45 protein-coding genes (2 of these 45 cut by a window edge) are annotated in these 57,671 nt (G+C 59.1%); 26 read left to right on the forward strand and 19 right to left on the reverse strand.

The features are described from left to right. Nucleotides 1-572: the 5' portion of a GNAT family N-acetyltransferase gene (locus L1A08_RS16770; protein WP_238757636.1), read on the reverse strand. Its footprint begins 493 nt before the window's first position; the window shows 572 of its 1,065 coding nt (coding positions 1-572); its start codon is at nucleotides 570-572; its stop codon lies beyond the left edge, outside the window. A 182-nt stretch (nucleotides 573-754) separates the two neighbouring features. Beyond that, a complete protein-coding gene (locus L1A08_RS16775; RefSeq protein WP_238757637.1) occupies nucleotides 755-2,944 on the reverse strand; it encodes a hypothetical protein in 2,190 nt (729 codons plus the stop codon). 576 nt (nucleotides 2,945-3,520) lie between these two features. Here L1A08_RS16775 and L1A08_RS16780 point away from each other — a divergent pair. Further along, entirely contained in the window at nucleotides 3,521-4,780 is a 1,260-nt protein-coding gene (locus tag L1A08_RS16780; RefSeq protein WP_238757638.1) for a DUF2254 domain-containing protein, read from the forward strand. Here the strand turns inward: L1A08_RS16780 and L1A08_RS16785 are convergent. Then, nucleotides 4,777-5,196, reverse strand: coding sequence for a hypothetical protein (locus tag L1A08_RS16785; protein WP_238757639.1), 420 nt, complete (start codon nucleotides 5,194-5,196; stop codon nucleotides 4,777-4,779). The two genes, L1A08_RS16780 and L1A08_RS16785, sit on opposite strands and share 4 nt — an antisense overlap. A gap of 1,432 nt (nucleotides 5,197-6,628) precedes the next feature. Between L1A08_RS16785 and L1A08_RS16790 the strand changes: the two genes are divergently transcribed. Further along, the gene (locus L1A08_RS16790; RefSeq protein ID WP_238757640.1) at nucleotides 6,629-6,910 is read left to right on the forward strand and encodes a hypothetical protein; all 282 of its coding nucleotides are present in this window, start codon (nucleotides 6,629-6,631) and stop codon (nucleotides 6,908-6,910) included. 284 nt (nucleotides 6,911-7,194) lie between these two features. On the opposite strand, the gene leuS is transcribed toward L1A08_RS16790, so the two are convergent. After that, on the reverse strand, nucleotides 7,195-10,119 hold the full coding sequence (leuS, locus tag L1A08_RS16795; RefSeq protein WP_238757641.1) for a leucine--tRNA ligase: 2,925 nt from the start codon (nucleotides 10,117-10,119) through the stop codon (nucleotides 7,195-7,197). A 541-nt stretch (nucleotides 10,120-10,660) separates the two neighbouring features. On the opposite strand from leuS, the gene L1A08_RS16800 reads away from it, so the two are divergent. The 4 genes from L1A08_RS16800 (at nucleotide 10,661) to L1A08_RS16815 (ending at nucleotide 14,892) form a co-directional block, all read left to right on the forward strand. After that, nucleotides 10,661-11,608, forward strand: a complete 948-nt coding sequence (locus L1A08_RS16800; protein WP_238757642.1) for a hypothetical protein — start codon at nucleotides 10,661-10,663, stop codon at nucleotides 11,606-11,608. Further along, entirely contained in the window at nucleotides 11,608-12,369 is a 762-nt protein-coding gene (locus tag L1A08_RS16805) for a tetratricopeptide repeat protein (protein ID WP_238757643.1), read from the forward strand. The genes L1A08_RS16800 and L1A08_RS16805 overlap by 1 nt, the downstream gene beginning before the upstream one ends. A 190-nt stretch (nucleotides 12,370-12,559) precedes the next feature. Further along, nucleotides 12,560-14,110 carry an ATP-binding response regulator gene (locus L1A08_RS16810; RefSeq protein ID WP_238757644.1) on the forward strand — a complete coding sequence of 517 codons (1,551 nt, stop codon included), beginning with the start codon at nucleotides 12,560-12,562 and terminating at the stop codon, nucleotides 14,108-14,110. A 77-nt stretch (nucleotides 14,111-14,187) separates the two neighbouring features. Then, nucleotides 14,188-14,892, forward strand: coding sequence for an SGNH/GDSL hydrolase family protein (locus L1A08_RS16815; protein WP_238757645.1), 705 nt, complete (start codon nucleotides 14,188-14,190; stop codon nucleotides 14,890-14,892). Nucleotides 14,893-14,965: 73 nt separating this feature from the next. Here L1A08_RS16815 and L1A08_RS16820 read toward each other — a convergent pair whose 3' ends face one another. Beyond that, nucleotides 14,966-16,411, reverse strand: a complete 1,446-nt coding sequence (locus L1A08_RS16820; RefSeq protein WP_238757646.1) for a sulfatase — start codon at nucleotides 16,409-16,411, stop codon at nucleotides 14,966-14,968. Nucleotides 16,412-16,697: 286 nt separating this feature from the next. On the opposite strand from L1A08_RS16820, the gene L1A08_RS16825 reads away from it, so the two are divergent. After that, complete coding sequence (locus L1A08_RS16825; RefSeq protein ID WP_238757648.1) at nucleotides 16,698-17,804, forward strand: GTP-binding protein; 1,107 nt, start codon at nucleotides 16,698-16,700, stop codon at nucleotides 17,802-17,804. A gap of 200 nt (nucleotides 17,805-18,004) precedes the next feature. Here the strand turns inward: L1A08_RS16825 and L1A08_RS16830 are convergent, their stop codons facing one another. Continuing rightward, nucleotides 18,005-19,399 (reverse strand): MFS transporter, encoded by a 1,395-nt coding sequence (locus L1A08_RS16830; RefSeq protein ID WP_238757650.1) that lies wholly within the window; start codon nucleotides 19,397-19,399, stop codon nucleotides 18,005-18,007. Between the two features lie 388 nt (nucleotides 19,400-19,787). On the opposite strand from L1A08_RS16830, the gene L1A08_RS16835 reads away from it, so the two are divergent. From L1A08_RS16835 to L1A08_RS16865, 7 genes are all read left to right on the forward strand, one after another. Next, complete coding sequence (locus L1A08_RS16835) at nucleotides 19,788-20,501, forward strand: Crp/Fnr family transcriptional regulator (RefSeq protein ID WP_238757653.1); 714 nt, start codon at nucleotides 19,788-19,790, stop codon at nucleotides 20,499-20,501. Between the two features lie 113 nt (nucleotides 20,502-20,614). Beyond that, nucleotides 20,615-21,025 carry a zf-HC2 domain-containing protein gene (locus L1A08_RS16840; RefSeq protein WP_238757655.1) on the forward strand — a complete coding sequence of 137 codons (411 nt, stop codon included), beginning with the start codon at nucleotides 20,615-20,617 and terminating at the stop codon, nucleotides 21,023-21,025. Between the two features lie 442 nt (nucleotides 21,026-21,467). After that, complete coding sequence (locus L1A08_RS16845; RefSeq protein WP_238757657.1) at nucleotides 21,468-23,483, forward strand: hypothetical protein; 2,016 nt, start codon at nucleotides 21,468-21,470, stop codon at nucleotides 23,481-23,483. A gap of 258 nt (nucleotides 23,484-23,741) precedes the next feature. Then, the gene (locus L1A08_RS16850; RefSeq protein ID WP_238757659.1) at nucleotides 23,742-25,214 is read left to right on the forward strand and encodes a sulfatase-like hydrolase/transferase; all 1,473 of its coding nucleotides are present in this window, start codon (nucleotides 23,742-23,744) and stop codon (nucleotides 25,212-25,214) included. Nucleotides 25,215-25,256: 42 nt separating this feature from the next. After that, a complete protein-coding gene (locus tag L1A08_RS16855) occupies nucleotides 25,257-26,756 on the forward strand; it encodes a DUF1559 domain-containing protein (protein ID WP_238757660.1) in 1,500 nt (499 codons plus the stop codon). Between the two features lie 4 nt (nucleotides 26,757-26,760). Beyond that, on the forward strand, nucleotides 26,761-27,819 hold the full coding sequence (locus L1A08_RS16860; protein ID WP_238757662.1) for a peptidase M42: 1,059 nt from the start codon (nucleotides 26,761-26,763) through the stop codon (nucleotides 27,817-27,819). A 19-nt stretch (nucleotides 27,820-27,838) separates the two neighbouring features. Then, a complete protein-coding gene (locus L1A08_RS16865; RefSeq protein WP_238757664.1) occupies nucleotides 27,839-28,330 on the forward strand; it encodes a hypothetical protein in 492 nt (163 codons plus the stop codon). A gap of 134 nt (nucleotides 28,331-28,464) precedes the next feature. Here the strand turns inward: L1A08_RS16865 and L1A08_RS16870 are convergent, their stop codons facing one another. The 3 genes from L1A08_RS16870 to L1A08_RS16880 are packed head-to-tail and all read right to left on the reverse strand — an operon-like array spanning nucleotide 28,465 to nucleotide 31,520. Further along, nucleotides 28,465-29,544, reverse strand: a complete 1,080-nt coding sequence (locus tag L1A08_RS16870) for an endonuclease/exonuclease/phosphatase family protein (protein ID WP_238757665.1) — start codon at nucleotides 29,542-29,544, stop codon at nucleotides 28,465-28,467. An 8-nt stretch (nucleotides 29,545-29,552) separates the two neighbouring features. After that, nucleotides 29,553-31,058, reverse strand: coding sequence for a pilus assembly protein TadG-related protein (locus L1A08_RS16875; protein ID WP_238757666.1), 1,506 nt, complete (start codon nucleotides 31,056-31,058; stop codon nucleotides 29,553-29,555). Nucleotides 31,059-31,103: 45 nt separating this feature from the next. Further along, on the reverse strand, nucleotides 31,104-31,520 hold the full coding sequence (locus L1A08_RS16880; protein WP_238757667.1) for a TadE family protein: 417 nt from the start codon (nucleotides 31,518-31,520) through the stop codon (nucleotides 31,104-31,106). A 268-nt stretch (nucleotides 31,521-31,788) separates the two neighbouring features. Between L1A08_RS16880 and L1A08_RS16885 the strand changes: the two genes are divergently transcribed. The 5 genes from L1A08_RS16885 (at nucleotide 31,789) to L1A08_RS16905 (ending at nucleotide 36,609) form a co-directional block, all read left to right on the forward strand. Continuing rightward, nucleotides 31,789-32,010, forward strand: coding sequence for a DUF1653 domain-containing protein (locus L1A08_RS16885; protein WP_238757668.1), 222 nt, complete (start codon nucleotides 31,789-31,791; stop codon nucleotides 32,008-32,010). A 33-nt stretch (nucleotides 32,011-32,043) separates the two neighbouring features. Next, nucleotides 32,044-33,552, forward strand: a complete 1,509-nt coding sequence (locus L1A08_RS16890) for a serpin family protein (RefSeq protein WP_238757669.1) — start codon at nucleotides 32,044-32,046, stop codon at nucleotides 33,550-33,552. A 200-nt stretch (nucleotides 33,553-33,752) separates the two neighbouring features. Beyond that, complete coding sequence (locus tag L1A08_RS16895) at nucleotides 33,753-35,204, forward strand: serine/threonine protein kinase (protein ID WP_238757670.1); 1,452 nt, start codon at nucleotides 33,753-33,755, stop codon at nucleotides 35,202-35,204. 81 nt (nucleotides 35,205-35,285) lie between these two features. Further along, nucleotides 35,286-36,029 (forward strand): 2-phosphosulfolactate phosphatase, encoded by a 744-nt coding sequence (locus L1A08_RS16900; protein WP_238757672.1) that lies wholly within the window; start codon nucleotides 35,286-35,288, stop codon nucleotides 36,027-36,029. Nucleotides 36,030-36,198: 169 nt separating this feature from the next. Next, complete coding sequence (locus tag L1A08_RS16905; RefSeq protein WP_238757673.1) at nucleotides 36,199-36,609, forward strand: hypothetical protein; 411 nt, start codon at nucleotides 36,199-36,201, stop codon at nucleotides 36,607-36,609. A gap of 227 nt (nucleotides 36,610-36,836) precedes the next feature. Here L1A08_RS16905 and L1A08_RS16910 read toward each other — a convergent pair whose 3' ends face one another. After that, nucleotides 36,837-37,856: a ThuA domain-containing protein gene (locus tag L1A08_RS16910; protein WP_238757675.1), complete on the reverse strand. Its 1,020-nt coding sequence runs from the start codon at nucleotides 37,854-37,856 to the stop codon at nucleotides 36,837-36,839. Nucleotides 37,857-38,108: 252 nt separating this feature from the next. Here L1A08_RS16910 and L1A08_RS16915 point away from each other — a divergent pair, with 252 nt between their 5' ends. From L1A08_RS16915 to msrB, 3 genes are all read left to right on the forward strand, one after another. Next, the gene (locus L1A08_RS16915) at nucleotides 38,109-40,790 is read left to right on the forward strand and encodes a PVC-type heme-binding CxxCH protein (RefSeq protein WP_238757676.1); all 2,682 of its coding nucleotides are present in this window, start codon (nucleotides 38,109-38,111) and stop codon (nucleotides 40,788-40,790) included. Nucleotides 40,791-41,098: 308 nt separating this feature from the next. Next, nucleotides 41,099-41,236 carry a hypothetical protein gene (locus tag L1A08_RS16920; RefSeq protein ID WP_238757678.1) on the forward strand — a complete coding sequence of 46 codons (138 nt, stop codon included), beginning with the start codon at nucleotides 41,099-41,101 and terminating at the stop codon, nucleotides 41,234-41,236. Nucleotides 41,237-41,369: 133 nt separating this feature from the next. After that, complete coding sequence (msrB, locus tag L1A08_RS16925) at nucleotides 41,370-42,533, forward strand: peptide-methionine (R)-S-oxide reductase MsrB (RefSeq protein ID WP_238757679.1); 1,164 nt, start codon at nucleotides 41,370-41,372, stop codon at nucleotides 42,531-42,533. Between the two features lie 7 nt (nucleotides 42,534-42,540). Here msrB and L1A08_RS16930 read toward each other — a convergent pair whose 3' ends face one another. The 3 genes from L1A08_RS16930 to L1A08_RS16940 form a co-directional block, all read right to left on the reverse strand. Beyond that, the gene (locus tag L1A08_RS16930) at nucleotides 42,541-43,185 is read right to left on the reverse strand and encodes a lysophospholipid acyltransferase family protein (protein WP_238757681.1); all 645 of its coding nucleotides are present in this window, start codon (nucleotides 43,183-43,185) and stop codon (nucleotides 42,541-42,543) included. Nucleotides 43,186-43,494: 309 nt separating this feature from the next. Next, a complete protein-coding gene (locus L1A08_RS16935) occupies nucleotides 43,495-44,040 on the reverse strand; it encodes a class I SAM-dependent methyltransferase (protein ID WP_238757682.1) in 546 nt (181 codons plus the stop codon). 144 nt (nucleotides 44,041-44,184) lie between these two features. Continuing rightward, nucleotides 44,185-45,159, reverse strand: a complete 975-nt coding sequence (locus L1A08_RS16940; RefSeq protein ID WP_238757684.1) for a ferredoxin--NADP reductase — start codon at nucleotides 45,157-45,159, stop codon at nucleotides 44,185-44,187. A gap of 236 nt (nucleotides 45,160-45,395) precedes the next feature. On the opposite strand from L1A08_RS16940, the gene L1A08_RS16945 reads away from it, so the two are divergent. Continuing rightward, nucleotides 45,396-46,472, forward strand: a complete 1,077-nt coding sequence (locus tag L1A08_RS16945) for a DUF502 domain-containing protein (RefSeq protein WP_238757686.1) — start codon at nucleotides 45,396-45,398, stop codon at nucleotides 46,470-46,472. Here L1A08_RS16945 and L1A08_RS16950 read toward each other — a convergent pair whose 3' ends face one another. After that, nucleotides 46,473-46,754 carry a DUF427 domain-containing protein gene (locus L1A08_RS16950; protein ID WP_238757687.1) on the reverse strand — a complete coding sequence of 94 codons (282 nt, stop codon included), beginning with the start codon at nucleotides 46,752-46,754 and terminating at the stop codon, nucleotides 46,473-46,475. It lies immediately after the preceding gene. A 284-nt stretch (nucleotides 46,755-47,038) separates the two neighbouring features. On the opposite strand from L1A08_RS16950, the gene L1A08_RS16955 reads away from it, so the two are divergent. Further along, nucleotides 47,039-49,867, forward strand: coding sequence for a PSD1 and planctomycete cytochrome C domain-containing protein (locus tag L1A08_RS16955; RefSeq protein ID WP_238757689.1), 2,829 nt, complete (start codon nucleotides 47,039-47,041; stop codon nucleotides 49,865-49,867). Between the two features lie 15 nt (nucleotides 49,868-49,882). Continuing rightward, nucleotides 49,883-51,304, forward strand: coding sequence for a DUF1501 domain-containing protein (locus L1A08_RS16960; protein ID WP_238757691.1), 1,422 nt, complete (start codon nucleotides 49,883-49,885; stop codon nucleotides 51,302-51,304). On the opposite strand, the gene L1A08_RS16965 is transcribed toward L1A08_RS16960, so the two are convergent. Both L1A08_RS16965 and L1A08_RS16970 read right to left on the reverse strand, forming a co-directional pair. Then, nucleotides 51,265-51,903, reverse strand: coding sequence for a hypothetical protein (locus L1A08_RS16965; protein ID WP_238757692.1), 639 nt, complete (start codon nucleotides 51,901-51,903; stop codon nucleotides 51,265-51,267). The genes L1A08_RS16960 and L1A08_RS16965 overlap by 40 nt on opposite strands. Before the next feature lie 44 nt (nucleotides 51,904-51,947). Continuing rightward, nucleotides 51,948-52,310 (reverse strand): Rieske (2Fe-2S) protein, encoded by a 363-nt coding sequence (locus L1A08_RS16970; protein WP_238757694.1) that lies wholly within the window; start codon nucleotides 52,308-52,310, stop codon nucleotides 51,948-51,950. Nucleotides 52,311-52,486: 176 nt separating this feature from the next. On the opposite strand from L1A08_RS16970, the gene L1A08_RS16975 reads away from it, so the two are divergent. After that, complete coding sequence (locus L1A08_RS16975; RefSeq protein ID WP_238757695.1) at nucleotides 52,487-54,523, forward strand: alpha/beta hydrolase family protein; 2,037 nt, start codon at nucleotides 52,487-52,489, stop codon at nucleotides 54,521-54,523. 102 nt (nucleotides 54,524-54,625) lie between these two features. On the opposite strand, the gene L1A08_RS16980 is transcribed toward L1A08_RS16975, so the two are convergent. The 3 genes from L1A08_RS16980 to L1A08_RS16990 form a co-directional block, all read right to left on the reverse strand. Then, on the reverse strand, nucleotides 54,626-55,984 hold the full coding sequence (locus tag L1A08_RS16980) for an ABC transporter permease (protein ID WP_238757697.1): 1,359 nt from the start codon (nucleotides 55,982-55,984) through the stop codon (nucleotides 54,626-54,628). Between the two features lie 200 nt (nucleotides 55,985-56,184). Beyond that, nucleotides 56,185-56,946, reverse strand: coding sequence for an ion transporter (locus L1A08_RS16985; protein WP_390896911.1), 762 nt, complete (start codon nucleotides 56,944-56,946; stop codon nucleotides 56,185-56,187). Between the two features lie 52 nt (nucleotides 56,947-56,998). Next, nucleotides 56,999-57,671 carry the final stretch of an ABC transporter transmembrane domain-containing protein gene (locus tag L1A08_RS16990; RefSeq protein WP_238757701.1) on the reverse strand. It continues 1,322 nt past the right edge of the window, so the window shows 673 of its 1,995 coding nt (coding positions 1,323-1,995); the start codon falls outside the window, past its right edge; it ends in the stop codon at nucleotides 56,999-57,001.

The following is a 57,671-nucleotide window of genomic DNA, read 5'->3' on the forward strand; positions in this document are numbered from 1 at the left end:
GCATCGACCTTGCCGATGTTACAGACGGAATCGGGGAGGACCTTTAGCAGTGTCCGGTCGAGACCGCTGTTCGTCCATTCCCGCACCGATCGTGATTCCAGCAGGCGTGCCCACAGAAAGACCGGCCGAAGAAAGTTCGTTCGTTTGCCGGCCTTCTTCCAGAACCGGGGGCCCATCGAAATCCGCGAACCTCGAAATGCATAGCCGACGCGACCCGTGCAGCCGTGATTGGCTTCTCGTCGGGCGACTTCCATAGCCATCGCTTTGGCGACGCCATCACGCCGGTGTTCAGGCAGCACGGTCAGCCAGCTTCCCTGGTCGCCCTGTGTTTCCTCGCCGAGACACCAGAGCCGAAACGGCATGGCCAGCAGCGTGCCGACGATCTTCTCGTCTTTCCACGCCGAAATCAGAAACTCCCGGCAAATCCCCGGACCAGTCATTTGCCATTCGAAGTATTCGGCTGACCAGTCGGGGACGGCCATTTTACCGCCGTAGGACTGCAGCCAGGCTCCGACGATAAATCGGCTCAGATCTTCCGCGGTTCCCTCGTAAGTTCTGATTTCGATCGACACGTTGGCTCCGACTCAGGCGAGGCACGGCGGGGACGGGCTGCATTTTCCAGACTGGACAGGACATACGGTCGCCAGGGCGGGCAGGCAAAAGGCGACGAAACTACCTTAGAGCAGCCGTGCACGAAATACCAGTGGCGATCGTTCGGAACCGCCAACTTGTCTCGTGCAGCCCGGCGGAGTGCCTACTGTTCTGGAGGCAGCAACGCCCCGACACGATCCAGATGCCGTTCCCACGAGGTGACCGCCTGTTCGCGCGTCGCCAGCACGGCCAGGGGACGATAGCCGAGCCGCTGTCCGGTCAGGTTCGAAATCCAGTAAATCGACAGCTCACGCACGGCGACATGCTCGTGACGGAGTCCGTTCACCAGACGACGGGAGATGTCCGGCTTCCGGGCGTCCTGAGTATCGAAGCCCCAGAGCAGCGAGTAAACCAGATCCGCCGTTCCGGGAGTAAACGTCTTTTCCAGCGATGCCATGACCAGCGTCCGGTTTTCCGGATCCTGAGGCAGCCAGACCCGGAGGCCGGCAATGGCTTCGGTTCTCGATTCCTCGTGCTGGGATCGGGCGAGAATCGTCACCAGCGATTCATACCGCCGCCCGAGAGAGAGCACGCGCGTGGCCAGTTCGGCGATACGCGGATTAGGATCGTTCGCGACCCCCTGCATATCGAGCCACAGGTTGGTCGAGCGCTCCAGATACTTCATGAACTCCTGCTGATCCCGTCGCTGCGCGAGCGTCATCTGCAGTGGACCACCGTCAGTCCACGCTGGTTGAGGAGGCGGCAGCGGCTGATCGACCGGGGCGACTGCGGGTGGTTCGGCAGCGGCGTTGGCCGGAGGCGGGTTTCCGTTCGCCGCGTTAATAGCGGGCGCAGCGGAATCGACGGGCAACACCGAATGATATTCCTTCACGTCCACCGGGGCGCCGTTCGGCGGCTGGATCTGAACCGGAGCGCCTTCGACCCACAGTTCGGTGATCGTCAGCCCCTCGGCGGGCAACTGTTCGAAATGATTGGCCATTTGCGGCCGAACGTCGATCATCAGTCGGGTTGCTTCCTCGGGCAGCAGAATCGTCCAGGTCAAACCATCGATGACCAGTTGAGCCTTTTCGAGCGGCCGTTCGGCGGGCTGAGGGAGCGACTCGATGATGAATTGTCCCTGAATCAGTTCCAGCGCCAGGCAATCCATCTCCTCGCAGCCAATCAAACGAGCCGCAGCGTTCTCCCGTAGATGCAGGCGGCCACTGTTGCCGTTCACCGTAAAATCGGCGGTCGAATACGGCGGCGTGTAAAGCGCGTTCCCGATTCGCGGTTCCACTCCCTGAGGAGCGAGCACCGAAATGGACCCTGTCGGGCCTGAATCGTCGAGAATCAGACCGCGATCAGCGGAGACGAATTGAACCTGCGGGGCAAACAGAATCGGATTCGGAGCTACCGGCGGAACGTCCGGTTGAACCTCAGCCGGTTTCATATTGGCAGCGATCGCCTCTCCGTTCTCTTCGCCAGGCGCGGGAGCGGCTGGCTGCATTTCGGGTGGAGTCGTCGGCGGCTGTGTCGTAGACGTTGGTCTCGGACTTCCCGGCGGACGGGGTGCCGTGGTATCCGCAGCAGCGACCGGCATCGATGTCGACGCGGGGCGGGGCGGGGCGGTCGCAGGCTTCTCGACGGTGGACGTCCCTTCCGGCAGCGCGGCAATTTGCTCGTTCTTCCCCCGATTCTCCACGCGATCGAAGCGACGTTCGGTGTAACTGTCCGCCGCTCCCCGGAAGGAACGATCGGTCGCGATACTGTAGACCCAGGCCCCGACCAGTACGAGGATTCCGAGAATCGCCACGAACTGTCGCCAGTCTCCCTGTTGTCGGCGAATCTCGAATGGAATATCGACTTCCGGCGTCGCCGTCGCGGCAATCGTCGGAGCCTCCATTGCCGGGATCGCAACCGACGAACCGGGATTCTGGTCATCGTCGAACTCCGAATCATCCGGCAGAAACGACATCGCAATCTTCTGCAGATTTGGCTTCGTGGTCGACGGGATCGTCGGGCGGCCTCCCAGAACCTGCGAAAGAATCTGATGCGTCGCTGCGACCTCAGCCAGTCGCTCATCGGACTTCATGCACTCCGACTCAAACTCAGCCACCTTGTCCGGGGGCGTCAGATTATCAAGGTACTCGGCGACATCATTCGCGCTCACCATGGCCCGCTTCTCATGCGGATCAGGAGCCGCCAGCCGCCGCATGCGAATGATCTTCCGCAGCCGTTCCGCCAGATCGCGGACCGACTTGTTCTCCTTAATAATCCGCCCGACCGTCGCCGCGTCGGTCGGTTTCAGAACGTCGTCGAGATAAGCCAGCAGGTATCGTAAGGTGAGTCGCATGGTAGGTACCGGTCTTCGCGTAAAATCCAGTCATGGCAGTGCGAGGGGAGTTCCCCCACCCTGTTAGTGGCGCCGTGAACGAGAATCCGTACAGAATTCTGACAATTCGCCCCAATTTTTTTCGGAAAACCGTGATTCCGACCAAGCAGCTCGTACCGGCGGCATCCTGCCGCCCAATGGACATCGCTCGCAGCAATCGGTCACGGAATGGCGACGTCTAAACGGCGGCAGGATGCCGCCGGTACGATGTGACTGCGCGAATTCCGAGGGTGTGCGCAGGACGAATTCCCCCTCCTCGACGCCGACACCGGCCTCGTCTTCACCGGAACTACCGAGGAACAGCGAACGCTTCTCCAACACCACGAAGAAACGCCTTTCCCGCCCGGAAAAGACGACCTGATCTTCACCCCGGCCGAGTCATCACCCAATCTTGGTGCCAGGCCACGCTCGCCGTGGGTATGCTGATGGGATCTGTAAAGCTGTCGCCCGCGTTTTCCTCACCCCCTCTTCTGGCGAGGATGAGAGACCTTTTCGGGTCAACCGGAGCGACTGAGATTTAGAAAGCGGGGAACTGCAATGCGCGACTGGTTCAACTTCCTCTACCATCGCTTTCGGGAGCAGCTCTGGGCGAAGCCTGCGGTGATCTGCGGCCTGTCGGTGATCGTCGTGTTTCTCGCCAAAGCGGCGGATGATACGGGCCTCGGCTCCGTGGCCCCGAATGTATCTGTCGATTCTCTGGAGACGCTGCTGAAAGTGATTGCCGCGAGCATGCTCGTGATGGCCATCTTCGCGGTCGGCTCCATGGTTTCCGCGTTTGCATCCGCGAGCAGCAGCGCTACGCCCCGGGCGTTCCCGCTGATTATCGCCGACGATGTGTCCCAGAACGCCCTCACGGCCTTTATCGGAGCATTCATCTTCAGCATCGTCGCGCTGTTTGCGCTTCAGAATGAATACTATGGTCCAGCAGGCCGGTTCGCCCTTTTGCTGATGACGTTCTTCGTGTTCTCCGTTGTCATTCTCACCTTCGTCTGGTGGGTTGATCGAATCGCTCGCCTCGGTCGGCTCGGTGCCACGATGGATAAAGTCGAGGCGGCCGCAGCAGCCGCGATCCGGCGGCGTCGTCACGCTCCAAGGCTTGGCGGCTCGAAGGTGGTCCCGCGCGATGCGGATGCGATTGTGGTTTACGGCGAGGCGGTGGGCTATGTCCGACATGTGAAGGTGGCCTCGCTGCAGTCCATTGCCGAGGAGCACGAGACCGTTATCGAGGTGGCGGCCCTGCCGGGAACGTTCGCGTCTCCAGCCCGGCCGCTGGCTTATGTCCCGAACCAGGCGGGCATTTCTTCCGAAGTGATGGTCGAGATCTCCGCGGCGTTTGTCATCGGCCGGGATCGGACCTTTGAAGACGACCCCCGCTATGGACTCGTTGTTCTCTCGGAGATCGGCAGCCGTGCGCTGTCGCCCGGCATCAACGATTCCGGATCCGCAATCGGCGTTCTGGGATCGCTCGTGCGACTTCTTGTGCTCTGGGCCGAGCCGGCTGAAAACGACACACCGGACGAACCGCAGTTCACTCGTGTCGCCGTGCCCGAGTTGGATCTCAAAGACATGTTTGATGACGCGTTCACGATGATCGCACGAGACGGAGCCGGTGCGGTGGAGGTGGTTGTCCGGCTGCAGAAAAGCTTCGAGGCACTGGCGTCGGTCGGCAACATGGACGCCCGCCGGGTTTCGCTCATTCACGCCCGACTGTCCGTCGCCCGAGCCGAGAAAGCGCTGGAACTTCCGGAGGATCTGGAAGCCGTGAGAAACGCAGGGCGATTCGCGACGGTCGATTAACGGCGGACCCCTTTGGCTGCGAGCTGCCGGTATCTCTCACGCACTTTCCGACGCACGCGGGAACTCATCAGATCGCGATACTCGTCAATCTCGTGATAGAGTTCCCGGGCCAGTACGGCTCGGGAACGGATCGTCTCCGGGTTCCTGCTGCGGAGTGCGATCGCGACGGAGTCTCCGAAGATCTGAAGCTTTCTGATCAACGTCGCGTGTCGGGAACTGGTTTGAAGGTGCCGGGCATTCATCGCTCTCGCGACCTCAATATCCAGATCGCCCTGCAGAGCAAGGATCGCATCGGCTTCGAACCCGCCGTCCACTTTCCGGGTCTTTCGTCGCCAGAAATAGACCGCGACGCCTGCGATGCTCATCAGGAGCACGAGGATACCAAACGGTTCAAAGAACGGGAGAAAGGGAGACATATCGACTGCGTACCCTGCTGGAAGCGAATATACTACTCGATTGCCGGATGGCCCGGAGGTTTACCTCCGGGTTGCGCAGCAACAAGCGGTTTCCCATAGACGGACTTCGGTCTTGAACGCGTCCCATCCCATGGTAGGCAAGTTGTGTTTTCTAAGGCTTCGCGTCTGCGGTTTACCAACACCGACGGGCGACTGCTTGTGACTTCGTCACCCGGAGGCGAACCTCCGGGCCATCCCGCCATTGAGTACAGGTTCACCAAGTGATTGGACGGATCCTGGAGAGGGATTTGTTGATATCGTAGACTTCCCCTTGGTAGGGGGGGGGTCGAGGAATACATTGAATAGTCAGGCAATGGGATGTACGTGACATTCGTCGTTCAGCCTGTAGGAACTGTGTCGTTGTTGCATGGTCATTGGGTCAGCGCAATGATGGAATCCTTCCAGGTTAAAGATAATCGTTTTTCCGATGCGGCCATCTCGCAGTGCGACACATATTTGCGGATGCAAGAAGGCTTCGTGAATTCTTATGATTGGGTGAAGTTGCAGAGATCACGTTTGTTAATGCTAACTCTTGTTAAATCGCTCCTACGGCGAGCCCCCTGCCTGAATTGCCAGATTGAAATAAATGGCTATCAGGTATTGGTGCTCATCTCGCAGAAAACTATTCAGTTTACATTTGATGAAGATGATTATACGGACAGGGAGGTAGAGGTCATATGCAAGTTCATTTCGAAGTACGACACAAGTCGGGTGCTCGTACGTCGGTGAGGTAGGATGCTCGTACTTCACGTGAGCTGCTCTCATTTTCTTGCCGCGTGATCAGAAGAGCTTTGGGGTGGGTAAATTTCGTCGGATCTTCCAACATGGTTCGCTGAGTACTATCCAGCATTTTTTTGGCCATACTCTTCACATCCAATGCCGAGAGAGTAGAACCACTCTCACAACCCATTCTCACTGAACATTGATCGGGCACGGCGGGATGGCCCGGAGGTTTCGCATTGACGGAATTTTCTCCTGGCGGGGTCCCATCTCATGAGGAAGCAAGTTGTGTTTACCGGTCTCCGCGTCTGCTGTTTGCCAACGGCTACGGGCGACTGCTTGTGACGCAGCAACAAGCGGTTTCCCATTGACGGACTTGGGTCTTGAACGCGTCCCATCCCACGGTAGGCAAGTCGTGTTTTCTACGGCTTCGCGTCTGCGGTTTACCAACACCGACGGGCGACTGCTTGTGACTTCGTCACCCGGAGGTGAACCTCCGGGCCATCCTGCCGATACATCGACACTTACATTCGGGTGTTTGGTCAGCGGCCACCCTTCAATCCGGTGAACCATTGACAAGGCTTTTACTATGCAACTTAGATTTAGTGTGTTAGCTCGCAACAGAGCATTCTCGAAGGCAATGCGACGTGTTCGCACAAAGCTGCAACCATTGATGGATGCGTTTGAAAGCGTTGAATTGGAACACCCAATTCATGAAGCAATACTCGTTGGAATCACTGACGACCAACCCCCAGAGTTCTTTGAAGAAGTCGAAAACAACGACGGCTTCTTTCAAGTGTTGGCTGGTTGTTCACATCGTGGTGGTGACGATGAACTGGCCGAAGATGTATTTGAGGTTCTGCAAAAGGCAATGCGACTCTGCCCCTTCGCCACGCCAGACCACGAGACATTTGAAGCATTGTTTGAGCGATTGCGGCCAACAGTTCTAAGCTAAAAAGCTCACACTGCCTTCGGCGGGATGGCCCGGAGGTTTACCTCCGGGTTGCGCAGCAACAAGCGGTTTCCCATTGACGGACTTCGGTATTGAACGCGTCCCATCCCACGGTAGGCAAGTCGTGTTTTCTAAGGCTTCGCGTCTGCGGTTTACCAACACCGACGGGCCGGGTGCCATGCCCACGCTTGCGTGGGCATGCTTTAAGAGGCCGCCGATGCTCATTGGGACTTGGAGTGATGGTTCGCACTGGCGAGACGCCAGTGGCACCCGACGGATGCCGCCCACTACCCCTTCACCACGAAGTTCACCAGTCGTCCCGGGATGCAGACTGTTTTCACGATCTGCTTGCCTTCGAGTTGAGCCGCGACCGATTCATCGGCTTTTGCGGCCTCTTCCATTGCCTTTGCATCTGAGTCGGCCGGGACTTTGATTTTGGCTCGGAGTTTGCCGTTCACCTGGACCGGGATTTCGATTTCGGATTCGACGAGTTTGGCTTCGTCGAACTTGGGCCAGGCGGCGTAGGCGAGGGAATCGCTGTGGCCGAGGACCTGCCAGAGTTCTTCGGCGAGGTGCGGGGCGAACGGGCTGAGGAGCAGGAGGAACTGGCTCATGGCCGATTTGGGGCGGGGGTTCTGGCCGCTGAATTCGTTCGTGAATTCCATCATGCGGCTGATCGCCGTGTTGAACGACAGCTTCTCGATGTCTTCGGTCACCGCTTTGATCGTCTTGTGGAGCACGCGGTCCTGAGCTTCGGTCGGCTCGACGTCCTTGATGGCCGGGTTGAGCACGACCGACTCGGCGGCGTCGTCGACGATCATGCGCCACACGCGGCCGAGGAAGCGGTAGACTCCTTCCACGCCCGACATGCTCCAGGGCTTCGTCTGTTCGAGCGGACCCATGAACATCTCGTAGAGCCGGAGGGCGTCGGCTCCGTAGTGCTTTACGATGTCGTCCGGGTTGATGACGTTGCCGCGAGACTTTGACATCTTGTGCGCCCGCGAATCGACAACGATGCTGGCGTCGTCTTTGAGAACGAAGTCGTTCCCCTTCTTGGCAACCTGATCATTCTCGATCATCACCGCTTCGAGGACGGCTCCGGTTTCCTTTTCGACGTACTGGCCGTCCTTCTCTTCGACATTGCGAGCCGAAACCCACGGGCGTTGCAGATCGGTGGCGAACTTCTCATCGCGCTGATCGCTGTAGGCCGATTCATCGGCAATGCGATACGCGGTAAGCTCCGCTTCGCCAAGGATCATCCCCTGGTTGACGAGCTTCTGGAACGGTTCGGGCTTACTGAGATGTCCGAGGTCGAACAGCGCCTTGTGCCAGAATCGCGAGTAGAGGAGATGCAGCACGGCGTGCTCGGCTCCGCCGATGTAGCAGTCGACCGGGAGCCAGTACTTTTCCTTCTCGGGATCGATGAAGGCGTCGGTGTTCTTCGGATCGCAGAACCGCAAGTAATACCAGCAGCTGCCGGCCCATTGCGGCATGCTGTTGGTTTCACGGCGGAGACGGGTGCCGTCCGCGGCGGTTTTGTAGAGCCAGCTTTCGGGAGCAGCCGAGAGGGGCGGATCGGGCGTTCCCTTGGGGGCGAAATCGTCCATGTCGGGAAGTGTAACGGGGAGTTCGCTTTCGTCGACGCCGCGAATCATGCCGGTCGGGTTGCCCTGGTCATCGAGTTCATGCCAGATCGGGAACGGCTCGCCCCAGTACCGCTGACGGGAGAAGAGCCAGTCGCGAAGACGATAGTTGACCGCTTCGCGTCCGAGGCCGCGTTCCGCGAGATCGGCGGTAATCTTCTTCTTGAAGTCAGCGGTCGGCGTGCCGTCGTAGTCACCCGAGTTGATGGCGGTGCCGGGATCGGTGAAGCCGATCGGATTGGTCTTCTCATCGGGCGGCTGCACGACAGGAATGACGGGCAGGTCGAATGTCTGTGCGAATTCAAGGTCGCGTTCATCGTGAGCCGGCACGGCCATGATTGCTCCGGTGCCGTAACTCATGAGGACGTAATCGGCGACCCAGATCGGCGTCTCGGCTCCGTTGACCGGATTGAGAGCATAGGCTCCGGTGAAGACACCCGACTTTTCCTTGGCCAGATCGGTCCGGTCAAGATCGGTCTTGCTGGCCGACTTCCGACGGTACTCTTCGACGGCCTCTTTCTGCTCAGCCGTGACGATGCGATCGACAATCGGATGCTCCGGCGCAACGACCATGTAGGTGGCCCCGAAGAGCGTATCGGGCCGTGTGGTGTAAACGCGGAGGACATCGTCGCCCGGTTTGGCCGGGAAGCCGGACGAGGCTCGCTGGCTGAGATATTGATCGGAGGAATCGGCTTTCTTGCCCGGTTCGAGGACGAAGAAATCGACTTCGGCTCCGATGCTCTTGCCAATCCAGTTCCGCTGGAGCGACTTCACCGATTCCGGCCAGTCGAGCGGTTCGAGTTCATTGAGAAGCCGCTCGGCGAAGGCGGTGATCCGCAACATCCACTGACGGAGCTTACGGCGTTCGACCGGGTGGTTGCCCCGTTCGCTCTTGCCTTCTGAAGTGACTTCTTCATTGGCAAGCACGGTGCCGAGAGCCGGGCACCAGTTAACGGGTGCTTCGCTCTGATAGGCGAGGCGGCGTTCGTCCTGATAACTGCGAACGGCGGTTTCGCCCTGCGATTTGACGTCGTCGGGAATCGGAAGATCGGCAATCGGCCGGGCCTTGCCGGTCCGCTTCACGCCATCGGGGCCGGTCCATTCAAAGGTCGGATCGAACCAGGAGTTGAAGAGCTGAAGGAAGATCCACTGCGTCCAGCGGACGTATTCCTCGTCGGTGGTGGAGATCTCGCGGGTCCAGTCGTAACTGAAGCCGAGCATCTGCAGCTGACGACGGAAGTTGTCGATGTTCTTGTAAGTCGTGTCGCGGGGATGCGTTCCGGTTTTGATCGCGTGCTGTTCCGCGGGAAGGCCGAAGGCGTCCCAGCCCATCGGGTGCAGGACGTGCTTGCCCTGATGCCGGGCGTAGCGGCAGATGATATCGGTCGCGGTATAGCCTTCCGGATGGCCGACGTGGAGACCGTCGCCGGAGGGATACGGGAACATGTCGAGGACGTACAGCTTCCCGGCGGAGCCCTCTTTCGGCTGGTCCGGCGTTTCGAAAGTGCGATTCTGGGCCCAGAAGGCCTGCCATTTCGGTTCGATCGAGCTGTGGTCGTAACGGGGCATGAGTCTGAATTCGGCTGTAGGAAGGTGACGAGTCGTCGGGTGGCACGGGCTCCGCCCGTGACGTTCTGCATCGCTCCAGACGGTGTCATCACACGGGCAGAGCCAGTGGCACACATGCGGAGCGGACGGTAACAGTCGCTAGTTTAAGGCGACAACCGCGGCTTGTATACGGTTCGGGAATCCGGCTCGATTCTCCACGAAAGCGTCGCCCGGAAGACTCGTTCGAGGCCACGGCGTACTGAGTTCCCTCGCCCCCGTGGGGGAGAGGGTTAGGGTGAGGGGGAAATGCGGGTGACCTGCTCCACAGGCCGTTGATTCTTCCCGATTGAACCAACCGGGGCTGCCCTCAACGTCATCGCGGCACCGGGCGGCTCTCTTTGAGAGCAGCGACTTCTTCCAGAACGGATTCGTTGTGGTTTTCCGTATCGACATGGTCGACGGAAATCGGACAATAGTGTTAAGGTCTGCGAAAACGGCTTCTCTGCGGTTTCATGCTGAGTCCGCCTTCTTGTGAGTCGCCTTCTGCAAAGCGAACGATGCCATGTCCTGCACCATTCTGACGTTGTCCGACGATCTTCCCGATCTCTCTGAATACAAACCCCTCCAGGTCCGTACGGTGAGGTCTCTGCGAGATGCCGAGGGGCTCATCGAGGCGATTTCCGACTGCGATTCGGTTCTGATCGCCCTGTGTGAGGAGCTGCCCGATCGGGAAACGCTGGCGAACCTGTCGAAGCTCGATGATCACGCCAACGAGCGGGCGGCGATCTGGTGGCCGCATCATGCGAATTCGTTTGCGGACTTCGCGTACCGTCAGCTGGGCGGGCAGATTGCATCGCTGTGGTTGCCGCTCGCGCGGGTCGGCATGGTCATCGCCCCGCACGATTTGATTCTGGAGAAGCTCAAAGAAACCAGATCGGTCCACGCGGCTCTCACCGCGATGCCCTGGCGGAAGACGCTGCCGTTTCCGTGTGCTTCGATCTGCTGGGAGATGAGCGATCCGGAACTGCCGGTGCTGGAGCCCCGATCGAGTCGCTTTCCAGGCGATGATGTGCCCGAACTGCTGCACAATGCCCGGAACTGGCTTCCTGCTCAACTGAAGCGGGACAGCCCCGATTTTCAGGCGGTTATATCAGGACTATTTCAGTGGTTCGACGATCTCGACACCTCGCACAATTATTCGCAGTCGGTTCAGTTCAGCGGGCGGCACAAAGCGGGCGACTACTGGCATGCGATCATGCATCGTCGGGAAGGGGATTACTCGAACTCGAAGTACTGGTTCCGCAACGTGGGACAGCATCCTTTGTATCCGACGCTGGAACGTTACGCGAAGACGCGAAACGACAACCTGTCGCCGTGGTCGCCGCATCGCTTTGTCGATGTCTGTGAGGGCGTGCGGGCTGGTACGCGGGAAGATCTGGCGGCCCGGCAGCTGCAGGGTGTCGAAATGGTTCTGCTTCTCTCACAGACAATTCAGGATGCCGAACACTGATGGGATTTTTCTGGATTCCCGGTGGCGCCTTTGTCGGGCTCCTTGGATTAGCGTATTCCGCATTCCTGATCTGGATGATCTTCGACTGCGCTCTGCGTGATCCCGACCGGGGCATCTGGATCATCGTGATGCTGTTTCTGCAGCCGCTCGGGGCCCTTGTCTACTTCTTCGCCCGGTATGTGCCCCGCAACGACTTCCGCTGGCTGAAGCAGTTTGTCGGTCAGTTTCAGACCCGCGAACTGCGACAGCGGGAAATCGCGGCTCGACAGATCGGGAATCCGTACCACTGGATTCAGCTGGCCGACAAACAGCGGGAGATGCGTCGCTTCGAAGACGCGGCTCAGTCGTATCGCGAGGCGCTCGATCGAGAACCGGAGAACCTGCAGGCGAAGTGGGGACTGGCGATCTGCCTGGAACATCTGAAGCAGCCGGCCGAGGCCCTGCGACAGATCGACGAGATTCTCGCCGAACAGCCGGATTACAAGTTTGGCGATGTCTCTCTGGCTCGCGGGCGACTGCTGATGGAACTCGAACGCTGGCAGGAGGCTCAGCAGCATCTCGCGGCTCATGTCGATCGCTGGCGGCAGCCGGAAGGACTGTATCGACTGGCGCAATGCCTGCATCGATCGGGGAACGACGAGGCGGCTCGGGACCAGGTTCGATCGCTTATCATGGACATCGATGGCAGCCCGGCCGCGATCGCTCGACAGCAGAGACAGTGGAAACGTAAGGGGAAGCAGCTCGAAAAGCGCCTCTCTTAGCAGCATCTCCCCGGAAGTTGCCGTCCGGCCCGGAGAGATCCTTGAATGGCAATTCGCACATGGTATGATTGCAGCCGCCCGGAACCCGCCTCGGATCAATGTGGAAGATCAAGCAGGAACGTTTCGGGGCTCTTGCTCGGATATCACGCCGATCAGGATGACAACCAGCGACTTCACCGCAGGATGCTTAATGGACGCAATGACGAAGGATCGAGTCCTCAGGTACAGTGTCGCCGTTTTCAGCACGGTCATCGCGACGTTGCTGAGAATTGAGTTGGACCCCTGGATTGGCGACCGGGTTCCGTTTGGAACCTATCTGCTTTCCGTACTCCTCACGGCGTGGATGGCCGGCACCGGCCCGGCGGTCTTCTCTCTGTTTCTCGGAATCGTTGCGGCTGCGACGTACATCATGCCTCCCCGGCAGGGGATCGAAGTGACCGATCCGGGAGACATGCTCGCCCTCGGGATTTATGCGACGGTTGGAGCGGCGACAATTTCGCTCTTCTACAGCGTGACGCGACAGAATCGTCTGCGCTGCCGCCACGTGGAACAGATCGAGATTCTCTCGGCGGAACTCCAGATCGCCGATCGACGCAAAGACGAATTTCTCGCTCTGCTCGCCCACGAACTCCGCAATCCGCTGGCGCCGATCCGCAACGGACTGGTGATGCTGCAGCAGGGAGAGATGGCGGAAAAGGAACGGAAGACAGTCCTCAAGACGATCTCGCGGCAGCTGAGCCAGCTGGTCCACATTGTCGACGATCTGCTCGACGTGTCCCGGTTCGTGCACGGCAAGATCCGGCTGGAACTCAAGCACATCGACCTGAGAGAGCTTGTCGAATTCGCGCTGGCCCAGGCGAAGCCGTCGATGGAGGAACGTCATCACAGTGTGCAGGTACTCCTGCCCACCGCCAAAGTGATTGTTGAAGGCGACAGCAACCGGCTCGTTCAGATTATCACCAATCTGTTGACCAACGCCGCCAAGTACACGCCTCGCGAAGGCCGCATTCAGGTCATCCTTGAGAAGGGCAAAGACGAAGCGGTCCTCAAAGTCGTCGATAACGGCATCGGGATTTCGACGGAAATGCAGGAGCACGTTTTTCAGCTCTTCACCCGATCCGATGTCGCTGCGCAGCGGGATCAGGGGGGGCTCGGACTCGGACTCCCGATCGCCCGGCAGTTCGCGCTCATGCACGGCGGACGTCTCAACGTCTTCAGCAAAGGAACCGATCAGGGCAGTCGCTTCGAGTTCGGTATCCCGCTGGTTCACATCCCTGAAGGCAACTGCAATCGGATCGAGCCCGATTCGGCGATCAGTTCGCTGTTCCCGAAGCTGCCCAAACAGGATCCCTCAGAATCCGAGATGGATCAGCACAAGGTGTTGATTGTCGATGACAACGTCGACGCCGCCGAAACGATGGCGAGTCTGCTTTCGTTCTACAACTTCACCGCCGAAACCTGTCACGATGGATTCGAGGCGTTACGGATCGCCAAGTCGTTGCGGCCCGATGTCATTCTCCTTGACATCGGCATGCCTGGCATGGATGGCTACGAACTGGCGCGACGCCTTCGACTCGAGTACGTCGATCAACCGCTGACGCTGATCGCGGTGACTGGTTGGGGCGACGCCCAGGACTTGAGGAAGTCGGAAGAAGCGGGCATTGATCATCATCTCGTCAAGCCGGTCGATCCAGATCGGCTGACCGAGCTGATGCGGCTCGCTCCCGTCGGGCAGGCCTGATCACAATCGCTTGACGTGGATGGCAGCCTCGGGCAAGGTGATACAAACTCTTCACCCGCCCTTTTGAGGAAACGACCATGCGTTACATGCTGCTGTCTGCGATGATTCTGGGACTCGTGACGACCTCTGTGCAGGCTCAAACGTACAAGACGAAGCCGAAGCAGAATCCAGCTTTCGCCGAAGTCGTCGAAGACCCGAGCCTGCCTCGTGTGCTCATCATTGGCGATTCGATTTCCATCGGTTACACGCCGGCTCTCCGCGAGCTGATGAAGGGCGAAGCCAACGTGCATCGCATCCCGACCAACGGCGGTCCGACGACTCGCGGCGTTGACAACATCGAGTCGTGGCTCGGCGACGGCAACTGGGATGTGATTCACTTCAACTGGGGCCTGCACGATCTGGTTTACATGACCAAAGACGGGCAACGGACTGAAGCCGGTGTGGGACAGCATCAGGTGCCCATCGAGCAGTACGAGCAGAATCTCCGCAAGCTCGTCAAACGCCTCAAAGAGACGGACGCCGCTCTGATCTGGCGGAACACAACGCCAGTGCCGAAGGACTCCCGGGGTCGCCTCGAAGGAGAAGAAAAGGCGTACAATGAAGTCGCCGCGAAGATCATGGCCGAGAACGGCATCCCGGTCGATGACCATCACACATTCGTGATGCAGCACATGTCTGAAGTTCAGAAGCCGAAGGATGTGCACTTCACCAGTAACGGGTCCGCACGCCTCGCCGAACTGGCCGCGAAATCCATCCGCAAGGAACTCAAGAAGCAGGACTGAGCGGAAGGCATCTCGGCTTGAAGGGTCCGGCCGTGGTGACGGTCGGACTACCCTTCAGATTCTTATTGCTCGATTACAATCGCGAGGGTTCGAATGGCGTAGCGGGCACGGTGCCTTCGATATGCTGATCGAGCAGTCTCCGCAGTCGCCGCATCAAGGGCACGAATTGGTCGTCGTCGGCCAGATTGTTGAACTCGTGAGGGTCGGTCTGGTGGTCATAGAGCTCGCGACCCTCTTCGCCGCGATTCCATTCTGTGTACCGCCAGCGATCGGTGCGAATGCTGCGGCCCATGACCGGTTCACCATCCCCTGGACGCAGCACCTGTGTGTATGCGGGGCGACTCCACTCTCGTTGAGGATTCTCCAGCAGCAGCTTGAGCGACGTGCCGGGGAGATCGTCAGGGACTTCGAGTCCACACAGATCGACGACCGTCGGATAGATGTCGATGAACTCGACGATCTTCTCACAGGCCGTGCCGTTTCCGCTGGCCCCTGGCTCGCGAATCAACAGCGGTGCCCCCGCCGACTCTTCGAACAGACACCGCTTCTGCCAGATGCCGTTATGTTCGCCCAGGTGATAACCGTGATCGGACCAGAGAACCACGGTGGTTGAGTCGGCAAGTCCTTCTTCGTCGAGAGCCTTCAGCAGGCGGCCGACCTGCGCATCGACGAACGACACGCAGGCATAGTACGCCTGCAGCGACTTGCGACAGGTGAGTTCATCGAGTCCGTAGTTCGGAATCGGGCAGTTGTGAGCAAACGCAGCCGGCGGGATGTCGTCACGATCGCCCTCCGGAGCGTACGGCAGCTGAATCGATTCCAGCGGATACATGTCGAAGTATTTCTTCGGAGCAACATACGGCGTGTGCGGGCGGAAGAAGCCGACGCCGAGAAAGAACGGCTGCTCGCGATTGCGTTTCCGCAGCAGCTCGATCGCTTCGGTCGTGATCATGCCATCGGTCTGCTCTTCGTCGGTGCCGTCCGCTGCCAGCCAGCACATGGCCGCACTGATTTTCTTCTGCGGCGTCGGATTGAAGATCAGCTCTTCTTCCCGGGTGTCTCGCCCTTTGGGATTGATGACCTGCTCCCAGGAGGGAGGGTCATCGAGTCCGTCGGTGCCAATGCCGGCTGGCACGTTGTAGTGATAAAGCTTCCCGACGCGAGCCGAGAACCAGCCGTTCTGTTTGAGCAGTTGGGGCAACGTCACGAGGTCGGGCAGTTCCTCCCGGAAGTGACGGTCGAGATCGTAAACGCGGATCTGATCGGGACGGCGGCCGGTCAGCAACGAGGCTCGACTCGGATTGCAGAGCGGCAGCTGACAGTAAGCGTTCCGAAAGACGACCCCTTCGGAAGCCAGTTGATCGATGTGAGGCGTCTTAACGACCGTGTTGCCATAGCATCCAAGCGCACCGGCGAGATCGTCGACGGCGATCATCAGCACATTGCGTCGGGCCTCGGCCTGAACGAAGCCAGGAGAGAGCATGAATCCGAGAGAGACGATCAGAAGCAGGCGCGTCATGAAGCTGGGCTCGCCGAAAAAAGAACGCCTCGAACGAGGCAGGGGCGGGCGCATGAAAAAACCCGATCAATCGCGAGTTGATCGGGCCGTTGTGTGCTGTCGGGGTCTATGACCTTGAGCCCGCGGAACAATAACCGAGTAGACACACTAAAAATGAATCGTTTCCTGATTATCGGTGGAAACCCGCAGACTGTCAACCCCAGCTTGCACGCCAATCTCCCCTTCCGCATACTGACATTCTAACGGATGTCCCAATAAGGTCTCTGCGCGAAGGTTACGATCTCTGATGAGTGATCCGATTCGATACGTAATGGTGGGCGGCTTCCTCGGAGCCGGCAAAACGACGACGCTGGCCCGACTGGCCGGCATGTATCGCGAACGGGGCCTCAATGTCGGCATCGTCACCAACGATCAGGCCGAAGATCTGGTCGACACCGGACTGCTCCGCAGCATGGGCTACAACGTGGAAGAAGTCGCCGGCGCCTGTTTCTGCTGCAACTTCGATGAACTGATGGACCGCATGCAGACGCTCGGCGTCGATGAACGCCCCGACATCATTCTCGCCGAGCCGGTCGGCAGCTGCACCGATCTGGTCGCGACCGTCATCCAGCCGCTCAAGCATCTGTTCGGCCGCGAGTTCGAAGTCGCTCCGTATATGGTTATTCTCAAGCCGAGTCACGGAAAGAAGATCCTCTCCGCCGGCTCGCGAACCGGTTTCTCGCCGAAAGCCGAATACATTCTCAAAAAGCAGCTCGAAGAAGCCGACGCGATTCTCATCAACCGCTGCGACGAACTCTCGGCTGCCGAAGCTGATGAACTCGAGCAGCTGCTCAACCAGTTCGCGCCGGGGACACCGGTGCTGCGGGGCTCGGCTGTGGAAGGGACCGGGTTCGACGGCATCGCCGAGTTCCTGGAACAGAAGGGAGACTTCGGCCAGAAGATCCTCGACATCGATTACGACGTCTACGCGGAAGGCGAAGCCGAACTCGGCTGGCTGAACTGCAGCGTGCGGATGCGAAGCGAAGCCACGTTCGAACTTGATGCCGTACTCGTCGAAATCGTCGAGCAGATTCGAGCCGAGTTGTTGCGGAATGACGCCGAGCCGGCTCACCTGAAGACGATCGGCTTATGGGAAGGCTTCTTCGGCGTCGCCAATCTGATTAGCAGCGACTCCGATGTCCGACTCTCGCTCCCCTCCGGCCAGAGCTGTGGCGTCGCCGATGTCATCGTGAACGCCCGCGTCGCCTGCAGTCCGGAACTGCTGGAGCAGATCGTGACCGATGTCCTCAAGCAAATCGGCGAGCAGCGAAAGGCCGAACTCGAATTCCGCCAGCTCCGCAGCTTCCGCCCCGGCCGCCCGGAACCGACTCACCGCTACTCAGGCACGAAGTAAGACAATCCTCCCTGAAAGGAGGGCACAGAGATTCAGCGCTGTGTTGCCAGGCAAAAGGAGGCTTGTCTTCAGCGCTCCTCGGCGCCTCCGCAGATCGGTCCGTCAGGGAGACACAGACATTCTCGACGTGAATTCTTGAGCGAACGTGACAGGCCACTACTCGGTGCTGAGCCACCCTTGCGGGCCGAAACCGCCCAGCCTCAAGAGGCCTGCGCGGTAACGGAGTCGGGGATCTGGTCCGGCATACTTGGCAGGACGGGAGCGTCGAGGTTGGCCCCGTTCGGGCGGACGGCGATCGTTCGCATGCCGATTTCCTGAGACTCGACCTCAATCTTGGGAACGCGGGCGAGAAGTCCGAGAGCCAGCACACGGCCGAGAGCCGAGAGACCAAAGATCAGCAGGTAGCTCGTGAAACTGGTCTGCATGGTGTACAGGATCAGTCCTCCGAAGAGCGAACCCGAAACCCAGGCGCCGACGTTGATCAGGTTGTAAACCGTGAGCATGCCGGTCCGCTTTTCTTCGGGAATCGATTCGAAGAACAGCAGGAAGAAGGCGAGTTCATAGGCTGCCCATGCCGCTCCCGAATACGCCTGAATGGCTAGCAGCCAGTAGAAGTTTTGTGAGATCACCCAGCCGAAACTGACCGGCACGATGCCGACTGCACCGATCCACAACAGCCGATGAGCGCCAACTCGAGAGGCCAGCTGTCCCCAGGCCGGGAGCGAGAAGATCCGGAACAGGAACGCGGCCGCAATCAGAATCATGAACTCCATGTAAGAGAGTTTCAGATTGTTGAACATGAACGGCGTGAAATACGGACCGGACAACTGCACGGCAGCCTGTACCGCGACCAGAAACATCAGCAGTTGACCGCCCGGCCCTTTGCAGACATCGGCGAAGATTCGACGGAGCGGCTGACGCGTCATCAGGGGCGGAATGGGAATCGGCTCGCTCTGCCCGGCGAGCATCAGCGCGGAGATCAGACGGCAAAAGGCGGCGACACCGAACAGGACGGCGTACGCCGTCAGCAGCACATCGTTGTCCGAAGCCCATTGCAGAAGTAAACCCGCCGACATGAAACCGGCGAAAACGCAGGCCTGCGAGATGCGAGTTCGAGCCGCGAAGAAACGGGGACGTATCGTGGCCGGTACCAGGGTTCCGATCCACGTATTCCACGCCGGACCGGCTGCCAGTCCCGATGCCCAATACAGCGAGGCAATCGTCAGCACGGCTGCCGTCGACAGTGTTCCGGTCATGGCGGCCATGATCAGCGGCAGAAACATGAGTGCCTGCATGATCGAGCAGAGCACGACCCAGGCCTTATGCGAGCCGAGTTTGCGGATCGCCCAGGGAGAAACAATCTGCAGGACGCCGCCGATGAAGAGTGGCACGCTGCCGATCAGACCAGCCGTCAGTTCGCCAAGCCCCACCGCCAGAACAAACGCCGGCAGATAGGTCTCGCCCATTCCGACCATCGCGCCGAAAGCGGCTCCATCCCCAACACTGCAGCGAAGGTCGCGACGAAGTCGGCGTTTCGCAGGCAGAAGGCTGGTCGGAAACGGAAGTGAGACGGAATGATTCGCGGAGGAAGACAACGGGATTCTCTTTGGACCCCGGCGTCGGGGATCGGAGGGCAAGCAGATTGAGGTGCCGCCGGTGACAGCCGAGTCCCGGGCAACCTTCGGCACATCCTATGGAGTGATGTCACTTCGAATCAAGATCGTTCGGGAAACAGTCTGCAAAAGCGTCAACTTTGCAAACACGACACTGCTTTTGTGTCGTATGGAGGACAATGACACCGGTTTCGCAACCGCGTTCGGACTGCGCGCTTCGTATTTGAAGGCGTCATCAGACAGTTGTCACTCGCTGGGAATCTGTCGGCAGATTGGCGGAGCGATGGCGGTCTGTTAGAGTGTTTTTCCGGTGATCACCGCCCGACTCCCGCCGTGTGATGCGTTGTGCCCCCTGCCGTAGATCGACCGAATGGACAATCAATTCTGGTACTTCAAGCGGTGCGAGCTGTTTGAACAACTCAGCGATGAGCAGATCCGCCGGCTGGAAGAACAAAGCCAGGTCAAGACGTTCGATCGTAAGTCGCTGATTTATCTGCCCGATGACACGAGCGATGCCGTGCTGCTCGTCGCCAGTGGACGGGTGCGGCTTTTCCACATCACCTCGGAAGGCAAGGAAGCTCTGCTGACGTTCATCGATCCGGGCGAACTGTTTGGCGAGCTCTCCATCGTCGGACAGCAGGAGCGCGAAGAGTTCGCCGAAGCCCTGGAGAAGTCCCAGATCGTCAAAATCCCTGGCGAGGCGATTCGCGAACTCATGGCCGAACAGCCCAGTGTGATGCTCGGACTGACCCGAATGATCGGTCTTCGGCGACAGACGTTCGAACGCCGTCTGAAGTCGCTGATGTTCAAACCGAACCGCGAGCGGCTCGTGCACCTTCTGCTTGAGCTGGCCGAACGGTACGGCGTTCCTCACACTGAAGGAGTCGCATTGCGAATCAAACTGTCTCATCAGGAGATGGCCAACCTCATCGGCAGCACGCGCGAGACCGTCACGATCGTGCTGGGTGAGCTCCAGTTCGAGAAACTGATTGCAGTTCGTCGTCGGCAGATTATTCTGAAGAACGTACGCGGGCTGGCTGAATCGATCCATACCCGTCCTCCCAATCTGGGATTTGCCACGTAGCCGGCCTCGAATTCCGGAATTTCTTCAGGTTTGTGTGCCATTTCACAAAACAGAGCAAGGGTTTGTGACAATATAAGAGAGCAACGCACTCTCAGTTCTCAGGACGATTTCCCATGACCAACTCCCATTCCAATCCGGATACCGCTGGCTGGAAGAAATGCCGGGGAGACGAAATTGGCGGGTGCGTCCGTAAGCTGAAAGCCGCTCGAAGTGCGCAGGTGACCCGCCGTCGAATGATGCTCACCTCGTCCATGACTGCAGCCGTCGCCCTGCTGCTGGCCGTGGGCTGGGGACTGCGCGATCGACCTTTGAAAGGCAACATCGGCTGCAAGAAGGTCATTGCATCGACCGACGCTTATTTCCATCACGCTTTGGATGACCAGACCGCCGCCCGCATCCGCAAGCACCTCGAACTCTGCCCCTATTGTCTGGATCACTACGAGGCAGTCGGGGACCCGTTCGCCGAGCAGCTGACCGGCTTCTGGAAACGCACCTTCGTTCCGGTTCTCGCTTCGACCCGCTGAAACTCCCCGCCGCCGAGGAGCCACTGTCGGCTACTGGATCGGCTGGGAAATTTCTCGCGTCACGCCACGAACCCGCCCCCGTCTCATTTCCGCGACTGACGCAGAGGCTCCGCGCGCTCTTGTCCGCTTACCGACTGCCTCCGTTCCGCGTTTCTGCACGCTGATTCCCGGCTCCTTCCCTGAGTTCTCTCCAATCACGGCTGGACCGACGCGGCCGGAATTCCTGCTGTTCTGATGACTCGTTCCGGCCTCTCGCTCGGCAAAATCGGGATAACCGGAAAATTCTTCCCATCTTGCTGGAGATGCAGAATCATCAGGACCGATACCTAGGGACAGCATCTCATGCGCTTGCGTTTCGATGAAATTAAATGAGGCCGCCTTTTCAAAAGGGAGAGCCTCGGTCCTGTCAGGATGTCCAGGGTCATTCGTTAAGGAGAAGATCATGCGGAGCGGTTTGCTATCGCGTTTTGCCGGTTTTGCGTGCCGCACGCAATCATCGCGCTGGGTTATTGCGGCAGCTGTCGGCGGTAGCATTTTCTCTCCCGTCATCGCCCAGGAAGTCCGGCCGGTTGATCCTCACACGATCCAGCTGTACTCCAGGTCTCCTGCGGGAACGACGGCGACGCCGGAACGCTACCAGCGGACCGGGGTAACGCCTGCTCCCGTGAAAAACTACTACACCGAGCTGTTCGGCGATCAGTCTCAGGAATATACGCTGACCCCGGTGAAGTCCGCTTCGCTGGTCCAGCCAATTCCGACCGAAGCCGCGACCGCTCAGAAGCCGCAGTCGAACATTCTTCATGCTCAGTATGAATATGAGCCGACCGCGACCCAGGAGTTTCGCGTAACGCCTGTCTCGGGAACTGTTTCTCAACAGTCCAGCACTCCGGAACTGCCGGAATGGGCCCGTAACGCGAAAGCTCGTACGGTTTCCCTGCAGAAGCCTGTTCAGCCGGAACCCGAAGCTGCTCCTGCCGCTCCGGAAATGCCGACTGTGGCTCCGACCGCTGTTCTGCGAATTGATCAGCCGGTTGAAGAGCCAGCTGTTTCCACGAACGCTCCCGTGACCCGAATCAGCGATGCAGCCGAAGGGCCGCAGACTCCGTCGGTCAAGGTGCAGTGGCAGTCGCCGGAAGGCATCAACGTCGGTCAGCAGAGTACCTGTGAACTGGTTGTTGAGAATGTCGGCCAGAGCACAGCGTACAACGTTTCGGTCAACACGCAGTTCCCGGAAAGTGTGGAACTGGTGGATACGACGGCCGAAGTGACTCCCGGCAGCGGTCAGCTGCAGTGGACACTCGGCAACATGGCTCCCGGCCAGACAGAAACGATTCGGATTGAAGTCGTCCCGACTCAGCGGGGGGCTCTCAACGCGACCGCTGAAGTTCACTTCGCAGCCGCCACTCAGTCCGCCTTTGTGGTTCGCGAACCGCTGCTCGGCCTGAAGATGGACGGACCGACCGAAGTTCTGCTGGGCGATCCGGCTTCTCAGAGCGTGACGATCACCAACCCGGGCAACGGGATTGCCAAGAACGTGAAACTGGAAGCGTTGATTCCGGACGGCCTTGAGCATCCTCGCGGCAAGCGACTCCTCATGGATGTCGGCTCGCTGAACCCGGGGGAAGCCCGTTCCATCCGCCTCGCACTGGCCGCCACCACCGGCGGTACGAAACTGATTCAGGTTTCCGCGACGGCTGAAAGCGGCCTGCTGGCGACCAGCGAATCGACAATCAACATTATTGCTCCAAGCCTGGCGGCCGAGATTTCCGGTCCTGGTCTGCGATATAAGAACCGTTCGGCGACGTACACACTCAAGGTCGCCAATGACGGCACCGTGAGCACGAGCAACGTTCGTCTGATGCACAAGATTCCGGAAGGCTTCGAGTTCCTCTCCGCCAGCCGCGGGGCGACTTACGACGCTCCGACCCGTATTCTCAGCTGGTTCGTCGGCAATCTTCAACCGGGCAAGGTTGCTGAAATGGAAGTCGAACTGAACGCCGTGCGGATTGGTGAGTTCACTCACTTCATCCGGGCGACCTCGGAGCACGGCTCCACGACGGACACGCAGATTGTCACACGCGTCGAAGGAGCCTCGGCTCTGGTCCTGAAGATCTTCGATATGGACGACCCGATTGAGATCGGCAATCAGACCTCCTACGAAGTTCGTGTGATGAACGAAGGCTCGGCTGCGGCTGAAGATGTCGGCGTCACCTGCGAACTGCCGGAAGGCGTGGAGTTTGTTTCAGCCAGCGGACCTTCGGAGTTCGTGGTCGACGGCAACCTGATTCTGTTCAAGCCGCTTGAGGGCGTGCCGGCAGGTCAGTCCGCCAGCTTCAAGATCCATGTGGTCGGCAAGACCGAAGGCAACCACAAGTTCCGGGCCCGGATGACCTCCGCGACTTCGCCGGAACCGCTCACCTTCGAAGAACTGACTCGCTTCTACGGCGACACGAATTAATCGAGCACAACGTTCGATGGGGATGGAGAAGCCGGGTTGCTTAACCCGGCTTCTCTTTTTTCGTTCCCTGAAGGGGCCGAAGGAACAGGTCTGATCGATCCTGCCGATGGACCACCTTATGATGGCAATAGGCGTGCCGAACAGTATTGGCAAGATGCCGCCGCTACGAAGTGTTCTGCGGGCTTGCCTGCAATGGCGCGTGCTCTGTAGTGTGAGAGCGTGTTGAAGCTCTCTTGGCCCTGAAACAGGAACCGTCTCATGATCCGCGCTCTGCAGATGATTGTCCTTCTCGCGTTTGTGCTGAGTCCACTACAGTGGACGGAAGCGGCGCGGCCGAACTTTCTGGTGATACTTTGCGACGATCTCGGCTATGGCGATCTCGAATGTTACGGGCATCCGCATATCAAGACGCCGCATTTGAATCAGCTGGCTGATCAGGGGATTCGCTTCACCGATTTCTACAGCACCGCTCCGGTCTGTTCCTCATCGCGGGCGGGCCTGTTGACCGGGCAGACGCCAAATCGGGTTGGCATTTACGACTGGATCCCGGAAGGGCATCCGATGTATCTCAAGAAGGAAATCCCCACGGTCGCCACATTGCTTCGCGACACCGGGTATGCCACCGCGATTTGCGGCAAGTGGCACTGCAACGGTGAGTTCAACGAGCCGACTCAGGACCAGCCGAATCACAACGGGTTCGAACACTGGTTCGCGACGCAGAACAACGCGGCTCCGCGGCACGAGAATCCGGTCAACTTCGTGCGGAATGGCGAGCAGGTCGGCCCGCTGGAAGGGTTTTCGTGTCAGCTGGTGACGGACGAGGCGATCCGCTGGTTGAAGCATCAGCAGAAGCAGGACTCCGAAGAGCCGTTCTTTCTGCATGTCTGTTTCCACGAGCCCCACGAACCGGTCGAGAGCCCGGATGATCTGGTCGCAGAGTATCGCGATGTCGCCGAGAACGAAGACGAAGCCCAGTACTTCGCCAACGTCGCCAACATCGACAAGGCGGTCGGGCGGCTGATGAAGACGCTGGATGAGATGAAGCTGGCCGAGAACACGCTGGTGGTGTTCACCTCGGATAACGGCCCGGAAACGCTGAACCGGTATCGGACGGCGAACCGCTCTTACGGAACACCGGGGCCGCTGCGGGGGATGAAGCTGCACATTTACGATGGCGGCATCCGCGTGGCCGGAATCGCCCGCTGGACGGGAACGATTGAAGCCGGTCAAACGCCGAGCGTGCCGGTGTGTGCTCTCGATCTGCTGCCGACCTTCTGCAGTCTGGCCGATGTCGATGTGCCTGACGAGATTCCGCTCGACGGGACCGATATCACGGCGGCTCTCAAAGGGGGCACGATTGAACGGGAGCAGCCGCTCTTCTGGCACTATTACCGGGCTTACAGCGACCCGCTCGTGGCGATGCGGGATGGTGACTGGAAGATCGTCGCTCACTGGGATGCCCCGCACATCGTGACGTCGAGGGGCAAGTTCGGCAGCAATGTGAACGCCGAGACGCAGCACCTGATCAAGACGGCTCAGCTGGTGAAGTTCGAGCTCTACAACATTGCAGAGGATATCGGCGAGAAGAATGACCTCGCGAAACAGGAGCCGGAGCGTCTCGAGCGGATGAAAACGCAATTGGTGGAGAAATATCAGCGGGTTCAGTCAGCCGGACCCGTCTGGGACACCGATGAATACTGGAAAGCGCGGCAGCGACCGCGGAAGAAATAACGATTCAACGCTGAAAAACGGTGCCGGTGGAAAGGGATGCCCATGGCCGTTGTGACAGGAGAATTTGTCTGCCCGGAATGTGCGGCTCGTCTGCGCATCCACGAGCGGGGCACGTCGGAGCACGATCTGGAATGCCCCGAATGCCAGGCTCCACTCACGGTGCAGGTGAACGAGCTCGGCCAGCTGGTCGTGAACAAGCGGAATCCGGTCGATGACGACCCGTTTGCCGCCCATGCTCCGCAGCGATCGGTGATGTCGCTCGTTGTCCCGGTGGTTCTGCTGGCGGGTGTCGCCGTCTTTCTCTTCACTCGGAACAGCGATGACGATTCCGCTCCGCTGCCGGAAGTGGCCCCGCTGCAGCAGAATGCAGAAGACGATCAGTCCGAAGTTCCCGAACCAGAGTCGACCTCGACGGAACCGGTTGAGCCGGAAGTTGTAGAGACTCCCGATACCTTTGAGGCTCGGCTGAAAGCGCTCGGCCAGCGCATTTCGGATCTGGTTGCGACACAGGGAGCCTTTCCGCAGCCGACCTGGCGAGCGGATGTCGCTCCTGAAGAGGGGCTGAGCTGGCTGGCCGGACTTGATCCCGCTCTCAATGAAGGGAAATTCCAGCCGCAGTGGAACCAGCCGTGGAACAGTTCAGCCAACGATCGCTTTGTGCGTCGCAGCCGGGAGGACCTGTTGAATCCCAAAGTCGACCAGCTGGCAGGAGCCGATCGCTACCCGGCTTCGCACATCGTTGGCATTGCCGGACTCGGTCCGGATGGCCCGACGTTGCCGGCGGATGATCCGCGAGCGGGGATCTTCGGGTTCGGTCGTTCAACGCGCGTGGAGGATGTCAAAGACGGTTTGTCGAACACCTGGATGGCGAACGGCGTGGTCGATCGACTCTCCTCCTGGGCGAATGCGTCGGAATCGATTCGCGCCGTCACCCGGGAGCCAGTTATCAATGGCCCGGATGGCTTTGGTTCCGGCAATCCCGACCGCATGCCGATTCTGATGGCGGACGGGTCGGTGCGAACAATGAACAGCAAAACGAACCCGGTCATCTTCCGCCGAATGGCGGCTATGGCCGATGGACTCTCGCTCGATCCAGCAGAACTTGGGGAGCCGGGGCCGGCTGAGCCGATCGGTCCGCCCGCGATGACCTCCGAAATTCCACAGCCGGAGCCGACCGCAACCCCTGCCTTGCCAGAGCCGGTGATGACGACAACCCGGGAGCCGAAGCCACCCACGGAAGAAGTGTTACGGCGGCTGAATCAGAAAATTGCTTCGTTCGAGTTGAACACGCCGACCCAATTGCAGCAGGTGTTGATTGAACTCGAAGCTCTGGCGGGTCTGCCGATTGAATTCGATTCCGAGACGATTCCCCCGAACGATCCTCGGCGGCTGGAGCGTGTCACGCTCGCCGGGAAGCGTCGATCGGTCTCCCAGCTGTTGGAAGACTTATTGACACCGCTGGGGCTGGAATCTATATCGACCGCTGACCGAATCATCGTGCGCCCGCGATCCTCAGCCGATGATGCTTCCGAATCGGACTGATGCTGTGTTCTATAGTGATTTCGTTGATGTTCTCAAGGAACTGATTCGGCAGCCGTGTGTCGTCGGAGCCGAGCATTCCTTCTTCCGTGTGCTGCAGCGACTGCTTGAAGAGCGGGGAGCGGTGGTGACCTGGTACGACGGCGTGCTCGTCGCCCGGGGATCCGATCCGTTCTCGACCATGTTCTCGGCTCACATCGACCGGCACGGGTTGATCTGCACCGGGCCGAACGAGTTTCAGTACGCCGCGTTTGTTGCCGGGAACCGGTCCGACCTGCTCGGGAACTCGGTCTCAGAACAGCTGATGAACAAGATCGTCGACCGGTTCGGCTCCCAGCCGGTCATGGCGTATGAGCCGTGGTCCGGCGCGTATCGCGGCTCGGGCGTAGTCGATCGGGCTTACATCTGCGAGTTTCGGAACAACCTGATTTTTGAGCTGAAAGACCTCGATCATCTCGTCGCCGGAACGCCGGTGGCGTTCGCCGATCGTCTCACCGTGCAGGACGGGCGACTCATCGGGCAGCTCGATAATGTGCTCACCGCAGCCGTGCTCGTGCATCTCTTCTCGATGAACTTCGAGGGGACCTGCTTCTTCACCGCTCAGGAAGAATCGGGCCGCAGCTGGCGGTATCTGCTCGAATGGTTCCGCCGGTTCGGCTCCTCGGACAACCAGCTGATCGTGGTCGATACGAGCCCGTATCCCGATCTGGAATCGGTCTCCCGACAGGACGTGGTGCTGCGAACCCGCGATGCGAACGCCGCCTTCGACGAAGAAACGACCGACTGTGTCCGGGCCTACTGCGAAGAACTCGGCATCAGCTATTCGTTCAAAGACCGGTACATCGAACAGGCCAACGAAATCACCAACGCGGAAGGCAAACAACCGGCCTCGCTGGGAAGCACCGAGATGGGCCGCATCACGGCCGCCAGCAACGGCCTCGTCCGCGGCACCACCTTGCAGATCCCAACCATCGGCTACCACACGATGCAGGAATCGGCTTCGATCGATTCGGTGAAGGCGTTCATTCGGCTGCTGATGGCGATTTCGGATCTTGAGCCGATGTGATTGTAGGAAAGTGAATTTCGTGCACGCTCATCCTTCAGACGTATTGCAGATCGTTAAGCTGTGCCGCGAGATTATCCAAAACGGAGAGCATTGCGGGAACGTCAAGCAGATTCTGGTCTGTGTCGATCTGATTCCGCGAAGCCTGAACTCGTCGCGAGCAATGCCGGACCTGAAGGATGCGATCTCGATTCTCACGGAATCAGAGTTGCTCGATCTTTTCGACACATTGGATGCAGAACTCGAGATGGAGAAACTGAACTTCAGTCGGGTGCTGGTTATGGCATGCGCACTGGCCTGCATACTCGAAAAGAGAAGCGATCGGGACCGTCACCCCTTCGAATACCCACCGGGTCGTGCGAGTGAAGATCCGATGGTCGAACACACGCTCATCATGAATAACGTGGATGCCTGGGATGAGACCGTGGTGCAACGGCTCGGTTTCGATGGACTGCGCAGCGGTGACCCGTTCTGGATTCGGGCAGGCGTATTCGTCGTCGGTTGCTGGCTGTAGTGTCACAAGCATGTGTCCGACTGGATCCCGAACTGGTTAGATTTGTTATCCAGAACGAGCATGTCCGAATATGTCGCGCTGATCACCCACGGACAGATTCGGAGAGTCCTCAAAGAGGCGAATCTTGACTTGCTTTAGTGAGTTTCGTGAAGCAGTCGATAGTCGACAATCACCGCCCGGTGGTCGCTCCCGTTGCTTTTCACGGCTTTGCAGCGGATTGGGTGCATCTTTGGAGTTGACCAGAGTTGATCGATGCGGATGAGTGGGAAGTCATTGGCGATCGTGCAGCCCCAGCCCACGCCGACTTCGTGAAAAGCGTCCCGCATAAAGTGCGGCATCTGTTTAAAGATCGCATCGCCCGGAGGAGCGTTGAAGTCTCCGCCGATAACAACGGCATCGGTCTGATCGAACTGCGGAATCGATTTGAAGATAACTTCCATCTGCGAGCGCTGCGTCCGACGGTTCGCGGTATAGGCTCGCCAGCACGCGGCGTTCCACAAGTCGAATCGGAATGGCGACGCATTCAGATGCAGAGGCACGAGGAGAATAGAATGGCCATCGACGTGAATCCGTCCTGCAAGGCAATAGCCAGCTAGTTCGCGGGAGACTGGAACGTTTGACAGCTCAAAGCGGCTGATGATGGCCAGGTCGCGATCCTTCATGAGGTGACCACTCTCTCCAAAGATCTTGAGCCGCGTTTTCTCAAGCTCCGACGGGCCCACACTTTCCTCGACGAAGATCACATCCGGCCTATACCGTGCGAGATCAAGGAGAGCAGAAGGAGTATCGAGACAGTTGAGAGTAATGAACCTCAAAGTGCCATCCTCCTCGGATCGCACCTCTGGAGGAGCCTGCCGATAGAGACCGCGAACCAACGCAGGCGGAGTGTCGGAGAGGAAAAGTGTTACACCGATCATGAGGACGATCAGCATGCAATACCGGCGGCTCAACAACAGGCCGAACAGCATCGCAATACCGCTGAGTGAAATCGTCCAGACCCAGACGGGAAAAACGGTGATCACCGCCAAATGATCCGGCCGTCGCAGATAGACAACTTCAAGTCCGACAGCGACAAGGATGAACAGCATTGCGATCCAACGGAAATAGGGCGACTGCGTGCGTGAAGTCGCTTCTGGTTCAGCGGATTCAACGGGATGATCGGGAGCGTCTTCCATGTCAGACAGCGTACCCTGTTTGAGAGTGCTGGTGAACACTACCGGGCTCAATGCACCAGCAGGGGGCAGGTGTAGACGCAGTCGCTGTAGCTGTCGGGTTGGTCGGGGCAGGCTTTGAGGACGAACTGGCTCATCATCGGTGCGGGTTGGAACTTCACGTAGTGGGCGATGCCCAGGTCGCGGACTTCGGTGATGACCACGCCGCCGAAGCCGACGATGCGGTACGGCTCGTCCATCTGCAGCAGGCCCTTCACTTTGTTGCCGACTGTCCCGGACAACGTTTCGAACAACGGCATGATTCGAGGCTCGCCGACGATCGACCTCAAGTCGTCGAAAACATCGAGCGGAATGGATTCATCGCCGTAGCGGGTGAAGGGGAGATACAACCGCTCTCCGATGTCGTCCTTATTGACGCCCTCGAGCAGTTGACGCCGGATGTCTGGCACGTCCGGTTGGCCGGACCCGCCGGACAGGTTGAGCGTGACCACAGTTGCCGGGGTTTTCAGCAGACTGTCCAGGGCATCGGAGAGAGGATCGCTTTGTCCGGTCAGACCGCCGAGCAGTTTCTTCAGAGGATTGATCTTTTCCACCACGGGTTCAAGTCGTTCGGCGGGTTTGTTGAGAACGATCACTTCCCAGATGTTATCGGATCCGCGAGAGATCTGATTGTTGTCCTCATTCCAGACCTGTTCATCGATCAGGATGACGGGGCGGCCGTCGGGACCGAGAATCTGCTGAGCGAGCGGGACGCCGTTGACAACGCCATTGCCGAGACGCAGGGCCCGCCACACGGTGATATCCATCGCGAAGGGCAGAACACGGGCACCGGGCCGGACGCCGTATCCTTTGAACCGAACGGCGGTTGCTGTCGCTTTTACGGAGGCAAACTTGTGTCCCAGGGCCGGTCCAAAGAAGAGCGTCATCGGCTCGTTGATCGTGGTATCACGACGGGCAGTGACCCGCACGGCGTTCAGATCGCTGTAATCGGGCGGGACGAGCAGCAGGTTTTCCACAATGCCTGTCACGCTGCCGAGGATGCCGGGAAGCGGTAACAGTGGAGGCGCGTCGATATGCGATTTCTGGTAGAAGACGGAAATGTCATCCCGTCGCTGCTGGAACTGCGAAACGCCCATCACGGGATTCAGTCCCGCATACAGCTGGGCCATTTCGTAAGCGCCTTCGAGCGGTTCTTTCTGCTGAGGCTTGATGACCGACAATTCGGTATCGGACAGCCGGGCCGAAGTTTCCAGGTCGTGACCAAGCTTCACGGCAAGGACATCGGGCACGCCCAGATTCAACGCCAGTGGAGACTTGAGCGGGAAGTGCGGTTTGGCTGAGGGACGCAACGCGGAAACCCCGGCCAACGCAGCGGCGTCGGCGTTGCGCTGCAACTCTGTGCGGACCAGATAGACGGCTCCGAGATCGATGGCGAACGCGACCATCGCCAGCAGCACGGGCAGGAGCAGGGCAATTAGCAGCAATACGGCACCACGGCGATGATTGACCGAGTGGCGATTCTCAATGGTTGTAGATTCAACGGAAGTGGATCTCATGGGGTCACCTCTTAAGGATGCTCTTTCGCAGTCGGATCAGTATTTTCAATACGAAGCATCGGATCGCATCACGGTATTGGCACGCAGCGAGCGGCCCTTCAGAAAGAAGGGCGAGGGCAACCAGGAAACCTTGTCGAATGGAACGTGAATCGCCACCGTTAATGGTTTCCCAAAGCTGACCTTTCCGGTCCCGGGAGTCACCTGGATCGCGGCTCCGGAGATGCCACAGGCTTTCAGGTGATCGGTCACGGTCTGCCGGACATGAGTGGCGGAGGAGCCATCGAGAATGGCTTGCCGGGCACCTTCACGAGATGCGTTCGTGATCATCTGCTGGACCATCAACAGACGGCCGAATTCAATGATGCCGAAGATGAGAGTAAACAGCAGTGGAGCTACGAGCGCGAACTCCACCAGGGCGGCTCCGCGACGGCGTGAGTCACGCGGCTTTCGATAGCGATTCATGAAAAACTCCGGAGATAGACTGCGAACGGGACTGCAATCAATGCTAGAACGCGTCTTGAAAGGCGGGCTGTTGCTGGCTCACCGAAAGCGGCCAGTGAGGTTTCCGCCTCGCAGACCGCAATCAATGTGCGACGTTGACCGACCGCGCCAGCTGGTCGGGTTGTGCATGTTCAGATATGACGGCCGCCTGTACAATGAGAAATGAGGGAGTCACCCGACCGCTGCTAAGGTGATCCTCTGTTGTCGAAACTGAGGGATTCACCGCAACATGACCGAACGCATTCGCACCGGCCGATATCGGCACTACAAAGGCCCCGAGTACATCGTGCTCGGCGTGGCCCGTCACAGTGAGACCGAAGAAGAACTGGTCGTGTATCGAACCGACTACGGAGATCGCGGGCTGTGGGTTCGGCCGCTGACGATGTTCACGGAGAACGTCGAGTTCAAGGGAAAGCAGATTCCCCGCTTCGAATTTCTGGCGGACGAATAAACAACGGGCCTCGCGCAAGAGCAGGAGTCAACGATGGAACGGATTCAGATCCCCTGTCTGGTGGTGCTGTTGGCACTCGGATGCTCCAAGAACCCGGAAGTGGATGAGGCAACCGTGAAGCAGAACCTCAAGCAGATCGGCCTGGCTCTCCAGAACTATCGCGAGACCTATCGGGAGCAGCCGTCCGGCGAACAGACGGCAAGGCGACATGTCCTGATTGCGGATGCCGAGTACTACAAAGACGGACCCCAGCAGAGCCGCCCGGCAGACGGAACGATTCCGGCTGGTGAACGGGTCGAGATTCTGGAAAACGCGGGCAGCTATGTGCTTGTCCTGTCTGATTCCGGAATCGAGGGCTACGTCAGTGCCGAAGCGCTTTCGGAACAGACTGGGTTGATCGATGATACCGTGCACGTGGTCGAGGGGAGCAATCAGTTTGCACTCGATCTTTACTCGCAGCTCGCTTCTGAAGACGGGAACCTGTTCTATTCGCCCGGCAGTATTTCGCTCGCTCTGGCGATGACTTATGCCGGTGCGGCTGGAGAAACGCAGACCGAGATGGCGGAGACGCTGCACTTTCCGAAGGACGCCGAACAGCTGCATCAGGGGATGCAGGTGCTGCAGGAGTTCTGGCGGCAACCGTCGAAGCAGACCGGCGTAGAGCTTCGTATCGCCAACCGTCTCTGGGGGCAGGAGAACTATGAGTTCCTTCCCGAGTTTCAGACGGTGACGCGGACGAACTATGGAGCCGAACTGGTTGAACTCGACTTCACAAAAGCGGATACGGCCCGCCAGCGAATCAATGAGTGGGTCGCCAAGCAGACCGAAAAGAAGATCACCGAATTGATTCCGCAGGGCGGACTTTCACCCTCTGCGAAGCTCGTGCTCACTAACGCGGTTTACTTTTTGGGGAACTGGGATTCCCCGTTCAAAGCCGACCGAACGAAGAAAGAGCCGTTTCATGTCGCGGCTGAAGAGAAGATCGATGTCGACATGATGTTCCAGGCCGATTCCTTCCAGTACGGCGAGAACGATCTGCTGCAGGTTCTCGAACTTCCGTATGCGGAGCGGAACTTCTCGATGTTCGTTTTCCTGCCACGTAAAGTCGACGGACTTTCGAAGCTGGAAGAGCAGCTGACGGCTGAGAATGTGCGAACGTGGATCGAAGAAGTCTATCGGGAGAACGAGGTCCAGGTTCATCTGCCGAAGTTCAAGACGACCTCGCAATTTGAACTGGGCACGATTCTTCAGCAGATGGGGATGTCGACGGCGTTCAAGGCCGAAGCCGCGGACTTCACCGGCATGACTGGCGGGCGGGATCTATTTATTTCCGCGGTCCATCACAAAGCCTTCGTCGACGTGAACGAGAAGGGGACCGAAGCGGCTGCCGCGACCGGCGTGGTCATGGCTCCGACGTCGGCCCCGATCGAGCCGGAAGAACCCAAAGTGTTTCGAGCCGATCACCCGTTCGTCTTCGCGATCCGCGACAATCGAACCGGCATGCTGCTGTTCGTCGGGCGCATAATCAATCCGCTCAAATAAAGGAGAAGAAACGGGGCTCGCCGCCACAGGTGTAGCATTTCGCAACATTTCTGGTGAACAAGTGTCGGAAATTTCGACAAATCGGCCAGAAAGTTGAGGAAGAGTGCGACATTCGGATCGTTTCGCTCGTCAGTGAAAGGCAGCCGGAATGTGCTGTCGAGTCCGATCAGGAAGAAAACATCCTGCCGAGGAGTTTCCCCGTGTCCGCCCTCACTGCTGCCCCCAACCGTCGTCCAGCCGCACTTCGCATTCTGAAGCAGCTTCGCGAAATGGAAGTGATCACCGCCGATCGTCTCGAAGAGATTCTGCTCCATTGGCGACGCGAGAACCTGAGCGTCGCCGAGGGGCTCAAGAGTCTGGTCAAAGCCAAAGAGCTGACCCGCTTCCAGGCGATGCGTCTGTATTCGGGCAAAGGCGACTCGTTGCTGCTGGGGAACTATGTCCTGGTCGACAAGATTGGTGCCGGCGGAATGGGCGACGTTTATCTCGCCGAGCATCGCCGCATGAAACGCCGAGTGGCTCTCAAGGTGCTGTCCTCGAAGTACACCGAGAACGAACAGATGCAGCAGCGATTTCGCCGCGAGATCGTTGCCGTCGGACGGCTGTCGCATCCGCATATCGTGACCGCCTTCGATGCCGATGAATCTGAGGGAACGCACTTCCTCGTGATGGAATATATTCCCGGGGAGGATCTGGGGGCTTACGTAAAAACTCACGGTCCGTTGACCACGATTGCCACGACCAGCTGTGTTCTGCAGGCGGCTCGCGGACTGCAGTTCGCACATCGGTCCCATGTCATTCACCGGGATATCAAACCTCAGAATCTGCTGGTTGATGCCCAGGGGCAGGTGAAGATTCTCGATCTCGGTCTGGCTCGCTTCGAACGGGAATCGCAGACGGAAGACGGACTGACCGGTGATGGGGCATTGATGGGAACCGTCGATTTCATGGCGCCCGAACAGGCGCTGGATACCCATTCGGCTGATGCCCGCAGCGATATTTATTCACTCGGCTGCACGTTGTTTTATCTGCTGACGGGGAACCCGATGTATGCCGGGTCCACTCTGGTGGAGAAGGTGCTGGCTCATCGTGACGAGCCGATTCCTCAACTGCCGTTGCATATCGACGCCGAGCTCGACCGGATCTATTGCCAGATGGTCGCCAAGCGGCCCGAGGAGCGTTATCAGTCGACCGATGAACTCATCATCGACCTTGAGCGACTGCTCGAACGTCTGCAAACGACTGAAACCGTGATTGACGGTCCCCTGATGCCGAGCATCGTGTCGAAGAGTTCGACGCCTTCCAGCATCTGGTCATTCGATGCGGCTTCGGAGATCCGCAGCCGTTCCAACCGGTCGACGGTGAATGCCTGCCGCATGAGCCAGTCGACCGTTCTTGTGGCCCCGCCGGTCTTCGAGAGCGAACAGAAATTCGTGGTCGATCGAACGACCTGGACGATGGTCGGCCTGGCGACCGCCGCTCTGATCCTGCTCGTTATTGGATTGCTGCCTCGGACAGAACTCTCAAACGGCGGCTCGTCGTCGGCTGGCTTAGCGATCGGGCGTTTCGGCTCAGCCGACAGCCGGGCAGTGCCTCAGGCGGCGTTCACCTCGAGCTGCACGACCCACTGTCCCACCGCAGTCGGGAAGTAGGCTCAAGCTTGCAAAGTCCCGGAGATCGTGTCATTTTCCGCTTCGTAAAGCCGCTGTCTCCTGTTTTGTGCAAAGCCGAAAATGCCCCAATCTCTCGCGACCTGTCTGCTGCCTCAACTGGCCACTCCCGAAATTCTCGCGAACTCCCGCGTGGTGGTGATCGATATTCTGCGGGCGTCCAGCACGATTTGCACGGCGCTGGCGAACGGCTCCGAAGTGGTGATTCCCTGTGAAGACGTCGAGACGGCTCATCAGCTCAAACGGGACGCGGCGGCCAACCCCCCGCTGCTGGGCGGAGAACGGGGAGGCGTGAAGCTGCCCGATTTCGATCTCGGAAACTCTCCCCGGGAATACGACGAAGAGACGGTCTCGGGGCGTTCGATTGTGTTCACTACGACAAATGGAACCCGCGCTCTGCATCGGAGTGTTTCGGCTGCCCAGGTGGCCGTCGGCTGCTTTCTGAATTGCGAAGCCGTCGTCGACTGGCTGGAGAGTGGGAATCAACCGGTCGTGCTGATGTGTGCCGGCACCGACGGTCATATCACTCTCGAAGACTGCCTGTTCGCCGGTTTGCTGGCCGACCGACTGGTGCAGCGGAATCAGCAACTGCCAATCGACGATCCGACACGGATCTGTCTCGATGTCTATCACACCGCTGCCAGTCGTCTCGATGGAACCCTGCTGCAACTCCGGTCCTCCCGCGGCGGGCAGAACCTGCAGAACCTCGGCATGGGGGAGGACATCAATTACTGCGCCCAGGTCGATATCCTCGACCTCGTCCCGGTCTGGGATCCGACAGCAAACCGCATCACGCCGCTAAAGTGACCAGTCTTCGGAGATTGGAGTCTCCCGCATCGACGCAGAACTGCTAAGCTGGAAAGACGCGGCGTCTCTCCAGGGACGTTCGCTATTTTCTAAGAAGGTCGGAATCCCGTTTTTCGAATGCATTCGTTAGCTGTGGGATCCCGGGCGCTTTTTAACCGGATCAGATGCGATGTGGGACAAACTGCCCAACGGGGGCATTGAACGCGAAATCAAACGGCATCTGCACAAGAAGGGCTATCAGCAGGGAGATTATCAGCTGCAGAACATGGAGCTGATCGCGATTGAGCGACCGGGGTGGAAGCAGATTTTCGAGTTTCTGCTGATCACTCGCACCCCATCCGGCGAACGCATTTTCCAGAAGGGGCTGATCTACGATGATCACCGTCGCGGTTCGCGGATTCAGATTACGAACAGCGAAGTCGAGTTTCAGCGGCTGTTTCAGGAGTGGAGCGACGGCATGATTCGCCGCCGCGTTTCCGCTCACGAAGTTGATGCCACGACAATGCGGAACATGCTGATCGGCGTGGCTCTGTTTGCTCTAATCGGTTTCATTCTGCTGCTGCAGATCCCTGCGAGCTAGAGCTGTTTCCTCAAAGAGACCAGCTCCGAAGCAATTTTATGCTTCTCCTGCAGTCGCATGGGCGCCAATCCCTGCCATGCTGAGTTTGCTCCTGCAAGCGCCTGCAGTCGGATTTTGAATTTGCGTTAGAGCAGTTTACTTTTTGGTGTAACCGTTCGGCCCGCGAAAGATGCAGCGTTTCAGGCGATTCAACGCTCATTCGCGGACATACGGTAGAGCGATCCGCTCTAGTCCTTCTTCTCGGTCGGAAAGATCAGCGTATCCCAGCCGGCGAGCGCTTCCGGCTTCGCACGGCGTCGATCTTTATTCTGACCGAATGTGGTGGGCTGATACGGTCCGACGAAGTCGATATTGAGAGTCGGCGTGACTTCTTTTTCCCGACCCAGGGCCCAGAAGCAGGCGTTGACCATCATCCGGCGGAAGTCGTCGTTCTGCAGATCTTCGGAGGCTCCGTACGTCGTGGTGAAAACGCGAGCCGGCTTGCCCTTCGCACTGCGATACGTCCGGGTCCAGGCGCCGGGGCAAGGGTCTTTGTCTTCGGCGATTGGGGAATCCGGTGTCATTCCGTTGAGGGGCTGGGCGTTGGCCAGCACATTGGCGTCGGCCATCGGCTCGGTCCAGTATCCCCCCGACTCCACCCATGGCCGTTCGACCCCGCGCAGGATGGGATGGTTTTTTGCTTCCGGCCGCACGTTCAGCCGCGTGCTCATCACGTGATTCTTGCCGTAATGCCCGGCCCATGTTTCGCCCAGAATCTGACGTCCGAAGCCGTTAAAGAATTCCTTGCCGGGATAGCGATAGTCGAAGCGGGCAAACTGGGAGTCTTCCGGGATTTTGAAGGCATGGGTTGATGTCCGCAGTCCGATGACCGGGCCGCCTCGTTCGAGATAATCGACAATCGGCTGCATCTGCTCGGCCGGGAAGTCCTGGAAGCGAAGGAAAATGACCATCAGATCGGCATCGTTCAGAGCTTCGGTTCCCGGCATGTAGCTGGAGCCGGGGAAGATTTCGCCGGTTTCCTTGTCAATCGAGAACAGCACCGTGCACTTGCATTGATGGTGCTTCGCCATGATGCGGGCCAGAGCCGGCAGCGTTTCTTCCGAACGATACTCATGATCTCCGGCCAGGAAAACGATGTGGGACGACTTCTTTCCGTCCACGGAGCCATCGTAAACGAGGGGCTTTGCTGCGGAAGCGGGGCTGGTCAACGTCAAAGCCAGCAGGCCGGTGAGAATCCAGGAACGCATATCAGACTCCAGTGTTAGTGGCGGTGTATTGGGACGGTCGACGCGTTTTGAACGCGTTCGCTCTTCGACAGGTCGCCTTCGGAGATGGACGTGGGTTCGAGGGCGAAATGAGGAAAAGGATGCTACAGAGTTAACAAATCGAACCCGCTTTATACAATCGTGGCACGGCTTTCTTTGTTCACGGAGAAGGTTCGTTCTCATTCAGCATCTCAGAACTGCATCTCTGCAGACTTCGAGAAAGGACACCCGATTATGTCGCGACTGTCTGCCCTGCTTATCGCGTTGGCCAGTCTGACCCTCATCTCCACCCCGACACCTGCTGCTCCACTGGAGTTGAACAAAGGGGATCGTATCTGTCTGGTGGGCAATGCGCTGGGAGAGCGGATGCAGCACCAGAATTCCTGGGAAAGCCTGCTGCATCAACGCTTCGCCGCGAAACAGCTGGTTGTTCGGAACCTCTGCTTCCCCGGTGATGAGCCGTTTCTGCGAATTCGCTCCCAGAACTTCGGCGAGCCCGATGTGCATCTGGCGCACAGCAAGGCCGACGTCGTGCTGTATTTCTTCGGCTTCAACGAATCGTTTGCCGGGGAAGCCGGTCTCGAATCGTTTCGCGAGGAAATGACTCGACTGGTTCAGGAAACGCAGGAAAAGAACTACAGCGGCGAGGGGAATCCGCGTGTCGTGCTGATCTCTCCGATCGCATTTGAAGACATCGGCGATCCAAATGTGACCTCCGGCGCGGAGCAGAACAGAAATCTCGAAGCCTACACGAAGGTACTGAAAGAGGTCGCCGGGAAAACCGGAGCTGGCTTCGTTGACCTGTATCATCCGACGAAGACGCTCTTCGAGAATTCGAAAGAGCAACTGACGCTCAACGGCTGCCATCTCAATGAGGACGGATATCGGGCCCTGGCACCGATTCTGAACGAAGGCCTCTTCGGTTCGGGCGGGCCCACTCAAGTGGACCCGGCGGTGAAGGCGGAAGTCGATGACAAGAACTTCCACTGGTGGCATCGCTATCGAGCCGTTAATGGCTACTCGATCTACGGAGCCCGCGGCACGGCTGGATCGGATGGCACCTATCGCAACCGCGAAGTGATGGAACGGGAACGCGAGATCCTCGACCAGATGACGGCCAATCGCGATCAACGGATCTGGGCAGTCGCTCAGGGGCAGCAGGTCGCTGACAAAGTCGACGACGGCAATACGCTGCCATTCATCAATCCCAAGACGAATGTGGGCGGCGATGACGATGTGAACGCCAAACGCGGCAAGCTTGGCTCGCTCGACTATCTCACCTCAGCCGAGCAGATGAAGCATTTCAAGCTGCCCAAGGGTTACGAGATTCAGCTGGTCGCATCCGAAGAGCAGTTTCCGGAGCTGGCCAACCCGGTCTCCCTGAACTTTGACAACAAAGGACGTCTGTGGGTTTCGACGATGCAGTCGTATCCGCACTGGAAGCCTAAAACCGAGCTGGCCGACAAGCTGCTCATCTTTGAGGATCACGACAAGGATGGTCGAGCCGACGAATGCAAGGTGTTTGCTGACGGTCTGCATCAGCCGACCGGTTTCGAGATCGGGCGTGGCGGCGTTTATGTCGCGATGCAGCCCGACATCCTGTACCTGAAAGACACCGATGGAGACGACAAGGCCGACGTGCGAATCCGTCAGCTCATCGGTTTCGATTCCGCCGATACCCATCACGGTCTCGCGGCTTTCGAGTGGGGGCCGGGGGGCAATTTGTACTTCCAGGAGGGGACGTTCAAGTACTCTCAGGTCGAAAGCCCGTACGGTCTCACGCGACTCCACGAAGCGGGGATCTGGAAGTATGACCCGCGGACAGAGCGGTTCGGCGTGCACGTCAACTTCGCCTTCTCCAATCCGTGGGGACATGTCTTCGACAAGTGGGGACAGGATTTCATCGCGGATGCTTCGCCGGGCTACAGCTTCTGGGCGGCTCCGCTGTCGGGACGGATCGACTATCCGCTCAAGCACCCGGGAGGAACCCAGCATCGTCGTCTGGCCAAGGAAACCGGAGGCGATCCGAAGTTCCTGTTCCCGACCTTCTACAAAAAGCGGACCCGTCCGTCGGCTGGTTGCGAGATTATCTCCAGCCGGCACTTCCCGGATGACGTGCAGGGCAACTTCCTGGTGACCAACTGCATTGGCGATCGAGCCGTGTTGAATCACAAGGTTCGCGAAGAAGGCTCCGGCTTCGTCGGCGAGGAAGTCGAACCTCTCGTTTCCTGCGAGGATGGCAACTTCCGTCCGGTCGATGTGCAGATGGCTCCGGATGGTTCGATTTACATCGTCGACTGGCACAACGCCCTGATCGGCCACCTGCAGCATAATCTGCGGGATCCGAACCGCGATCACAGTCACGGCCGGATCTGGCGAGTGACATACAAGGATCGCCCGCTGATCGAACCGCCGCAGATCGCGGGCGCCTCGATCGAACAGCTGTTGAAGCTGCTCAAAGAGCCGGAAGACCGGACGCGTTATCGAGCCCGGCGGGAGCTGGCCGAGCGGAAGACGTCGGACGTGCTGCCTCAGCTGAAGCGATGGATGGATCTGCTCAGCGCCAACCATGCCGATTACGAGCATCATCTGCTTGAATCGCTGTGGGTTCACCAGACGCACAACAACGTCAACATGCCGTTGCTGGAACAGCTGCTGCAGGCGAAGGATCATCGCGCCCGAGCGGCGGCTACGCGGGTGCTGTCGTTCTGGATTAACGACGTCAGCAATCCGCTGCAGCTGGTGTCCCGTCAGATTGCCGATTCTCACCCGCGGGTGCGGCTGGAGGCGGTGCGGGCCCTCAGCTTCATGGAAGGGGAAGCCGCCATGGAGCTGGCTCTCGAAGTGCTGGCCAACGATGTCGACGATTATCTGCAGTACACGCTCGACGAGACGATGCGGGCTCTGGAGCAATAATCGTACGGACGGCTCGGGCTCCGCCGGTTCTATCGGTGGTGCCCGAGCGGCGAGCCGTGACGGAATCCGCCCCAAGTGTCGGTCGAAGATCGGCAGAATTATCTGGTAAGACCACTCGGCCTGCTCCGGTTGTAGCGATCCTGAAGTCCTCCATTGGTAACGGTTTAGGTCGCTTCGGAGAGAGCCTTTCGAAGTGGGATGGCAAAACCTGTTCAAACGCCTGTTCTGTAAAGCAAATTACAAACGCGGCGGGCTGAGCCTGCGTATAATCGGGCAGGAGGTTTGCCATGCGGAGGGAGCTTGTTGACATGCAAAAGTTCGTCCTCGGTCTCATTGTGGTCATGTTCCTGCTGATCGGGCTGCGAGCCTGGCGTCTGGGGCAGGACGAACCATTGACCGAAGAAACCCCTGTCAGTTCCGGATCGGTTTCGACCGTCAGTTTCTGAATTTCAGAGTTTGCGATCACACAGTTGCCCTGGGCCAGCTGGCCGGGCAGGTCCCATCTGGACTTGTCGTCTCCCTTCCGGAACGACAAGATGCACGTTCAGACGGATCGAAACTGGAATACGAGGAATGCGAATGCTGGCACAACGAACACGCACCATCTTGCTCTCTGTGGTTGGAGTCATGATCGCGGGGGGCATCGTGCTCGGATGGCGAAACTCGATTCAATCGCAGATTGTCACGCAGCATAAGAAGACGGTTCAGAACTTGTCGAAGGAAGAGGATCGGCCGATGTCCGCAGAGCAGTCCCAGAATACCGCGGTGGCCACGTTTGGTTCAGGCTGCTTCTGGTGCACCGAAGCGGTGTTTCAGGAACTCCAGGGTGTCATCTCCGTGGAATCCGGTTACTCCGGAGGCTCTGAAGCGACAGCCAACTACAAGACCGTCTGCTCCGGCAAAACCGAACACGCCGAAGTCGTGCAGATCACCTACGACCCGATCCGAGTGACCTTTGCCGACCTGCTTGAGGTCTTCTGGAAGACACACGATCCGACCACGCCGAACCAGCAGGGAGCCGACATCGGCCCGCAGTATCGTTCGGTCGTTTTCTATCACGACGACGAACAGAAGCAGATTGCCGAAGAATACAAGAAGCAGCTCGATAACTCCGGCGTTTTCAAGAAGCCGATCGTCACCGAGATCAGCCCCTTCGAGGCCTTCTACGGGGGCGAAGAGTATCACCAGAACTACTTCGCTCAGAATCCGGCTCAGCCGTACTGTCAGGCGGTGATCGCTCCCAAGATCGAGAAGTTCCGCAAGACTTTCAAATCGAAACTCAAAGGAGCCGAGCAGCCGGCTGGCGACAAGGATGCCGGACAGGAGTCCGGGAAGATCGAGAAGTCGGACGCCGAGTGGAAAGAACAGCTGACTCCGGAGCAGTATCACGTTACCCGTCAGAAGGGGACCGAGCGAGCTTTCACGGGAGCCTACTGGGATAACCACGAAGAAGGTGTTTACCGTTGCGTCTGCTGTGGAGCAGCACTGTTCGATTCGAAGACGAAGTTCGAGTCCGGAACAGGCTGGCCCAGCTACTGGCAGCCGTATAACAGCGAGAACATCGCTCTGGAAACCGACAAAAGCTTCTTCATGAGTCGGACCGAAGTGAAGTGCGATCGCTGCGATGCCCACCTCGGCCACGTCTTTAACGATGGGCCTCAGCCGACCGGGTTGCGGTACTGTATCAACTCGGCGGCTCTCGACTTCGAGCCGAGTGAAAGCGACGAGGGCGGCAAAGAGTAAGAGCCTGTCAGGCGGCTTTTTCGGCGACTGGCGGTGCCGGAGTCGTTTTGCCGATTAGTTCTGCGGCTCGAATCTGAATGGCATCCATTTCCTGCTGAATTTTCGCCGTCCATTGCTCGAGTTCCTCGCGGCTGACTTTGCGGGGGATCTCGATGGCCGGTCCGGTGAGTGCCAGCACTTTGGAGAACGGGACCGGGATCGCGAGATCGGTCCAGCCGGTCCCGATCGACCAGGATCTGCTGCAGACAAACGCGGTCGGCACGACCGGTTTCTGTGTCTTCGCGGCCAGGAATGCACAGCCCGTCTTCATTTCGCGGCGTGGTCCGCGTGGTCCGTCCGGCGTCAGCACCAGATGACGGCCTTGCCCTTCCTGCATCAACTCACGAACCGCCGCCGTTCCGCCAGCCGAGGTGGATCCGCGCGCGGTCGTAATGCCGATGTTCTTCAGCGAGTTGGCCAGAAACGTTCCGTCTCGATGTCCGCCGACCAGGGCCATCGTGGCCGGTTGCCGGGCGATAAACAGTGGGGAGAGCAGGGAATCGTGCCAGACGCAGAACGTGAAGGTTCGGCCGGAAACCGGGGCGTACGGGTTCGCCTCTTCGTCCGCGAGACGGACGTCCTTCCGGAGCGTGAAGTACAGCAGCTTGAACAATAGGACCGCTCCCCAGGCCACTACGGGCTCGAGAGCACGACTTCTAATTCGCAAGGGGATCGACCTGCTTTCCGCAGCGGAACAAGGAGGGAATGACGTGATCGGCGAAGCACACCTTCGTTAGAGCATTTTCATGCTTCTCCTGCAGTCGCATGGGGCGCCAGTCCCCTGCCATGCTGAGTTTGCTCCTGCAAACGCCTGCCGTCGAATTTTGAATTTGCTCCAGGACCGACCCCGACACCCAGTCGGATTTCGGAAGAGCCGGGAAGCTAGCATAAACGTCCGCCGGGGGCGAGATCGAACGCGTGTTCACTGAATTCGCTGCATCCAGATACTGCCGATGACCTCCCGTTGCGGAAACAGCTCATCGACCACCCGTTTCACATCGGGCCAGTCCCGAGAGTAGTCGTGACCGCACAGCAGACCGCCCGGCTTCACAGTTCGCTGCCACGCCCGCACATCGGCGCAGACATTGTCGTAATCATGAGCCGCATCGATGAAGACGACATCGAACCAGTGGTCCGCGAACATCTCGGCGACGCTAACGGACGCCCCTCGGATGGCATGCAGTTCGAGTTCGGCCTTCCGCGTGCGGGCCAGCTCGTCGAACACCTGATGAGCCGTGATTCCGGCCCGCAGTTCACTTCCCCAGTTCAAGTCAACCGAAACGAGCGTCGAGGTCGGCGGCAACTGCAATCCGACGGCCAGCAGACTTCGACCGCAGAGAGAACCGATCTCGGCCCAGTGAGCTCCGGCGGGAAGCGAGCGAGAAGTCTCCGCCAGCCACTTGAGTTCGGACTTTGTCATGTACCCGGGAATGGCTTCCGCGCGGGTGAGAGTCTGATACAGATTCATCGGCCGCCTGGTCCGTTCGAGTCGCGAACACGAAGCCACGCTTCACCGATGTGAAGGTGCTTTATCGAACGTCGGACTGGTGCGCGTGCGCAAACCCCAACGCGAACGCGGGCGGAGGGGCCTTTGCTGAAATGACGGAGCGGCCTACCAGTACTTCTCGAAGTGGATATTGCCCGGCTGGCGGGGCTGGTCGAGTTCGAAGTCCTGGCCGAGAAGCAGTTCGACCATGCCGGGATTCGGTGGGAATTCGAGTTCTCCGTCGGATCCCTTCTTGGGGATCCCGATCATGTCGGGGTTGCCGCAGAGAAACACATGCGTGTTCTTCGGGTCGGGCGTCCAGCCAAATTCGCGTTCAAAGACTTCGGGACGGATGATGTCCTGCAGATACTGCTTGCCGACGAAGTTTGGATCGTTCTGATCCATGTTGACCTTCTCGCGCGTCGTGAAGACGTTGTAACGATAATTGGCGAACTTCTCGTTCAACAGAATCTGTTCCCACAGGTAGCCGGCGTCCTGGCGATATCGAACACAGGTCATCGAGGCGATGTTGCCGCGATGTCCACGTCGCAACAGCTCGGCTGACATGGCGTTGTGCGGAGCTTCCCCCGTTCCGGTCGCGGCGAAGATCACGTTGTCTTCCGGGCCGACCGGTTCGAGTGTGTAATGGCCAACCACGTGCCGGTTCATCTGCAGGCGGTCGCCTTCACGCAGGTTGAACAGTCGCGGCGTCAGCGGCGGACGGCGGGGGGATTCGTGATCCGGCTTCGGGACCAGCGTGATGTAAAACTCGACTTCATCGTAATCCCGGCAGCAGACGAGTTCTTTCTTCGCGTCCAGCAACGGACAGGAGATCGAGTAGGCCCGCTTGATCAGCTTGGCCATCACGTCCGGTTCGAGAGACGAGGCGCCATCGAAGCGGGGCTCCCAGGCGCCGAGAGCTAGAGCGGTGTACTGTCCCGGCTCGTAGTCCATCGGACCTTCATCGGACTGGACCCGCATCCGCAGCAGAGTCTCGTGAATGCGGTCCACACTCAACACGGTCGCATTGTAGTGCTGCTGCCGCAGCTCTTCGACATCCAGTGTCTCGGACGAGTTGGCGGCGGAAAACGACGTAGCCATAAAAAGGTCTTTCCGAAGGGGTTCGGAGTCAGTCACAACTCTTTCGGCAATTGTACGCTCAAGATTACCGTTCCGTCCAAAGCCATCAAAGATCGATTATGCGATATTGTCAAATTTTCAACTGAAGGGAGGGTGTTACCGGATCGTAGCGGTCAGGAAGACTGGCGAGAGCCTCCCTTCTCTTTTTGCAGGGAGCACTTAGAATTCACGCAGCACTCGAGAAGCTCCCCCGTTCATTGAAATCCGACAGGAGACGTCGCATCGACACCCCTGCTTCCGCCGCCCCTCACCGTCGCCTGACCGCCGGGAAAGTCTTTCTGCGAGGTCTGGCAATCATCCTGCCGAGCGTGCTGACGCTGGTCATTCTGCTCTGGCTCGTGAGTTTGCTGTATACCTACATCATCAAACCGACGAACACGCTGGTCATGTTCGCCGCCGCCCAGGTGCTCGACTATTCGCACCCGCTCGATGGTCTGGTCAATCTGCCTACCGGTCCGGTCCTTCCTTACAGCGGACGCGATTATCGCGTGAAGCCCGCGGTGCAGGATCTCTATCTCGAGCGGCTCAGACGGATTCGTGCCGAAGAGGGGCGGATCGTCAGTGAAGAAGACCGGCAGGCCGCGTTGAACCTGGACGATGTCTATGTGCCGGTCGGACAGGCGGCTTTTCGTTACGGCGACTATCTCATCGTCGCTCAGGACACGCCGTTGGGCCAGATGCCTCGCTCCCGCACCGGCTTCAATATGGAGCTGATCGCCGCCAAGCATTTCCCGGGGTTGTTCCCGCTCAGCATGATTGCCGTCTGTCTGTTGTTGCTGCTGATCTATCTGCTCGGCCGCATTGTGACCGTTCGCCTCGGCGGGTGGTTTGTGCACAAGTTCGAGTCGCTGTTCATCAGCAGTCTGCCAGTTGTGAGGCACGTGTATGGCTCGGTGAAGCAGGTGACTGATTTTCTCTTTTCAGAGAACCAGATCGAAGTCCGCAAAGTGGTCGCCTTCGAGTATCCGCGAAAAGGGATCTGGTCACTTGGGTTTGTCACCGGGGAAAGCCTGCTCGATGTCTCGACCAAAGCCGGGGAGCCGTGCATTTCGATTCTCGTCCCGACCTCCCCGATGCCGATGACCGGCTACACGATGTCGGTTCCCAAGAGTGAAACGGTTGACCTCGATCTGACCGTCGATCAGGCGTTTCAGTACATCGTTTCGTGCGGCGTGCTCGTGCCGCCCCATCAGCGGTTCACACCGGAACGCTTCAAGATTCGACTCGAAGCCCAGGAGACCGCCATCGCCGCTCCGCCGGTGGATGAGGACTAGTCAGCGAACTTCCACGCCGTTCCAGAAGGCGACGTAATCGCCGATCTCGGCTGCCTGTGGTTTCGGCTCGGGATAGTACCAGGCCGCGTTCGCATTCACGCGACCATCGACTTCGACATCGTAATAACTGGCCGTCCCCTTCCAGCCGCACACGGAATGATGCTCACTCGGACGGAAGTACTCCGGTTTCAGCGAATCGGGCGGAAAGTAGTGATTCCCCTCAACGACCCGCGTCGCGTCACTCTCCGCAATGACCGTCCCGTTCCAGATGGCCTGTGGCATCTTCTGCTCCTTGAATGAGATGTGTCGGTCTACCGTAGTCGATCGTTTCCACTTACGACTATAGGCCGCCCGTCTCGTCTGCCAACCTCTTTCCCAGCTCTCGCCGGCAGACAGGATTTGATACTCATCAGCGCAATTGGATATACTGGGAGGTTCCCCCAATGAAGAGCTTCCGTTCCATGGCGGCGATGGACTGATCTGTTTCCCAGAGCGAGCCGCTCTCCGTCGTTCTGAGTGGACGACGTTCAATTCCGTTCCAGCCGAAGTCCACCGGTGAGAAGCGTATGTCCCTGCGAAGATCCCCATCCCGGCTCGTACTCCCGGCAGCAAGGGCCCTGATCGGTTCGCTGTTGATGCTCGTCTTCTGCACGCGGCCCGTGCTCGCGGAAGAACCGACCGAAGGCGAAAAGCTGTTCGCGCTCACTGTCAAACCGCTGCTGGAAACGAAGTGCGTCGCCTGTCATTCGTCCAATCTCGACGAACAGGAAGGGGGATTCGATCTGACCTCGCGGGAGACACTGATTCGTGGTGGCGAGTCGTTCGGGGAAGAGGTCGTGCATGTCGGCGATGCGGCTGCGAGCGAATTGATGATGCTGATCAGCCGCGAGTACGAAGGCATGGAGATGCCTCCCAAAGAAGCCGAGAAGCTGACCGAAGAAGAAATCTGGGCCGTCCGCGACTGGATCAACGCCGGCGCTCCCTGGCCGGATGAAGCCCGGGTGGCTGAGATCTATTCCGCTCATGCCGAGGGGATCACCGTGCCGACCAGCGGCGGTCTCAGCGATGCGTGGACGAATCGCAAATACAAGCCGGAAGATCTGTGGGCCTTCCAGCCGCTGAAGCAGGAGTTCCCGCCGCTCGCAGGGAAGTCGGGAAACCCGATCGATGTGTATATCGATCAGCAACTCGAAGAGCGGGGCATCACCCCGGCTCCTCAGGCCGATCGTCTCACTCTGATCCGCCGCGTGACGCTCGACCTGACCGGGTTGCCGCCGACGCCGGAGGAGATTGATCAGTTCCTGAACGATGACCGCGACGACGACACCGCCTTCGCGGCTCTCGTCGATCGTCTGCTCGAAAGTCCTCACTATGGCGAACAGTGGGCTCGTCACTGGCTCGATGTCGTCCGCTATGCCGACAGCTCTGGCTACGCCAACGACTACGAACGCCCCAACACGTGGCGGTATCGCGACTATGTGGTGCGCGCGTTCAACGATGACAAACCGTACGATCGCTTCGTGACCGAACAGCTTGCCGGTGATGAACTGATCGTTCAAGCCGAAGAAGCGGGACACTCCTTGAGTGAAACCGAGAAAGCCGAGTTGCGGATCGCCGCTGGGTTCCTGCGGATGGGCCCGTGGGAGCACACCGGAATGAGTGTTGCGAAGATCACACGGCAACTCTTTCTGGATGACATCACTGATACCGTCGGGCAGGTCTTTCTGGGACAGGCGCTGCAGTGCTGCCGGTGTCACGACCATAAGTTCGATCCGATCCCGACCCGCGACTTCTACTCGATGCAGGCGATTTTCGCGACGACACAGTTTTCCGAAGTCGAGACGACCTGGTTGCCGCGTGAGAACCTGAAGGGAATGAAGGAAGACCGGACGTACCATCAGCAGCGGCATCAGATCAACCAGCAACTGCTCAAGAGCATCAATGCGGAACGGCAGCGGCTCGAAACGGAATGGTTCGCTGCCCAGGGGCTGCCGTACAAATCGCGTAATGAAGCTCGCAAAGCGGGAGCCAGTGAAGAGGAGATGCCGCCCACGACATTGTTCGGGCCACAGCTGTACGGCCAGGAACGGATCGGGCGGAAATGGCAGAACCGGTTCACGTGGGAGTTCGATCGCTACAAGCCGGTCGCTTTCACGGTCTACAACGGAAAGACCCGCAAGCCTTCCGCAAACTACAATCGCATCGACATGCCGGCCGATCCGTTGAAGCAGGGTGAGCTGGAACAGACGGCGATTCTCGCCGGCGGCGATCCCTTCTCGCCGACCATCCCGGTGAAACCGGATGTCCTCAGTGCGGTTCCGATGAAGACCGACATCTCCGTTCCCGCTGAGTATGCGGGCCGCCGCAGTGCGCTGGCTGACTGGATCACTTCGCCCGACAATCCGTTGTCCACTCGAGTGGTCGTGAACCGCATCTGGTCGTATCACTTTGGGCGAGGCATCGCGGGCAATCCGAACAACTTCGGAGCAACCGGGAAGAAGCCGACGCATCCCGAACTGCTCGACTGGCTGGCCGTCGAGTTCGTCCGCAATGGCTGGTCGATCAAAGATCTGCATCGCCTCATTCTCAACTCTCGCGTCTGGAAACGGGACAGCGTTCATCCTGAAGCGGCGTCGCTCGCCGAGCTTGATCCGACGAGTTCGTCGTACGCCGTCTTTCTGCCCCGCCGGCTCGAAGCGGAAGAGATTCGCGATGTCATGCTGGCCGCCAGTGGCGAGCTCAATCGGGAATTGGGCGGGATTCCGATTCGTCCCGACATGAACCTCGAAGCCGCTCTGCAGCCCCGCATGATCATGGGGACATTTGCCCCGAGCTGGGTGCCGAATCCGCTGCCTGAACAACGTAACCGCCGTTCGATCTACGTTCATAACCTGCGCGGGCATCGGCTGCCGTTCATGGAGATCTTCAACCAGCCCGGTTCCGAAACGAGCTGCGAACTTCGAGATCAGTCGAACATCACGCCGCAGGTGTTTGCGCTGATGAACGGACAGGAAGCTTATGATCGGGCGGTCGCTCTCGCGGTGCGAGTCAGCAACGAAACCGATTCGCCGGAAGCGGCCATCAAACGGGTGTACCGGCTGACATTCGGACGCTTCCCTGCCGATCAGGAGATCGAGCTCGCCCTGAACCACTGGGAGCAGATGAAGTCGGTGCATCGTACGACCACGGTGCCTGCGGTGGAGTTCCCGACGAAAGTCGTGCGGGAAGCCGTCGATGAGAACACCGGCGAGCCCTTCACGTTCACCGAAGAACTGGTCGCCTACAAGGACTACGTGCCTGATACGCAACTGGCGGATGTCGACGTCGAAACCCGAGGCCTGGCCGATGTCTGCCTGGTCCTGCTGAATGCCAATGAATTCATCTACGTCTACTGACGTGGAGTACCCATTATGAATCCGAACTCACCACAAAACGGCCCGATGTTCGCCCGTCGCGATTTCCTTTACTCGCTGACGGCGAGTCTCGGCCCCGTTGCGTTCTCTTCGATGCTCGCTCAAGCCGCGTCGGAGCAGGGTTCCACCGCGAGTCGCGGCCCGCACTTTCCGGAAGCGAAGGCGAAGCACTGCATCTTCCTGTACATGGAAGGGGGCCCGTCGCACGTCGATACGTTCGACCCGAAGCCGAAGTTGAGCGAACTGCATATGCAGGAGTTTCAGCGGAACGGCGAACGCCAGTCGGCGATGAGCAGCGGGAAGCGGTACTACGTCGAGAGTCCGTTCAAGTTCGCGAAGCACGGCGAGAGTGGAGCCGATATGTGCGATCGCTGGGAGCATCTTCCCCAAGTCGCCGATGAACTCTGCTTCTATCGCGGCTGTCAGGTCGAATCGGTGAATCACCCGACGGCGAACTATCACGTCAACACCGGCAACCGCTTCGGTGGCGATCCGTCGATCGGAGCCTGGGTAACGTACGGGCTCGGTTCCGAGAATTCCGATCTGCCCGGCTTCATCGTGCTGCCCGAACTTGCCTTCCCGCAAGGGGGAGCCGCCAACTGGTCGAACGGCTATCTGCCAACGGCGCTGCAGGGGACTCCACTCCGGTCGAAGGGCTCGCCGATTCTCGATATCGCCCCGCCAGCCGGTATCTCTCGCGAGCATCAGCGAAAGAATCTCGATTACCTGCAGGAGGTCAACGCGCGTCTGGCCGCCCGCCATCCGGAGCACGCCGATCTGGCGGCTCGCATGCAGAACTACGAACTCGCGTTCCGCATGCAGACGCAGGTGCCGGAGGTGCTGAGTCTCGACAATGAAACGCAGCAGACGCTCGACAATTACGGCATCGACCAGCAGCCGACCGATAACTTCGGTCGCCGTTGCCTTCTGGCCCGGAAGCTGGTCGAGAAGGGCGTCCGCTTCGTGCAGGTTTACGCGAGTACCTGGGACTCTCACGATTACATCGCCAAGGCTCACGGGGCGCTCATTCCGACGGTCGATAAGCCGATCGCCGCGTTGATTGCCGACCTGAAAGAGCGGGACCTGCTCGATGAAACGCTGATCGTCTGGATGGGCGAATTCGGCCGCACACCCGACAACGGAGTCCGCGGCGGTGGACTGGCTTACGGTCGCGATCATAACCCGAATGCGATGACGGTCTGGATGGCAGGCGGCGGCTGCAAAGCCGGACATACCATCGGAGCGACCGACGAACTCGGCGCGACGGCTGTCGAGAATGTGCACCACATCCGCGACTTCCATGTCACACTGCTGCGACTGCTCGGGCTGGATGACAACAAGCTGACCTACTACCACGCCGGCCGGTTCAAGCAGCTGAGTCAGTTTGGCGGACAGGTCATCTCCGAACTCATCGGCTGAGCCGCCGGCGTCCAGGTTCGCAGATTGATCCACCGGATCTCAGGCGGCTGGGGCATGTGATCCAGAAGTCGCGGAAACTCCGGATCAACCAGGCCAGCCGCGGCCAGTTCGTCCCAGTCGAGCGAAGCAGGGCGATCAGCCGACTTCAACAGGCAAAGTTCGCCGATCCCCAGCTCACCACAGATCCAGAGAGCGATCGAATCACTCGTCGTCTCCCAGCGTGGCTTGAGCGGTTGTGACGCGTGCTTTTCCAGTTGATTCACCCATCCCGACGGATCGATGATCGGCACCTTTGTGGAAGAGGGGCGAGAGAATTCTTCTGGAGTCGTGCAGACCTCGGATTCTGGCAATGTTCTCGCCAGTAACGAGGCGGTCAACTGCAGCGACTGCATGGCGATCGCGTGGGAGATTTCTTCGCCGAGCTGATGAATCCGGTCCCAGTCGCGGACCACATCGGCAGCCGTGCCTCCGCCGACGAGCAATAGCGGATGGCTGACGGTCGCGAGAACGTCCTGCAGTCGGTCGGACAACTCGGGCCAGTTGAGGAGACTGCCTCCGACCTTCAGCAGTGTCTGCTGTGACCAGGCTGGATTCTGCATTCTGTGCCTCTGTGGTGAAACTAATAGCCACTCCAGTGGACCGGCTACCTGGGCTGTTCCTTCGGGACACCCACCAGGATCTGGTCGTCGACGATCTTGATCGGGTATGTCTGGCAGCGGAGGGGGGACTTCGGGGAGTCGGCCCAGGCGCCGTCGTTGAGGCGGAACTTCCAGGCGTGCCACGGGCACATCACGAGGCCGTCTTCGACGTAGCCGCCGGAGAGGGAGGCTCCCTGATGCGGGCAGAAATCGCTGATGGCGAAGTGTTCGTTATTCGATTTGAACAGGCCGATCACGTGCCCTTCAATGCGGACCGACGTGCCCTGTCCGTCCTTCAGCTCGTCGAGCTTCGCGGCTGGATGGAACTCGTAATCGGTGTGTGCGTCGGTATTCTGCGGATCGTTCATAGGCCGAATTATGACGATCGCCGGGCAGGGCTGCAATCACGCTCGCGGCGGCAGAGAGTTGCACCGGCCCCCCGCTTTCGTAAACTGAAGTCACCTCAACGGCAGAGGCTCGTTTCGATTCTGCCGTCGACAACTCGAAGCGTTCCCTCCCCTTCCACCCCAGTGAGGACAGTCTCATGACGAGTTGTGCTGCTTCCGCGTCTCTGCTTGCCGCTCTGCTGCTGGCGATCAGCCTCCCTTCCCCCGCTCACGCCGAAGACGTTCAGGTCGCCTCGACCGACGTTCGCGAAAGTCGTTCCCTGGCAACCCGCCCCAACTGGTGGCGAGCCGTCCGCGACTGCAACACGAAGTTTCATCCGTGGCAGCCGCCCGGAACGTTGGAAGCATGGAAAGCCGAAGCCGAGGAGCTGAAGCGACGCATTCAAATCTCCCAGGGACTCTGGCCGATGCCGCCCAGGCAGCCGCTCGAACCGGTGGTTCACGGCAAGATTGAAGGGGACGGGTACACCGTTGAGAAAGTCTTCTTCGCCTCACGCCCCGGGCTCTACGTGACCGGCAGTCTGTATCGTCCTGCGAAAGTCGAAGGCAAGGTGCCGGGCATTCTTTGTCCGCACGGGCACTGGCCGAACGGTCGCTTTTATGATGCCGGTGAAGGAGGGGCAAAGTCGCAGCTCGATCAGGGGGCGGAATCGGAGGAAGTCGCCGCCCATCATCCGATGCAGGCTCGCATGGTGCAGCTTGCGCGGATGGGGTGTGTCGTCTTTCATTACGACATGATTGGCTACGCCGACCAGCAGCCGCTCGAACATCGCTGGGAATTCTCGACGGCGACCGATGGCGGATGGCTGATCGAGAACATGGGACTGCAGACGTGGAACTCGATTCGTGCTCTCGACTTTATCGAATCGCTTCCCGAAGTCGATCCGCAGCGGCTGGCGATCACCGGCTCCAGCGGCGGCGCGACACAAACGATGATGATGTGCGCCCTCGACGATCGCCTCATGGCCGCCGTCCCCGCGGTGATGGTTTCGACCGGCATGCAGGGGGGCTGCACCTGCGAGAACGCTCCGTATTTGCGAATCGGCACCAACAACGTGGCGATCGCCGCGGCGTTTGCTCCCAAACCACTCGGGTTGATTGGAGCCGACGACTGGACCATTCAGTTGATGACACTCGGCTATCCGGAACTCAAGCACATCTACGGACTCTACGGCGTGCCGGAGAAATTCGAAGCCTGGGTGCATCCTGAGTTCAAGCACAACTACAACCAGGTCTCCCGCACTCACATGTACGAGTGGTTTAATGAGTATCTCGGGCTCGATGCCTCCGTGGAAGAGAAGCCGTTCGACGGACTCACGCAGGCTCAGCTGACGGTCTTCACCGAGGAGCACCCGTTGCCGAAGGATGCCGCCGATGGACCGACGCTGCGACAGAGTATCATCGAAGAGAATCAGCAGTTGCTCACCCAACTGATGAGCTCCGCCGACAGCGATGAGTACACGCGGGTGATCGGTGGAGCAGCCGACATTCTTCTCGGCGGTGCTGCTCCGTCAGCGGATGATGTTCTGGTGGCCCTTGAGGAGAATCGCGGCATCGTCAGCCGGAAAGCGGACGGCAACACGGTGCCGGTGCGAATTGTTCCCGGCGAAGGCAACGAGGCTGTGGTGTACTGCAATCCGGAGGGAATGCAGCTGTCCGATCAGGACGTGAATGCCCTGCAGGAACGGTTTTCCGGCAAGGCGGTGATTCTCGTCGATCTGCCGGGGACCGGACACAATCGCCCGGAACCCGGGGCCGCAGCGGTCGATACCCGCTACTACGGCTACACCTCCGGCTACAACCTGCCGCTCGTTTCGCGACAGGTGCAGGACCTTCTGACCACGGTCATCGGTCTGAAAAACGAGCTCGATTTCAGCAGTGTTGTTCTGGCCGGAGCAGGGGATCCCGCCATCGCGGCTCTGCTGGCTCAGTCGTTACTGGGCGACAGTGTCGCAGCAGTGGACCTCGATCTGTCCGGCAACGTGCTGCGGGAGATCACCGACGTCAACGACCCGCTCTTCCTGCCCGGCTGCCTGAAATACGGCGGCTACGCCGGACTGGCCAGCGTCGATCCGTGTGAGAAGATCAGACTCCACGGCGTGTCCGATCAGAAGCGGAGTCAGTTCGAACCGCTAATGAAACGGGGAGCCGCAGTGGAGTTCGTGAGCAGATAGGCACGGTTGAAGAATACCCTGCCGGGCACGCCAGCAGGGTGTTCTCGTTTCGAGGCACGAATGGGGGCCATGTAGCTCCAGGCGACGTCGAGCTGTGGCCTTCTACTCGTGGCGGAGGGCTTCAATCGGGTCGAGTCTGGCGGCTGAGCGGGCCGGGTAGACGCCGAAGATCACTCCGATAGCGACGGAGATGCCGAAGGCCATCGGCAGGCTCCAGGGAGCGATCTGAGGTTCCATGTCGAGGAAGATCTTGCCAAATTCCGAGTCGCCTCCGCTGCCTCCACCGCCGAGGCCGAGCACGCTTACGGCGACAGATTTAATGGCCCAGAAGGCCCACGGCGTCATGAGGCCGAGAATGATCCCGATCACGCCGCCCGTTCCTGAAAGTACGATCGTTTCCGTGAGGAACTGATTGATGATGTCTTTACGTGTCGCTCCCAGGGCCCGACGAATCCCGATTTCTCGCGTCCGTTCGGTCACGGTGGCGAGCATGATGTTCATGATGCCGATGCCTCCGACTACGAGCGAAATCGCCGCGATGGAACCGAGCACCATGTTGAAGATCGCCCGGATCTGGTCGGCCTGTTTCAGCAGTTCCAGCGGAACGACGATGGCATAATCGTTGTCGGTCGCATGGTTGCGTTTGAGGGACTCCCGCACGACTTCGGCGGTCGGCAGCACATCCTTGCGGTCGTTGACCTGCAGCGTGATCTGGCTGAGCTCGACCTCTTCGGCACTGAAGGTTCCCGAGGTGAAGCGGATAATCAGATCGCCGAAGCGGCTGCTGAAGGTCTTGAGCGGAATGTAGACGTCGCTGTTGAAATCCTGTGCGGTCAGACTGCCGCCGATGCCACCTGATTCCTGACGCGCCTTCGTGTAGCCCACTACCTGATACGGCTGGTTGCTGATCATGATCGTCTTGCCGATCGGATCTTCGAACGGGAAGAGCTTATCGACGGTATCGGACCCGAGGACGGCAACGTTCTCGACGAGGTACTCATCCTGATCGGTGATGAAGCGACCACGAGCGATGTCGAGGTTATTCACGCTCATGTACTTGGCGTTGCAGCCGACCACGCGGACCGCCATCTTCCGGTCCTGAAAGCGAGCTTCGTGATTCGTTTCCCGAATCGGAATCGCGTCGGTGACGGTCGGGATCGAATCGTTGAGCAGTTTGAAATCATCTCGCAGGATGCCATACCGCAGCACGCGGCTGTTCCCACCGGAGCTCGACGTTGAACCTTCCGGCGGTTTCTTGCTGCGCACGATAATGTTGTTCGCACCCAGGGCGAGCACCTGCTCCTGGGCCTGTTTACTGGCTCCTTCGCCAATCGCGAGCATGGCGATGACCGAGAAGACACCGAACACGATTCCGAGCATCGTCAGTCCGGATCGCAGCCGCTGCAGCATCAGACTCTTGAGCGCCAAATGAACGGCGCGGAACGTCTGCTTCAGATTCATGGAAAAGCCTGAACATTTGCCGTGTGAGGATCTGGGGAGGGCGACCGGAGGAATTTCATGAGACCCTCCCGACGAAGCCGAAAGTCCATGATGCGTTCCGGGTTAATCCATCCATCATACGCAGCGGCACGGATGGGATAAAGAACCAGGGCGGGAAAAGATCACCTTTCATGCATATGTTGCAGCCGGTCGTGCGGGCTTCAACTCTCTGGTTCCACCGCAGCGATCTGTTCCGTCTGGCGCTCCTCTTCCTTTTCTTCCAGACGTCGGGCTTCGATGAGAGCCGAGGAAATCAGCCCCGTCGGAACCGCGACGATCCCCAGCCCCACCAGGAGCACGAAAAAGGTGAAGATTCGGCCACCGAGCGTGATGGGGTAAATATCCCCGTACCCGACCGTGGTCAGAGTGGCGATGGACCACCATAAACTATGAAACACCGAGCCGAACCGATCGGGCTGCTCCTGATGCTCGAAAAAGTAAATTCCGACCGCCGAGAGGTAGATCAGGATTCCCGCCAGCAGCCCGAAGACCGTCAGTTCGTCCTTCGAGAGGAGCAGAGCCTTGTGAAACCGGCAAATCGCCGTGCTGTAGCGGGCCAGTTTGAGGACGCGAAACAGTCGCATCAGACGGAAGGCCCGGACCGAACGGAGATCGATGCCGAGACCGATGTAGAACGGCAGAATCGAGATCAGATCAACCAGGCCGAAGAAGCTGAAGATGAACCCGAGCCGGTTCTCGGCGAACGCGACCCGCAGCAGATACTCCGCCGTGAAGATGCTGACGATCACGATTTCGATGAAGAACAGAACCCGCTGCACGGAGGGGGAAAGGTTCGGCAAGGTCTCAATCGAGAACGTGATCAACGAGAGGACAATCAGGATCTGAATGCAGAGGCTGAAGATCCGCGACGAACGCGAATCCTTCTCGTTGATCATTTCCGCCAGAACGTACCGGGCCCGCATCATTCCAGGAATTTGCCTTTGCTGAAGGTGAAACGTCCATCCTGGAAAGGAATCAGCTCTCAATGTGACGGAACACGTTGAATCGCGTGTACTCCCAGTGGCGATACAGCTCGTTGCCGGAGAGCAGGTTCTGATGCGTATTCATCGTGGCGACCTTGCCCTGATAGAGCAGCACGATCCGATCGCAGCGGCGGATGGTCGACATCCGGCTCGGGATGACGATCGTTGTTCGCCCCGGGCAGATCTGATCGTAGGCATCGTCGATCATCGACTTGTCTTCTTCGCTCAGCTGCACGTCCGGCTCTTCCAGCAGCAGCATCGCCGGGTTTCGTAACAGCGCCCGGGCCAACCCGAGTCGATACGCCTGACCGGGACTCAACTGCTCGCCATGTTCGCCGAGAACGGTTTCATATCCCTGCGGCAGACGTTGAACGAAGTTGTGAGCGTGCACCTTCTTCGCGGCATTGATCGCATCGGACTGCGTGTAGTTCGGGTCGCCGCAAAGGATATTCTCCATCACGTTGCCGGTGAAGTACAGATCGCGTCCACCGACATAGAGTGTTTCAGCCCGTAACGATTCGAGCGTGACCCATGCGATGTCTTCGCCGTCGATCAGCACCCGGCCTTCGTGCGGCTCCAAAAAACGCGGCAGCATATAAAGCATGGCCCGCGCTTCGAGCGGATTGGCAGAAGCGATGACCGTCATCCCGCCCGCCGGCACTTTG

Origin of the sequence: Rubinisphaera margarita (assembly GCF_022267515.1) — a bacterium.
Taxonomy (GTDB): Bacteria; Planctomycetota; Planctomycetia; order Planctomycetales; family Planctomycetaceae; genus Rubinisphaera; species Rubinisphaera margarita.

Coding starts and splice junctions, on each gene's coding strand:
- L1A08_RS16775 (WP_238757637.1), bottom strand. CDS start 2,944: ATGCGACTCACCTTACGATACCTGCTGGCTTATCTCGACGACGTTCTG.
- L1A08_RS16780 (WP_238757638.1), top strand. CDS start 3,521: ATGCGCGACTGGTTCAACTTCCTCTACCATCGCTTTCGGGAGCAGCTC.
- L1A08_RS16785 (WP_238757639.1), bottom strand. CDS start 5,196: ATGTCTCCCTTTCTCCCGTTCTTTGAACCGTTTGGTATCCTCGTGCTC.
- L1A08_RS16790 (WP_238757640.1), top strand. CDS start 6,629: ATGGATGCGTTTGAAAGCGTTGAATTGGAACACCCAATTCATGAAGCA.
- leuS (WP_238757641.1), bottom strand. CDS start 10,119: ATGCCCCGTTACGACCACAGCTCGATCGAACCGAAATGGCAGGCCTTC.
- L1A08_RS16800 (WP_238757642.1), top strand. CDS start 10,661: ATGTCCTGCACCATTCTGACGTTGTCCGACGATCTTCCCGATCTCTCT.
- L1A08_RS16805 (WP_238757643.1), top strand. CDS start 11,608: ATGGGATTTTTCTGGATTCCCGGTGGCGCCTTTGTCGGGCTCCTTGGA.
- L1A08_RS16810 (WP_238757644.1), top strand. CDS start 12,560: ATGGACGCAATGACGAAGGATCGAGTCCTCAGGTACAGTGTCGCCGTT.
- L1A08_RS16815 (WP_238757645.1), top strand. CDS start 14,188: ATGCGTTACATGCTGCTGTCTGCGATGATTCTGGGACTCGTGACGACC.
- L1A08_RS16820 (WP_238757646.1), bottom strand. CDS start 16,411: ATGACGCGCCTGCTTCTGATCGTCTCTCTCGGATTCATGCTCTCTCCT.
- L1A08_RS16825 (WP_238757648.1), top strand. CDS start 16,698: ATGAGTGATCCGATTCGATACGTAATGGTGGGCGGCTTCCTCGGAGCC.
- L1A08_RS16835 (WP_238757653.1), top strand. CDS start 19,788: ATGGACAATCAATTCTGGTACTTCAAGCGGTGCGAGCTGTTTGAACAA.
- L1A08_RS16840 (WP_238757655.1), top strand. CDS start 20,615: ATGACCAACTCCCATTCCAATCCGGATACCGCTGGCTGGAAGAAATGC.
- L1A08_RS16845 (WP_238757657.1), top strand. CDS start 21,468: ATGCGGAGCGGTTTGCTATCGCGTTTTGCCGGTTTTGCGTGCCGCACG.
- L1A08_RS16850 (WP_238757659.1), top strand. CDS start 23,742: ATGATCCGCGCTCTGCAGATGATTGTCCTTCTCGCGTTTGTGCTGAGT.
- L1A08_RS16855 (WP_238757660.1), top strand. CDS start 25,257: ATGGCCGTTGTGACAGGAGAATTTGTCTGCCCGGAATGTGCGGCTCGT.
- L1A08_RS16875 (WP_238757666.1), bottom strand. CDS start 31,058: ATGAGATCCACTTCCGTTGAATCTACAACCATTGAGAATCGCCACTCG.
- L1A08_RS16880 (WP_238757667.1), bottom strand. CDS start 31,520: ATGAATCGCTATCGAAAGCCGCGTGACTCACGCCGTCGCGGAGCCGCC.
- L1A08_RS16885 (WP_238757668.1), top strand. CDS start 31,789: ATGACCGAACGCATTCGCACCGGCCGATATCGGCACTACAAAGGCCCC.
- L1A08_RS16890 (WP_238757669.1), top strand. CDS start 32,044: ATGGAACGGATTCAGATCCCCTGTCTGGTGGTGCTGTTGGCACTCGGA.
- L1A08_RS16900 (WP_238757672.1), top strand. CDS start 35,286: ATGCCCCAATCTCTCGCGACCTGTCTGCTGCCTCAACTGGCCACTCCC.
- L1A08_RS16905 (WP_238757673.1), top strand. CDS start 36,199: ATGTGGGACAAACTGCCCAACGGGGGCATTGAACGCGAAATCAAACGG.
- L1A08_RS16910 (WP_238757675.1), bottom strand. CDS start 37,856: ATGCGTTCCTGGATTCTCACCGGCCTGCTGGCTTTGACGTTGACCAGC.
- L1A08_RS16915 (WP_238757676.1), top strand. CDS start 38,109: ATGTCGCGACTGTCTGCCCTGCTTATCGCGTTGGCCAGTCTGACCCTC.
- L1A08_RS16920 (WP_238757678.1), top strand. CDS start 41,099: ATGCAAAAGTTCGTCCTCGGTCTCATTGTGGTCATGTTCCTGCTGATC.
- msrB (WP_238757679.1), top strand. CDS start 41,370: ATGCTGGCACAACGAACACGCACCATCTTGCTCTCTGTGGTTGGAGTC.
- L1A08_RS16935 (WP_238757682.1), bottom strand. CDS start 44,040: ATGAATCTGTATCAGACTCTCACCCGCGCGGAAGCCATTCCCGGGTAC.
- L1A08_RS16940 (WP_238757684.1), bottom strand. CDS start 45,159: ATGGCTACGTCGTTTTCCGCCGCCAACTCGTCCGAGACACTGGATGTC.
- L1A08_RS16950 (WP_238757687.1), bottom strand. CDS start 46,754: ATGCCACAGGCCATCTGGAACGGGACGGTCATTGCGGAGAGTGACGCG.
- L1A08_RS16955 (WP_238757689.1), top strand. CDS start 47,039: ATGTCCCTGCGAAGATCCCCATCCCGGCTCGTACTCCCGGCAGCAAGG.
- L1A08_RS16960 (WP_238757691.1), top strand. CDS start 49,883: ATGAATCCGAACTCACCACAAAACGGCCCGATGTTCGCCCGTCGCGAT.
- L1A08_RS16965 (WP_238757692.1), bottom strand. CDS start 51,903: ATGCAGAATCCAGCCTGGTCACAGCAGACACTGCTGAAGGTCGGAGGC.
- L1A08_RS16970 (WP_238757694.1), bottom strand. CDS start 52,310: ATGAACGATCCGCAGAATACCGACGCACACACCGATTACGAGTTCCAT.
- L1A08_RS16975 (WP_238757695.1), top strand. CDS start 52,487: ATGACGAGTTGTGCTGCTTCCGCGTCTCTGCTTGCCGCTCTGCTGCTG.
- L1A08_RS16980 (WP_238757697.1), bottom strand. CDS start 55,984: ATGAATCTGAAGCAGACGTTCCGCGCCGTTCATTTGGCGCTCAAGAGT.
- L1A08_RS16985 (WP_390896911.1), bottom strand. CDS start 56,946: ATGCGGGCCCGGTACGTTCTGGCGGAAATGATCAACGAGAAGGATTCG.